The sequence below is a fragment of the Nostoc sp. PA-18-2419 genome, assembly GCF_005869855.1.
Taxonomy (GTDB): domain Bacteria; phylum Cyanobacteriota; class Cyanobacteriia; order Cyanobacteriales; family Nostocaceae; genus Nostoc.
The window spans coordinates 1-42,147 of sequence record NZ_SZNH01000045.1; the positions used below are offsets into that span (position 1 = coordinate 1).

Sequence of the window (42,147 nt, forward strand, 5' to 3'; positions counted from 1 at the left end):
CTCAGCAGCCCCAGCAGGCAGATCCACCAGAGATACTTTAGGAGAAAGACGCTTCAAATCATCCTGCAAAGCATCAGCACCACCGCGCTGATTAAGTTTTAACGCTGACACCCCGGGCTGTACCTTATTGTAGTGACGATAAAGCTGAGGATTCGACTGGTCACATTCGTAAGCAATACAGTTGATATTTCTGTGGCGATAAATATCAAGCAGAATTCGAGCGACTACACTTTTACCAGTCCCGCCCTTATCACCAGTCACCAACACCAAGCGCCCTACAGTTTTTGGTAGAGTAGAAGGCTTTTTTTCCTGAGCTTGGTCAGCTGATTGTTTTGCTCTAACTGCCATTTACAAATCCTCATCAGAAATTATTTGAGGTACAAAAGCAGGACGAGAGGTATTTTGATACTCACTGTCCTTACTCTCATCCGACTTCTTAGCCGTTTTAGTAGTTTTAGGAGTTGTTGATTTTGATGAAGCGGATTTTGATTGTGGTTGTGATTTAGAATTAGCTTTTTTGGCAGACTGAGTATTGTTTTGTGTAGTCGCCGAATTCTCAGCATTAGTCGGCTCATCAATAACTGATGTATTGGTATTCTCCTCACTAGGAGTATCAGAAGACTTTTTGCGCGTAGACCTTTTGATATCGCTAAGTAAATAACGGATACGTTCTGCACTAATATTGATATCCAGACCAGCTAAAGTTTCAGACACTTCCTCGTAGCTATAGCCAAGACGTAGCACCCGTTCAATTTGACGGCGCATCTTTCTAATAGCCTCTCGTGCTGGGATGTCATCTAATTCCTTAGCACCCAAAGCGCGGAGAGCATCAAGAGCTTCTGGAATTTTCGACTTAGGAATACTATCTTTAGTCACAGAAGTAAAAATCAAGCTAATGTTTATGTTTAAAACTTTACTTTTACACTAAGCATCTATCTAAAGACAGGTTATTATCAATGCAACAATTAATTAATAATCAGCAATAGATATTAACGTGATTAACTGAACGGTAATCACTGAGAACGTGTAAGATAACTCACGAAGAGTTTATCAAAAAAAATTACACATTTATTAGTAAGAATTGTCCATGCCACCTCAGAGCGTAATCCTTAGCTCGTTTTCGTGGCGGTTGTCGCTCTCTACGCGCTGTATCCCCACGCGGGTGGTTGCCCCTATTCTCTCCTTCCTCCCCCACACCCCTGGTAAGGAGCAAGCCATGCCTAGCCCTCCGGGCTACCAACGCTGCGCTCGGCTCGGCAGGCTTGCCAAAGGGGGAAGTATCCCCGCTTTGGAAACCCCCTCAAGAAGTTGTACTAAGTCCTGTATAACGTTATGCCTAAGCGTTCTTCTCCATCACTCGTCCGCACCAAAAAGCTGCAAGCACTATTCAGTCCGATTGAATATGAAATGATTCGCTCAAAGGCAGAAGACGCGAGTATGAGTTTGGCAGAATTGACAAGGCGCTGTTTATTGCTGCAACCAATCCCACCACCACCGCCGCGACTGGGCAGAGTTACCGTTGCCACTTACCTAGAACTTTCTCGCATCGGCAACAACATCAACCAACTGGCCAAAGCTGCCAACACCGCTATCAAAATGCAACTGCCACCGCCAGCAGATCCAGAACTATTAAACGAACTACTAGAACTGCTGCAACATTGCCAACGGGAAATAGCTAAAACCTTTATTGAGGAAGAGGACGAGTCAACAGATGATTGGCAACCAGACTAAGGGGCGAGGATTTCGCGGACTGCTCAATTATCTCCAATCCCAACAGGGGGCTAAACTCATTGGTGGCAACATGGGCGGTCAGAATGCCCGCGCACTGGCTCTTGAATTTAAAATCTCCCGGCAGTTAAACCTTGAAGCTGACCGAGTAGTGTACCACGCATCATTGTCACTACCACACAACGAGCGACTAGATGACGCAACCTGGAACGAAATCGCTAACCGCTATCTTGAAGAGATGGGCTTTGATAGCAACCAGTACGTAGTATACAGACACAGCAACACGGAACACAACCACATACATATCTGCGCCAGCCGCATCCGTTTGGACAACGGGAAGATTGTACATGATAGCTGGGATTACAAACGCAGCGAGAATATTATTCGGCGGTTTGAACTTGATTATGGATTACAACAAACCCAAAGCAGCCATGAGAAATTATCCCGCAACCCAAGTATTGGGCAACAAAGACGATTAGAAAGAGAGCAGCTTGAATATATTAATGGCGATCGCTCCTCACCACAAAAACGCCCCATCAAACAACAGCTTCAAGAGTTAATCGACCGCGCCACGGTAGACCAACCGACTATGCCCCAACTAATTGAGCGACTGCAAATAGAAGGTGTGAAAGTTCGCCACGGTCTTACACGCAACGGTAAGAGTAAGGGTATCAGCTATGCAATGAAGGGCCAGCAATTTAGCGGCACAAATTTAGGAGCAGCTTACACATTCCCAGGATTGCAAAAACATAAAGGAGTTAATTATCAACCAAAACGCGACGACCAAAGCATTATTGCACTGTTATTAAATCCTGCCAAACCTATACAACAGTCAAAACTAGTTGAATCAGTTCAACTCAAGCAACAAGAGAACCCCTCAGTAGAACCTCAAAATCAAACCGACCTTAACCAGTGGCAACAGAGATATCAACAGCTATCACTTGCTCTGAAGCTAACAGCACTGTCACCTAACGACCGGGACAGAAAAATTATTCGCCATTTAATCAACCAAGAACAACCAGCTTCAGATATCAAAGACATTATCAAAAAAGGTTCAATACAGCGCACAATAGCAGAATTTAAACAGTTAGTGGAACTGGCAATAGATGACTCAAAGAAACAAGAACAAAAAACCATTCGGCGCGGACTGAGCAGATAAATCAACTACCAAAAGAAACTGAGAGGCATTCCTATGAGCGATCGCCCTGATTATCCTCAACCAAAACGCACCTCTGCCCAAAAACAAGAGCAAGAACCAGATTTAACAATTGAGCAGTTGAGACTCATTCAACAGCAGTCAACGGTTAACCAACAGAACAACCAGCTTAATGAACAGCAACCCGACCGAGAAAACAACAAACAAGCTGACCCTCCAGAACTCAACAAACACGTTAACTCTCCCAAGCTGGGCAAAGAATTTGGCTACCTGCCAGCTTCTTACTATTTAGAAGCTGCATCAGAGCAGATTCCCGGTTTAGGTGAAAAGGGAAAGAACATCACCCCAGCAGGTTTAGCAGCATTCGGACGACTAGGGCTTGACTTCACAAAATCAGACCCAGCCCCACAACGCCCCACATTAGATTCGAGACTTGCAGCAATTCGCGCTCAACGCGACTCCTTGAGTAAATTCCCAACACCAGAACCAGAACAAATCAAGCAGGGGAGTAAACAACCAGAGAATCAAGAGAACAACTTGCATGAAAATCTCCCCGATGACTCAACACCCAAACCCAGCAGCCCAGACACAGAATCTCACCACGAGCGCGTTGACCCAGAGAAGATGACTTTAGACGAGCGCATCGCACACAACAGGGTGAAAACTGCAACACCAGAACAATCCAAACAAATTAATCAAGATTTAAATCGGTAATAGCAAATGTTTGGTCAAAATCAACAGCAGCCTGACCCATCAGCTTTAATAGGACTAGGCATAGCATTTTTCTTTGGTGCTTTAGCTTACGGCATAGCTAAAATCAGCGGGCCTATTTTCCCTATAATGCTCTGTGGGATCTATGTATCGTCCATTGCTACTAGTAAAGAACTGCCACTGAAAATTGGTTTAGGAATCTCCGCAATTGAACTGCTACTCACACCCTTTGTAGGCTGGCAGAATTTTTGGAGCTACAACTTAATTTTGGGCTTAGTGCTTGCCGTGATTCCAGAAAGATTGGTGTCGGGAGTTGTGCGCGGTTCTCAGCTGCAAACACCTATTCAACTACAGAAACAACTGCGTCACAAAGAACAACTGATGCAGAGAAAGCAGCAAACGCCACCGCCGATACTTCCCAAACTCGAAATTGCAGATATTCAACTACCAGACGACCTAGCACCATTATCATTTATGTTTTTGGGTTCCCCCGGTTCCGGCAAGACTCAAGCCATTTTAAAAATGCTCTCTATCATGCGCGAGCGGCCTGACTACCGTGTTATCTGCTTAGATAGATCAGGCGAAATCCTTGAAAAATTCGCTGATCACAACACCCTAATCTACAACCCCAGAGACAAGAGAACAGTTCACTGGAGCCACCGCAGCGAAGGCATTGATTTTGAGACTATTGCAGCTGGTTTAATTCCTCCCAACCCAGATGCCAAAGACCCGTTTTGGAATGAGGCAGCCAAAGGGCTGTTGTCTGATTTGTACGCCCAGACCTATGACAACGCCGAAGTCTGGGAGATGATAGCCAAAAGACCCTTGCAAGATTTAAAAGACTTACTCACCGGGACATTAAGCGCCACTTACTTAGAAGCAGAAAACACCGCAGCAGGTATCAAAAGTTCCGCCATTAACTACCTGCGATTCTACAAAGTATTAGCTGACAATCAAGCGAAAGCTGACTTTTCTTGGAGCCGATGGGGGAGAGAAGACGACAAGAGGTGGATATTCCTACCGATATTTGAAAACGAAGCTGAACTGTTTAAACCCCTGTACACAATGGCATTTTCATTAATGCTCAGGGGACTGTTAAGCAATGAGAATCACCACATTAAAACCGTGATTTGCATTGACGAACTCTCAGCRCTGGGTAAGCTTGTCGGTTTAGAGCGCTTGCTAGCAGAAGGGCGGAAATTCTCAGGTATTGGAATGCTAGGTACTCAACTTACAGGACAGATAGCCAACATTTACGGAGAGTACGGAATGCAAACCATTCTCCAAGGTTGTTGCACCAAACTCATCCTCAATTGCCGGGACTATAGCACGGCTGAATTATGCTCCAAATTGATTGGTGGACAGGAACGCTTAGAAACTACTCAGGGCAAGAGTAGTAACGGCTGGTTCAGTGAAACACGTTCTGTTAATCAGCAAATACGAGAAACTTTTGCTGTACTACCTAGTGAACTGCAAGCATTACCACCACTAGAAGGATATCTATTAATTGCTGACGGTACAAAACCTGCCAAAGTCAGAGTAACCCCAACAGACTATCCTTTGAAAGCTTCGAGATTTATAGATGCTGCAATTTGACAATTGAGAGGGTGCAAATGATGTTTATTTCTCGTGGTCTTTTATTCAAAGTTTGTATTTTAGGTTTATTTGTTGGGTGGTTGACTGAACTGCCCAAAAATTCTGCAAATGCCCGTCAATCCAAAATCCAAAATTTATTGTCACAGACTGACAGCAAACACCAATCTTCACCAGCAGTTCGAGCGTCGGCAGAAATTGAACTGCTAGGAGAGGCTAATGTCAGTGAAAATAATGAAGCGATCGCCATTTATCACCAGATACTGAAAGTTAATCCCAATTCTGCCAAAGCGCATTTTCTATTGGCTAAACTTCAACTATTTAATTGGTTCTATCATGCCCGCAATCAGCCAGTAGGAGCTAAACTCAAGCAGACAGGATTGAACCATTTAAAAACAGCCAAACAATTGTACCAAAAGCAGGGCGATACTGTAGCGGCGGCAAAGTTGGAGAAAGTATACAGTCAGGTCGAAAAGGAGACGAACCCAATTGGTTGGGAATTTCCAGAATGGCGCTACCTTGATGTGAAGCTTTCAACCCAGTAAGGCTATAAATAGCCACATACATTTAACTCAGAAGAGCAAGCGATGAGTTTTAAATTCAATCTTTTCTAAAGGTTGCGTTGATTGGCAAAGTTTATTCGGCTGTTGCAGCTACCTTTTTTTAGTACACCACGATGTACCCAACCCGATCACACAACAGTAGTAGCGAGTAAATCACTATTTATTGCAGCATATTGTTTTAAAAACCTGGAAAACTGCATACTGGAGATGTACTAAAGTATAAATCCAAGCATTTTTCCAGCTATGCTATGTCCCTAGACTTCTCTAGTCAGAATCTCCGAGGGCGCTCTTTTAGAGGTCAAAACCTTGCTAGTGCTAACTTTAGTTATGCAGATATTAGAGGTACTGATTTTACTAACGCTAACTTGAGAGGCGCGAACTTCAGATATGCTCAAGCTGGACTGCAAAAGCGTTGGGTTACTCTCCTAGTCATTATTTCCTGGTTCCTTTCGGTATTCTCAGGTTTTCTCTCCGCTTTTGTTAGCTCTTTTATCACTGCACTAGTACTTGATAAGACATCGAGTTTAATGAGTCTAATACTAGGCTTGAATAGTATTGTCTTAATAATTACTTTCTTTTTCATAACAATTCGCCAAGGAATACAAAAGGCTTTAGAAAGCATAATTTTCGTCGGAGCCATAGCCATAGTTGAAGTCTTCGTCGGAGCTATAATCGGAACCGGAGTTTTTAGCGAAGCCTTCACCTTCGCCGGAGCGTACGCTGGGGCCTTTGCTGGAGTCGGAGTCATAGCTGTAGTTTTATCCATAACCTTCGCCTTCGCTGGAGCGTACGCTAAAGTCTTTGCTGGAGTCGGAACAATAGCTGTAGTTTTATATGTAGTTTTGTCTGTAGTTTTATCCAAAAATTTTGTCGAAGGTTTAGCTATAGTCATAGCGCTATTGAGTATCTATATAAGTTGGCGATCACTAGAAGGAGATGAAAAGTATGCAATTATTCGCAGCATCGCTATCGCTTTTGCAGCTTTTGGCGGTACAAGCTTTCGTGGTGCTGATTTGACTGACGCAGATTTAACTCAAGCCACGCTCAAAAATACAGATTTCCGAAATGCTATCCTCATACGTACCCGTTTCTACCAAACTAAAATGCTTGACCGTGTTCGCCCTGGTTTAAGTTACCTTCAAAAGGCACAAGTGCGAGAAGTACTGGTTACAGGGCACGGAGAGGATAGAATTTTTGATCACCAAGATCTGCGAGGTATTAATTTACAAGAAACTAGATTGGTAGATACTAGCTTTCTTGGCGCAAATTTAAATGAAGCTAACTTACAAAATACTGACTTGTCTAGAGCAAAGTTAGTGCAGACACAGTTAGACGGAACTGATTTTACAGGTGCTAATCTCACTGGAGCTTGCATTGAGAATTGGGTTATTACCAGCAACACCAGGTTTGATGATGTAAAGTGTCAATATGTTTATATGCGACTGCCTACTAAAGAAAACCTTGACCCCTTACGTAAACCAGACAACAGGCAGGAAGTTTTCGCAGATGGAGAGTTCGGTAATTTTATAAAACCAATTTTTAACACGCTTGACCTATACCATAGTCAAGGTGTAGATCCTCGTGCTATCGCCATTTCATTCAAACAACTTGCTGAAGACAATCCTGATGCCGAGCTTGAAATTGTAGCATTAGAGAAACGTGGTAGAGATAATTTCTTACTACGTGCTAAAACCGTACCAAATGCTAACAAGTCTGTACTCAGTGCAGAATATTTTGAAATATATAATCAACTCAAAGCTTTAGCAGAACAAGAACTAGAAACATTGATAGTAGAAAAAGATAGCAGAACTCGTAGTTTAGAAACTATGGTAGTAACGGTGCTTCAACGCCATAAATTTTATACAGAAACTCATAACTATCAACAAAATACTGTTTCACAAAGTCCCAAACAAGTCTCTCACAATTACTTGCAAAATTCTCAATTTGGAGGTGGCATAGTAAATACTGATACATTAGGGTTTCCACTATCTGAAGTTAGAGTTAATACAAATGATATACTCCTTCAAAATGCTTTAGATATTTATAATAATTTGAGTGAAATTAGAAAAGAAAAATTTATTCCACTTGATGAGTATTTAGAAGTTTCTATTAAAAAAGGATTAGTAACTAGCAGTAATCAGATGCATACACTATTTAACAGGATAGCCACAGATTATCCTGGTGCAATTAGGATTGAATCCATTCGAGGAAAAACAGGACAGTATATAGCTTTTTTTGAAGAATATCTTCAAAATACTTTAGATAGCTAAATAAATTAATATAAATATAGGTCATAATGGTAAATATATTAACTAAGAACCGCACAGAAATCAAAAGAATTTTGAAGCTATTAGAAGCTACATTAGTTCCAGAATCAGGTTTAGAATTGTTCACTGTAGGAGATGGCTTTCGACGCATTGTAAGTCAAATATCAAATGAACTAAGTGAATTAAGTAAAGAACCCCAATTTCGTGAATACATAATTGAGGGTTCTTTTGGGGGTGGAAAAACTCATTTTCTAAAATACATATCTTGGTTAATTAGCGAGAATGAGTCTGGTAATCGTGTTGTATCGTCACTAGATATGAGCAACTTATCTTTACCTGGAGATTTTGAACATAGAGTAGTGCGTGGAATGTACTCAGGAGATGAAAAAAATTATGGGGAAGTATTACGGAATTTATATAAACGCATTGTTGCTCATCTTCACCAGGAATATGTAAAGCAAAATATTAATATTTACCCTGATGAATTAGAGAAAATATTTGAAACATTATTATATTTTATTATAGGCACAGTTTCGGCTGGTACTCTTGATCGTTCAATTATTGAACTTCTTGGTAATGCTAATCCAGTAAGTAGTATAGTCCGTATATTGTCAAGAAAAACTATAAGTTCATTAGCATTGAAGGCTCGTCATAACTCAAGTGCAAACAGCATAAAATTTGTAGAAACATATATATCAATAATTAAAAATGAAAATGCTCCCCTCTCTAGATTTGATGAAGCGTGTATATCACTAGGAAAGGAGAAAGAATTATGCAATGTAATATTTAGAATGCTAAAACTAGCTGGATATAACTCAGTAATAATTCTGGTTGATGAGTTAGAAACAATAAAACGATTTCGAGAAGATAGACAGCGACAAATACTTACAGAAATTAGAGAGTTTCGCGATAGATTCAGTCTTGTTGGTGAAGATCAAGGCTTTCCTTCAACAGCTTTGCTAGTAGCATCTACTTCACAGTTTTCATCTGGCGGTGCATTAGAGCAACTAGAACCTGCATTACAAGATCGCTGGAAACGTAAAAAACTTCCTTTGATACCTCTAAGTGAATCTGATATTGATCACCTCTTGTTCAGATTAAGAGATCTTTTTTACTTTGCTGGATATAAATTAAAGCCACTTGATGAGGGTGATATTCATGAAATAATAACAATGCGGAGAAAACTCTTTAATAACATGACTCTTGTTGATAGAAATCCCCGCAACATAATTGCTGAATTAATCAAGATGATCAGGGAAGAGTGGATTGTTGATTAACCCCAGTTTACAACGTGGGTAATTTTACACGTATTTCGTCATATCCCCAATACTTTTCCACGCTGCCAGCCCCGACCTCGCAAGAACAGTAAGTAGCATTGGCTATCTCAAACCTTTATATCTCAAGCTTTTGAGCGAGTCATAAAATCTCATTGCTTAAATACTTCTTACTGATGCTAATTTCCATAAATAAAGCCCTCAGAAATTATTTGAGGGCATTGATTAATATCTATGTCATTCTTCAAGTGCGGAAACGTCTTTTACGCTGCTTTTGCAAGGCAAGTTTTTTGCGCTTGGATTTTTCAATAGGGGTTTCAAAGTGACGATGCTTCCTCATATCTTGAAAAATCCCTGCCTTAGACACTTCTCGCTTAAATCGGCGTAAGGCTGACTCAAGATGTTCATTTTCACCCACTACTATCTGGGTCATTATTTCTCCTACCAAATCGACTTCATCAATGACCTAAAAATTCGCTCTCTCTTTCAATACGGTTTCAAATCTTAGTAGCGTCCGCGTCCACCACCGCCACTATATCCACCCCGATTGCCACCAGACGAACCTCTGTCTTCTCTGGGCTTGGCTTTGTTAACTTTCAGGTCACGACCCATCCATTCAGCACCATCTAGAGCTTCAATGGCAGCAGTTTCTTCTGCATCTGTTCCCATTTCTACGAAAGCGAAGCCGCGCAGACGACCTGTTTCCCGGTCTGTAGGTAATTGAACCCGCTTTACCGTACCATATTCAGCAAAAACACCCTTAATATCATCTTCCGTAACTTGGTAAGAGAGGTTGCCTACATAAATTGACATTGATTATCTCCAAAATCATAAATGTGTAGAGATTTAAATTTCGGAGAAAAGTCTGTAAATACTAAAAGGGTAAAGCCTGTCAATACTAAAAACAAAAATACTCACCAAATTAATTCTCTTTTTCTAGGATGACATAAAAGCTAATTAGGCGCATCCAGTAAAAGGTTAATAGATGGTTAACCCTTATGTAATGTTTACTAGCACTAATTATTATCAATAAATTCTTTACAAATTTAGAGAATTACTGATTTGAGTCTATGATATCTACTCACAACAGAAACCTTATTTTGTAAGTATGTAAGTATTGTGACATTCCAGACAGTTATCAGTAGCAATAGCTTAAGCTAAACTAACTCTAATTGCTTCATCAGTGAACCCTGTGTCCCTTAAGATTATTTCTTTTTTTAATCAAGCTGGTGGAACTGGTAAAACCACCCTGACGCAGAATTTGGGTTATCAGCTGGCTCAACGGAGACAGAGAGTTTTGCTAGTGGATATTGATCCTCAAGCATCACTTACTGCCTTCATGGGTTTAGAACCGTTCGAGTTGAAGCAAACCATAGCTGATTCGTTGTTAAAAGATGCTCCATTACCGCTCCACCAGAATGTACACGATGTAGACTTGGTTCCCAGCAACATTCTGTTGAGTGCCATTGAGGTACAACTTCATTCTGTAATAGCTCGTGAATGGAGGCTCAAGCAAACATTATTAACTGTGCAAGACAATTATGACTTTGTACTGATTGACTGCCCTCCCACATTGGGAATTTTTAGTATTCTGAGCTTAGTAGCTTCCACTCATGTACTTGTACCAATTCAAACCCACTTTAAAGCTTTTCTAGGTGTAGAACTGCTGCTAGATTCTATTCGCCAAGTAAGAGAACGTATTAATCCTGGACTGGCGATTGCTGGTGTAGTGCCTATGATGCACGAAAGCCGTACTAGCCAAGGTAAAGTTATTCTTGATGGCATCAATGAACAATTGAGTGCTATAGCTCCAATTTTTCCGGCTATTCCTAGAACAATTAGCTTTGCTGATGCTTCGATGGCAAGACAGCCTTTGGCGGTTTATGATTCTAAACACCCATCTGTGCAAATACTTGAAGCCATTGCTCAGAAACTGGAGGAAGTTTAATGCCACCAAGAAAATCTAATCGCGTAGCACCAAAGCTAAATACGGTTGATGCCTATCTTAGTAGCTCTTCTAACTCATCTTCTACTACAGTTTCAATTGGAAAGATTCGATTACCGCTCAAACAACCACGTCGCTACTTCGACCCGGAGAAATTAGCCCAATTAGTGCAGTCAATTAGAGAACATGGCATTTTGGAACCAGTGCTGGTTCGTCCACTGCATGATGGTGAGTACGAGTTGATAGCTGGTGAACGACGGCTACGGGCTGCGCGGGAGGTGGGATTAGGTGAGATCCCTATTGTTTCTCATGAATTAGATGATAAACAAGCTCTCCAGGTAGCTTTGATGGAGAACTTACAACGGGAAGACCTTAATCCGCTGGAAGAAACTGAGGCAGTGCTAGAGATTCTGTCGCTTTCCTTAGAAATAGAACCAAGTGAAGTTGCGTCCATCTTGCACCAGTCTTTCAACGCTAAACAAAGAGGTGTTGAATTGAATCAGAACGTTCTGATTCAACTTGAGCAGATTGAAACAGTATTGTCTCAAATAGGACGTTTCAATTCTGGAACATTCCGCTCTAGCCGACTTCCTTTGCTAAATCTTCCTGAAGATATCCTTGATGTGCTGAGGCGGGGAGAGATTGAGTATACTAAAGCTCAAGCAATTGCACGAGTCAAATCAGAACAGCAACGTTCTGAATTACTCAAGATAGCTATTGCTGAAAATTTATCTTTGAGCGAAATCAAGACGAAAATAAAAGAACTGACACCTGAAACAGAAATAACACCAGATAGAGTTTTAGCTGAACGATTAGCTGAGATTAGCAAGCGACTACAAAAAAATAAAGGAGTGAGTGTTCAGAAGAATAGAACACGAATATTGAAGCTTCTGGATGAGTTAGAAAAACTCACATCAGAAAATTAGGCTGATTTGGCGTTATCACCTATATGTCACTATGCGCTTTGTTCATGTTCCAATGGAGTCAAATAAATCACTACTCGCTGATTAAGAGCCTAAGCGATTTTCTCTGGATGTAGCTAGCTGTGCCTATACTGTTAACCACAGAACAGCAATCCGAGAAAATTAATGAAAACGTATCAGATCATACTAGATACCAATGTCCTACTCGCTGGTCTACGCTCCCAACGTGGTGCATCCTATAAACTATTAACAATACTCAACGATAACCGTTGGCAATTAAATATTTCTACTACTCTAGTATTTGAGTATGAGGAAATTCTTAAACGAGAACAAATGCAGTTAGGTTTAAGTTTAGAAGATATTGACAATGTTATTGATGCTCTTTGTGCTATCGCTAACAAACGCAATATTTTCTACCTCTGGCGACCATTATTAAACGACCCAGATGATGATTTCTTGGTTGATTTAGCAGTAGAAGCCCAGGCTGATTATATTATCACCTACAATCAAAAGGACTTACAACCAGCCGAAATTTTCGGCATGAAAGTAGTAACACCATTACAGTTTCTACAGGCAATGGGAGAAATTACATGACTGACTTCAACGTAAAAATTCCTGAGTCTTTATACAAACAAATAGAAGCCTTAGCAACAAAAGAAAATATGTCAATTGAACAACTTGTAGCAGTTGCTTTATCTGCACAAGTGTCCGCATGGATGACCAAAGATTATTTAGAAGAAAAAGCTCAACGCGGGAGTTGGGATAAATTTCAACAAGTTTTAAATAAAGTTCCTGATGTAGAACCAGACGATTATGACAAGCTTGATTAATTAGAATTACGGAAAGATTATGATGACAGCAGAATATCTGAGGACAAAGGCAAAGGTGAGACAGCTTGCTCGTCAATCTGGCATAACAGCAATTGATAGCTGCTATATTAGTCTAAAGTTAGAAGCAGAGCGTCCAGATTGGGGATTAATTGGCGGGATATTTTACCCAAACCACCTGGAAGAAGAGATGAAATCTCACGAAGAAACTCTAACAGAAATTGGAGACAGTCTAGATATTTGGCTGTCGTTGGTTAGAGCTAATAGTGTTGTTGCATCTTTGAGAAAGAAAGCACTCTCAACTAAAAATATAGAAGATATCAGACACTACCTCGATGTTCAGTTCGTTTCATCTGTGGCGACGGTCAATCATTAGTAATCTGGCACTTTGAGAATGGGTGGTGCTGGCAGCGATCGCCCAGGAGAGTGAATGCTGTTTTACTGGGGTGATGGAGTTCTACAGTATTAAGAAACTTAGTAATTAATTTCTTACCAAGGGTTGTCACAGCCTTTGATACAGCAAGGTGATTGAGAGCCAATGCTGCTCAGGCGTATTGCCCAGTCGTGGCTATTGAGGATTGAATATTTTTTTAATCAAGAAAAGATATAAAAAAAATAGCAGTATATATCTTGATTTTTTTATCGATTAATGGTATTTTATTTAGCTGTATTAATAGTAAACTTGTACTAAAACAATGAATAGTCAAAACATTGTTGAATATGAAGAGTATTCTATACAAATCGGACGAACACTAGTAGATAAAATGACTGGTGAGCAATATTGGACTGTCAGTATAGGGCAACCCGGACAACCTCAATTACCTGTGCAAAAACAGTATGGCGGATATGAAGTAGCCTTAGCTGAGGCAAGGTCATTGCATTAACGCAGGAATATTATAAGTCCCCCCAATCAAAATTCAAAAAACGTCGAGCATTCAGCTTGGTATATTTTTCAGTGTGTTTGATATCGCGGTGTCCCAAAAAGTCTTGAATCTCTCTAGTGCTATACCCCTGATTCACCAGATAATAGCCGCAAGCATGGCGCATCATGTGACAGTGAACTTTGATATCAAGCCCTGCCTGCACTGCCAGCCGCCCCATCAACTTCCGCACTGCATCAGTGGACATCACAAGACCACGCTCTGACACAAAAATATATTTGCTATCAGGGAATTGTTCTCTCAGTTCCTTAAGCAAGGTGATTTCGTCGTCTCTCAAGGGATGCACCCCAGAATCACTACCTTTCTCCCTGGTGATGAAAATCTGACGCTCTCCCCACATCACTGCATCCCAGCGCAAACCGCATTTCTCGCCTACAGCTTCACCAACCCTCAGCCCGTGCCGAAACAACATCAACATCAGCGTATAATCCCGGTGGCCATAACGAGCTTTACGATTAAGTGCCGCATCCAGTAAAGATCGCACCTCGCTTGGTGTAAGGTATTCTCTAGACCTGTAATGCTTGTTAGGTTTACGTCCTGGGGGCTTGGTCGTCATTTATTCGGGAGCTACTGTCTTCTTTACACGGTTAATTCTGGACACTACACATTCTCCCAAACCCTGATACTTTCGTGAAGAACTACCCCAAAAATGACCTCAGTTAAGTTAAACTTATCTTTCAGCTACCGAAAAATTTTCTACACAGTGCGATCAATAACTCTGGCTTATATAAGATGGTAAAGAGCTAGCCCAACTGTCTATACTTGCTTCTATATCCCCGGTTGATAATACGCTTTTGTAAAACAAAACCTCTTCTGGTTAGAGCTGGGTTCGTTCCCAATGAGGCTATTTTGAATGTGTAATTTTTACAACCGAGTCCTTTTTAATGCAATGGATAACTGCCGTAATCGTTCACTAACTTCTAAGTTTGACTCTTGTGACTTCAAGTTATAAGGAATTTCAGCTAAGATAAGCGGATTTCCTTGCAACCACTCATTCAGAGCAACTCCTGTCCAAGTACCTTCTTTATCTCTAAAACTATCAACTAAACCCTTGAGTTCTTGAATACAGTATGACTCAAAACCAGCAGCATCAAAAATTGCAAACCGCAAATATTCTTCAAAAGCATTAATATCATTTTTAACCTCGAAAATTACAGCTTCTTTAGGAGGTTTTAACTCATGACATACATCTGTTTCAACTTCTATCGCTACTTCTGTTATTCCTAATACCTGTTGCCGAGTTTTAGAGTTAAAAAGTAAATCAGAACCATATTTTACGTATCTTTTTAGAACTTTAAAGGCTGGTTCTTCACCACTATAGTAGTTATCAAGAATTTCAATATCTACCCCAAGGCTTTTGATAATTTTATTACGGGTATCACTGTTAACTGGCCCACGAATCAGGACTTCAGCTACTGGACGTGCAAAGCGTAAAAATAAAACGCTTAAGCTATTTTCTAGTTTAGATAAAAAGTAATCATCAGAATTTTCAATCAATCTTTCTTTTACTTGATTGCTGCCCCATAATAAACTTGTCATGTGTTCGACTAAGTTTAATGCTTCATCTTTCAATTCTATAGCTAGTTGTCGGGCTACAGAAGATAAAAGCTTGCTAATATCACCGTATAAGTCTTCACGCCAAGCATAATTCACTTTCATACGGTCAAACTCCGGATATGAGTTGGCCTCAAAAATGATATCTTTTTTTCTAAATGTTTCCTCTTTAAGTATTTGCATCTCACTGGCAACGATTTGAAGATACCGTTTCCGAAATTTTTCTATGCTACTTGAAGAGTTGACATCTAAATTATCTAGAGTATTGTTGACAACAGAGTAATCATAAAATTTTTGTAACTTAGCTTTACTCTCTTCCCATTTTTGATTCCACCATTCTGTAAATAGTATACGTCGATTGTTTTCTTCAAATCGCTTTGCCTCTTCAGGATTATCTGGATAATTTTTACTGCAATGAGTATAAATCTCTTCAGAACTGCTGAGAATTTTATTGAGAGAAATTTCGCACCTTTTCTTTAAAATAGAGACACGTTCAGTATTGATATAGTTAAATATTTTCTCTTTTATTTCTGGAATGCCAGTACTATTTTTATTTAAAGTTGCTTCATCGGTAATTCTAGTTAATTTTTTCAACTGAGCTTGGATGTTACTTGCGTCCCCAATCTCTAACTTAGTTTGTTCTCCAGCTAAACCATTCAAAATTAAATATGCTCCCGCTGAACCATATACAATGCGCTCGTGTGGAAGGTTTGCACGCCTTAGCCAGTCTTGAGACGCTTCTTCAATATGTGTTGTCAACGCCTCTGGACTGCCTATGGAATCAATACGGCTTAAAAAAACAAAAAGCTTGTCAGCAACAGTGACATTTTTATCGCCAAGTTCTGTGAATTTTATTATTTCCAGTTCCTTTTCTCTTAGGCTAGTAAAACGTTGTACCAATATTACTGCATCACAGTCTGACAGCATTTCTTGTGCTTCGTCAACGTGCTTCGCTAAACCTGAATCTAAACCTGGAACATCATAAAAAACAATACCTTCAGCCTGAGCAAGTTTGTTAGTATACAATCTTGCTTCTAAAACAGCATGAGCATACTTTTCATCTGCTACATATTGTTTTAGTGGTTCTCTAATGTCTTCTAGTCTAGTAAATGGAAAAGTAAGATTACCTTCTCTTCTAACCTGTTGTAAAGTTATTTCGTTTGCTCGTATAGTTTTAAGGTCTTCTTGCGCTCCTACTTTGTCAAGTTCCTTTAGTAAGCTGATAAACTCATCTTCGGTTCTCGCTTGTACTTCAAGTCTTTGTTCAGACTCGTTTTCAACTGAATATATTTGTGTTGTTGTAAATGTACATCTTCCCCCCTTTGCCGGAAGTAAATCACATTCTAACCAAGCATTAATAAAAGTACTCTTTCCTGCTTTCTCTAACCCTACAACAGCAATACGAAACTCGCGCTTTTTGAGCCTTTCGAGTTGACGACGAGTTGGTTCTGCTTCTTGTAAAAGAATCTCTTTTAATTGGGGAGGAACTTCAGCTTGAGGTAACATAGCCAAATTAACTGCGTGTCGCTGCACATTTAGTGCATCGCTAAGACGAGTCTCATAATAAGAAGAAGCTGTTTGCCAATCCATTTGCAGACTCCTTAAACACGGTTAAATTTTTCCAAGCCAGATACAGATAAATATCTGAGACAAGCTAATTGTTTGACAACACATAGCCCATTATGAGGAAGATTTCTCTTTAAAATATATGGCACTTTCTTGCCAATCATTTCTTCTCCATCGGTAATATTAATTCTAATGTAAACTTCTCTCTGTTCACTAACAGTTGTAATATTTTCATTAGTTAGTTCTAGATGCTGCTGACTAGCATCAGCATCTTCAAGATTTGTACATAGAAAATATAAAGATTTATCTATAAGTTTTTCTATATCAGAGACATTAATTTGATTATTTTCTATTACATTTTCTACTTCTGATGCTGGTACAATAAGACATAAAGCTACAGGTTTAATAACTTTTTGTTGTGGTAGGGAGGTATCTGATGGCTGAATTTTCTGACTTTCTCCTACTCTTTGTCTTTTTTTTGTTTTTTGAAGATATTTTATACAAGAAACAGTTCCTACAATTAAACATCCTATTACAACAATTTGAAATAATTTCATATCATGATCTTCAAAATTACTACCAATAGACTTACGTACATTTTTAACACTTTCTTTTAAAGGCTCAATTAACCATTGTTTTTGGTCTTTTGGGTTACTTATAAAAAGCCCAATGATATCCGCTGATATAGATAAATCATCATTTAATACCGCTTGACTTCCAATTTGAAGAACATTACAAATTTCTTGAGCTTGTAATTCTTCTGGAGCTAATATTGTATATATTACTGTAGATAAAACTCCTCTTTTTTGATTTTTAATTTGGGGATGAATCTCATCAAAAACCTGTTCATACAGCTTTTCTAAGCTTTGACCTACTAAATATTCTATTTTTTGCGAAATCATGTCATTGTATTTTATGATTTGATTAAACTATTAACTTAAAAAACTAAGTTTTAAATTTCCAAGTTTTTTCTAATTGATAAAATTCTTCTGCTAAATCTTGAGCTTTTTGTTTCATAGGCTGCCAGACGTGTCTTTGTTTTTCATAATCAAGAGTAATTTCCTGGTTTGCTTTATTGAGCCTTTCCTGATAACGGTCAATAATATCATTCTGAATTTGATCTACATTTTTTTTTAGACAATCAATTTGTTCTAGTAACCAGAGTGCAATTTGATTTACTCTTTCAGATTCTTCTTCTTTCGCCTGTATTATCCAACCTGTAAGTAAATCTTCTACACTAGGGAGTTTAGCATTATCACTAGAACGTGTTTTATATTCAGTTTCATAAACGGTTTTTGTTCCTAACCACAATGTATACCAAGTTCTTTTTTCCTTTGCAACCTGTATTGCTTCCTGCCAAGTTCCTTTTGTAATAGCAAATCCTGCACGGAAACGAAAGCTAAAAGTAAGTTTATTATTGACTTGATTAAGTTGCGATTCAGGAAATCTAATCGCTATGCTCGGTGCAATATTGTTTGCTTTCTTTTCCAAATATGACAAATGGCAACGGAACAGTTCAGATACAGCTTGATAGATTCTATTTAATTCTTGCGTAGAAATTTGTTTTAATACATCTTGTATAACAATATTGAGATGGATAGATAGTTCATTTAATTCTTCATTAAGTTGTTTGAGTTTATTTTTATCTTGCTCGTTTTTTGCCTCTATTAATTGACCTTTTTGAGCAACGTCAGCTGTATAACCTAAGTTAACTAAACGGTTCAAGTTCCTTGACAGTAAATTTACATTTAAAAGATTAGCTCTTTTCAGATTTGGACTATCTAATTCTACTCTTCCAGTTTCTAAAGACTTTGCAACTGCTTCCAATACTTGATTAATTCCTCTTTGAAATTCACTTTCCCATGAATAAACGGGATATAATTTCTCTCCTAAATCCTGATAAGGTTCAACATTCTGGAGTTCTGAAATTATGATTCTAATATATTTTACAACGTCATCTTCTGACTGTTTTGCTATAACCTGTTTTACTTTTGTATCTAGTTTTTCAAAAGGCTCTTTTAAGTTGGTATCGCTAATTCTAAGAAAATGCTCCAATGCTAACCTAATCTGTGATATATTTTGGCATTCTTGTTCATATCGCTCTTGCGAACTATTAAGAATAGCTTTTGTTGTTTGTGTAGCCCATTCAGTTATGGCATTTCCTGCTGTTAGATTAAAACGTTCTATAATTTGTGGGATTACTAACTGTGGAAAGTGTTGAGTGATATGCTCCTTCAAATTGTGCTGAAATTCCTCTGCGTAAGATTTTCGCCATAATGCTTCAGCTACTCTGTTTCGATCATGTCTAGACCAATTTTGTGTTTTACGTGGCAGGTCTTCTAATATATCTTCAATTAACCCATTAAAATTGTTATCTGCTTTTTTACATGCTTCAGTACTGTAAATCTCATCATAATTTTGTATTTGTAGAGATAACAGAGCCGGCCATGTACTAAGTTTTACTACTTGTAGATTCTCAATTTCTTCTGTGTATTCTTTAAGCTGTTCGTTTAATTCATTTTTAATACTACGTATAGCATTTTCAACAAAACGATTCTCTGTTTCTGGCCAGTTTCTATCTGCTCGAAAAACGTCTATACGATTAAGAGCAAAAAGCATACGTGCAGGGGAACCACCTAAATCTTTTACCTGCTGTACAACTTCTTGTAACAAGCTCTTTACTTTCTGTGAATCCGTTTCTGCACTATTGTATGTTACTATACACAAAGCTTCACGGCACTGTTTTATAACATTAGCGTTACCTTCATCACCTACATACGCTAAACCGGGTAAATCCAGAATTCTTACCCTTGTGCCTTGTGGTAGATCCAGCTTAGATTCTTTTAACAATCTAAAAGGGTAAAAGATTGTAGATTGTGGACAGGCTAAATTCGGTTGCTTTGCTCTGTTATCGATATAACTTATCATCGCTTCGTACAGACGCTGATATATTTGTTCTTCAGTAATACCTCTCCATTCCCCACACTCCCACAATGCTCCTGGTGTTTCATGGATAATTAAAGACTTCTGCTTACTGTACTCAATCGTGACTGCTCCAGCACTCATTTCACTCACTGCTACGGGAACAATTTCCGCTCCGCATAGTAAATTCACAAGAGTGCTTTTGCCACTACTAGTAGTCCCTGTAGTAGCAAGGGTGAGAGTGGGATTGCGAAGCTCATCAACCAGCTTGCTTAGAGCTTCCTCTAATTTACTGGAGAGTTCTTGCATCTCAGGCTGATAAGTATCTGGTAAATGCTCAGAAATTTCTGTGTAAAAGTTATTCCAGTATTTAGTAAGGAGCTTTACTTTAAATTCTACTTCTTCAAATATTTTGTATATTTTAATACTCATCAGTCTGTATTTCTGCTATAACCGTTCCATTATAAGCAAGCAAAAGAATTAGTGTGTTTTTTCATACATTAAGTTTTGATAAATCATTGCATAGCTACAAGATTAGCCAATGCTTAGCAACAGGAGTATCCAGCATTGGCATTCAAAATGCTTGTAGTAAAGCAATTTGAAGTTTAGCAGCATAAGCATTGCTTACTTTTTATCTAATGACTATTTTTGATACCAATTGTGATATCAAAATTACTTCAAGCCATCATTTCGTGAGGCCCCGGCGAACTGGGGACGCTGCGCTTAGAGCGGGTGGTGTGGGGGACGGGCAGGAAGTTTATCGTGAAGTGGCCAAAACTCAGCAGCCCGCCCCCCACACTCCGCTGCGCCACCCGCTCTACCCCAGTTCAATAACAGTGGTGAAGGAATATTTGTTAGGATTCAGGTCGTTGCCTATCGAAGACAGCAGTGATTGGGCAAACGGTGTTAGAGATGATGTAGGACTAGAGTCAGTCTCTTTCTTATCTAAATTAAATTTTCAATCAAGAAAAAAGCTTTTCAATACTCTTTAATAAGAACTTACTTATATGAGCCAGTCTCCAAAATGTACCTCTACCATTACTAGCATTTAAATAAAATACATAAGGAGAATCATCACCAGGCTCCTCCACAGCAAATTCTTTCAAATGTTTTATATACTCCGATTTGCAATACTTTAAATTCAAGGGGTGAATATATTTTGATTGTTTATTTGACCACATCTCATAATTTTCTGATTCATCTAGCCAAATCTGACCAGACTGTAAAATAAACCTTCCCGCCGCTTCTAATGTTGACTCAATCCATTCGTTGGTAAATTTTAAATCGGGAAATTGTTCAGAGGCAGCCAAGAGAACAGGTAAAGGAACACTCCATACGGTTCTCAACTGCACAAATGGAGGTTTATGTACTACTGTGTATCCCCTACTGCTTGTACCCCAGTTTGAAATTGACCATCCATACCAATTTTGTTCACCAGGATACATCTGTTCTTCTTCTGCTCCTAAATCACCCTGAAAAATATTTGGCGGCATTGGTACAAAAGCATTGAAATCAAATAAGCTTTGATTAGTATTTGCTCGCTCAAAAAACGCCTTCACGGATTGATTACTTCCCTCAACAGTTAAATAATTCTCAACATAGTTGGCCACGTTATTCTCTCCCGAATCAATTCCGAAAAGCGCTGATTAAACAGTTTCTTCTAATTGTCCTGGCTCACACAAGCGTCAAAGGTAAGAATTCACATGTTTACCGTGAGTTGACCATTTTTCATCTAGAAGGCGACAAGCGACGTAGACAACAAACATTTTGAGGATTCCGCTTATGTCCGCCATTCATACCCCAGCAGCGGACGGTATAATCACTTTCATAACCTAGAACAAGTGCTAACTCACTATAAGTTAACTGCCACTTTTTCTTAAATTCTATTGGGTGCAGAATCTTGGAATTTTATCTTAATAGTTTGGTCTATTTTTTGGGGGAGTCGAGCCAAAAATATTTCTCTAACGATTAATCATCAAAATCAATTGGCTGCCCGTTAAAATGCTTATGAATACTTTCGGGAGTAAACCAAAGGGGAATTGTCACCTTTTTATCTAATTCTGCATCCCCATCGGAATTATTTAAACCGTTAATTACTGCAACTTTTAAAGGTATCTTACCATCAGCAGTTTTGCGGTCAATTTGAATAGTGCCTCTAGCTCTACCTTTAGCTGTTCCATCACTACCACCAACAGCAGTATTAGTGAAGAAATGGGCAATACAAACTAACCTTTCTTCAGCTTTTCTAGGGTCACTAAGAGATGCTTTAACAAACTTTTTGGCAGGCTCCTTGGTGATGTCAAACTCAGAATAGTTAGTGAATTCATCAACTAGTAACTGTTGCGGTTGCTTATCAGGTTGATTATTAATTCTGTCTAACCAACGCTCGCGGGCATCATCAAAAGCCTGTCCTATCTGTTCTTCTGTTTGCGCTATCAACTGAGGGCTTAGATATCTCCATGCGTTTCTAAGATTTTCACCCGCGTGTGCGTCTATCAGCTGATACAAGGGCATATCAAATAAATATTCTCTCAGCATGACAATCGACGCTGCTAGGGTTGATTTACCGCTTCCAGCTTCCCCTAGTACCCAAACGGGTTTTTGATTGTCGATGACCTTCCACAGCCAGCCATCCTCATAATTCTTGAGCGCTTCGATTAAGTCACTGATGAGGCGCTGGTCAGTCAAAGGATGATTGTCATTTGCGATCGCGCCCTTGGTTTTGCCCTCAATCTTGCCGCGTTCAATATCCGCTTTCGCCTTGTCTCGAAGGTTCTCAGCAATGGTCTTATCCATCACAGAATGATTCACAGCACGGGCTTTCATAAAGTCCTCTAGCTGAATACGTGCCTTAGCGCGTTCGTTCTCCTCATCTGTTAATCCCAGTGCTTTGCGTTCTTCTGTGTCCAGTCCTGACAGCCCATCTTTCAAGCGCTCAGTGTAAAGCTGGGTCGAATGCTGCTTAACTTCTCGTTTGTGCTTATTGTGCTGCCAAGTTGCATAGTCGCCAGTCTTTTCAAGTTCCCCTAATTCATAATCCGTGCGCTTGAGCCGTTGCGAGCGCACAAGCAAGCAACCTACAATACCCCATAGCCCAGTAACTGCAATCCCATATCCGAGCAACTGATTAGGGTTATCTGTGGGCAAATCACGCACCCATTGAATTGCATCACCCTTATAAGGAATAATACTGCCATACAGCCCGTAGCGAAGCCATTCTTCAGTGAGGACATAACGCGGCTTGTGGCAAAAACGCTTATCCAGTGTTATTTGACTTTGTACACCATTTATTGACTTTGGGCAGAACTGAATCTGTGTCAAATCGTAAGGCTGGCGTGTTTGCGAAGTTGTCAGCCCGATGATTGCGGCTACACCACACACACCCGCCAGCGCTAACTCGACAACACCCTGTTTCATTCCCGTCCCTTAAAAATAATTGCTACAGAACCAATGAATAAAGCCAACGCGACTGCAATACTTAACCAAGGGTCTGACTGTGGATTCTGTTTTTCAATGGTTTGGATGTCTTGGTTAATTTGGGTGACTGTTTCTTTAGTCAAATTCTCAAAATATTGATAGTCTTTGACTGCTAACCAAGTTGTGATACCTGCAAACACTAAGCCACCAGCAGTTTTAAACAGATTTTGCATATTATCAACCTCTAGTCCGTCACTGTTGTAATTAACTCTCAAGCCCGTCAGCCCAGCCAGAGAGCCAACACTGCATATAGAAAAGGAGAGCGTAATTGCCAGCCACAAGTTAACGCCACCACCAGTTATTAATAGATATTTAGCTATCAAGAATCCTGTAGAATTTAGCGACCAGCCAACAAAGAAACGAGTCAATTTTTCAGTTGTATTGATAACATCTTTACGGTGTTGTTTGCGCGATTCCAGATGTGATACTAAGTCTTTTGGTAAGGGCGTATCTGGGGCGATTTCGCTTACTACTTCTTCTTGCTCATCTTCAATGTCGTATGTCATATTACTGTCTGGATATGTACTTGCCCGACAGTCACTTGTTTACAGTGAATATCGGGCTGAAACTATCAAAAAGCTAGCAAGGCATCCTTGATTTTTTGTACAATCGAACGAAGAGCATATTGCTTTTTCGGCTTGAAATCATCACGAGCGTTATCACCCATTTCTAAGTAATACTTACCCAGTTCTTTATCATGTTGCAGGTCAATTGTTTGTTGTCTAATGTCTGTCTGCAATTCTGTCTGCAACATCTTATATTCACCATCAACTTGCATCATGTGCTTATCCACCCATGATTTGAGCTTGATGTGTTCTGTTGCTTGTTGATGGCGTAGCGCTTCTTTCTCCTGAGATGAAGCGAAATCCAGCTGAATTTCTTCTAGGATATTCGCTAGATGAGTGTCAGCTAAAATTGCTGACTGCACTGCTCTTTCAATATGCTCGCCGCTTACACCAGCTTGTTTGTAGATGTCGCCCAGGACTACATTTAAGTCCTCAGTCCCCTTAATTGCAGCTAACATTTGTTCTCTTACTTGTGGGGCGAATTCACTAATCTTTGCCCCGTCATTACCCATTTGTCCTATTAGCTTCAGTGCTGACTTATCACCTGTGAGCGCTCTAACTACTAAGTTAGTAGATGCATTGAATTTAGTTTTTAGTTGGCGTTCCAGGTTGCGTGATTTGGAAGTTACCTGATTTTTGAGCTTGATTGAATTTTTCACAGCGATACTCTTTTGATGGGGTAAATATTTGAGTGCAGTGATACTCCATTCGCTTTACATATTGCTCAATAGCTGACTTTCGTTTGAGATATTGCTGATAGCTTAAATGCTCTGTTATTGGCAGATACACCCAGTAATGTAAGGGCAAAATTACAGCAGCCAGCGCACCTAAACTAACAGCAATTCTTGAGAAGTAACTCATTCTTCCCCAACGAATTACCAAGCACTCAAGCAGTGTCAAGTCATCACTATTGAGCCGCGTTAAGCCTTGCGAGGATGCCTGAGAGTTGGCTTTTAGTTTGACTACGGCTAGCCTCCAGAGCCGCACTGATGCCCGTTAACCCAAGGGATAGCTTATCTCTGCTTTGTTCGTGACGATTAACTACTCGTTCTTGTACCCTGGTTAACGTCTGGTCAATCTTTGCGTCAACCTGATTTGCTGAGAAGTCAGCATAAGCCAGTAATGCTGTTTCTACCTGTTCTAGAATTTCGTCAAAGGTGTTTGCTGAGGTGTCAACGCTATCGGCTATGTCATTAATTTGTTGCTCTGAGAGGATTACGCCCATTTGTGAAGCTTTAGAATTTATCATCTCTCCTACATCTTGAGGGGCCACCGCGAGCGTCCCTGTTTCAAGTTCAGTCTCGGCCTGTACTTTCTCTACTTGGGTTAGAAATTTTTGTTCAACGGATTCATCAGCTAAAGATAACTGGCTTGTCGCTTTGGCTTTGAGATAGTCAACGGCTTGGCTCAGTTGCTCTTTGGTGGGATTATCAAGGTCATCGCACTCTACAGCAAGCGCTGCTGTTGTGTAATCATCTTTAGTAAATCCTTGATAACCCTGTTTGTACAAACGAGCGCGGACGTTATTAGTAAACTTGTCAGACATGGTGATTGCTCCTATTTGGCTAGTGCTAAAACTTCTATGGTTGCGGATTTCCGAGGTTGCGATCGCTTGTTGATTGCCCATTTGGCAGCGACGAACGCGACAAGGGCTAAATCTTTGCAGTGGTAAATATCTAGGGCGCTGAAAGATAGTTCAGCACGTTCAAACCAGTAGTAAGGAGTGCTACGCGGTACATCGTCAAGATTAATTTTTAAATAGTCTGCAAGAAGATTCATAAACTCTTCTCCGTGGTAAAGCTTATCCATGTAATAGAAGTGCTTGAATGCCTCCCAGCGCTCGCTAAACCCCTCACCCCGACCTGTAAAACTGCCGTAGCACCGTTTAAATCCAGCGAATGTCTCAACTATCTTGCTCGCGTCGCTACTTAGCACGTTGAAATTAAAATGCTGTTTTAAAGTAGCTACCACTCGATACCAAGTGACATCAGCGATCTCTTTTCCTAACTCGCGCTCGTAGACTTGTTTTAGCTGATGATACTTAGCAATATACTGTTTTGTTGCCACATTATCCCCTAACTATTACTTAGGTGTGTATAAAATCGATGCGTATTCCGGATGAATCCAAAGAACTTGATATAGGTAATTAGCTAAAAAAGGGTATTTGGTACGACCCGTTAGCTGAAACCTATCAATAACTCTGAAAAATAACTCTCGGACATTTCAAAGTATGTTTTTTCGTCGGCTATAATCACGCAATAACAGGGCTTACCAGAGTTTTTGATATATTGACAAAATTCCTTTTACCCCCGCTAATGCGCCCCTTTTGGACTAGTTGATGCGCTTGTGCCTTTGGCTGATGATGCTTTGCGCGGTAGTAGATGTTACCAAAGGTTAGAACAAACTCAACTGCACACTCGTGTTTGTGATCTCTGCTGTGTGCTGTTTATATAAGCTTGGAATTTCGTAGCAGCGCCTCAGCACTTTGTCACGATTGAGCTTTAAGTCAGCAGTCTTAGACTGACGCGGTAAAGGACGGAAATAATACTGTGTGTGTTTGATACTGTCACTACTGGTTAAATATCTGTACAGTGTTCCATCAATCCAGTAAGTCTTGCTCTGGGTCAACAGCGTGACGCAGACTACAAGCTGTTTATCAATCATCATTCTTGTCTCCAGTTGCACACGCACCAGTCAAACTTGCACCCAGGAAGACGGCGATAGACGCGATGGCGCTACCTTCAAAAATCTTCGCGTTGTAAATCCATGTGGGTTGATATTGCTCGCCTCTGCCTTGCTCAATGCGGTCAACGCCGTGACAAAAGATAGCACCAACAACCATAAAACTAGTAGTTACCAAGCTCAAAAGTGCTACTTCTGACGCTGCATCTAAGATGAATGAGTTTATCTTTTCACGCCAAGTTTTGACGCGGCGAATATGCATTACTGGCTTTTGTTCTAGATACTCTTGCCACTGGTCATCAGTAAGATTCGCTCTGTTGTAATCACAATCATCGTGTGACTGTAGTAGTTCGCCCACTGCTTGTATGGCATCTCCGAGGGTTACGTCTGGATAGTATTCCAATTGCCTGAATTGCTCTGAATCTCGTATTTCTCTGAGCCAGCGATCTATTGCTTGTAAACGCCTAAGATGATTAGATGTCAGCATTGTTTCTCCTTTGTTTGGTAGTTCGTTGATTGCTTCTAAACTGCGTAAATTGATATGCATGAATCCTCTGTCCTGATACTCCCACGCACAATTACCGCGACCGCAGATATAGAGCGGACGCAATGCAGATATTGCTGTGAATAGTTGAATCCTGTCAGAACAGCGCTCGCAAGTGGGAGCAACCCTCGAAAGGAAATCGCCAAGTGCGTTTTACGCTTAGGTCTTACTTGCGTCTGTCCTGAGTTATTTGACGTATTGATAACTTTGACACTAATATACTAATATCAATCGATTGATAATGTCAAGCAAAACTAGCTATCAACCGAATGGTACTTTTAAATGCTGATAAACTGCAACAGAATTAGCTGTTAATATCAGTTACTTGTTATTGATGCCAGTTAGGAATAAGATCAAACAGTTTATTGATGATAGGGGTATTACCCGTTATCAGTTCAGAAAAGATACAGGGCTATCTGCAACCACAGTTTACGCTTTGTATGACAATCCCTGGCAAGTACCACACGTAACCGCGATGAACAAAATTTGTGACAGTTATCGCGTTCAGCCTAGCGAGTTAATCGAGTGGGTTCCACCAGAAGAAGTCAGCGATCACGTACAACAAACAAAATAAGGAGGTAATTTTACCGAAGGAAATCAGCCAAACGACCGTAGAGAGCGTGTTGAGGGAAAATTTTACCCACTAGTCAAGACTAGATATTGGCTGCGAGCCGCGTCAAAGCAACACTGCAAATGCTACGAAGTCAAATCCAAATTTTAGCCATGATGCGAGCGCTGGAGGGCGTAAACGTCTTAGGCACGGTAGCCCAGAGGGGCAAAATCGAGAAGCCGCCCAAAGTGTGGAGGCACTAAGAACGGCTTCAAGATTATTCGATTTGTCATATTGCGGTAGCTCCTAGAGCATAGAGAGGCTAGAACCTTTTTCTATGGAGATAGACCGCGCTTGCCATAACTATAATAACTAGTTGGTGGCGCGGATGCAATTGAGGAGTTACCCGAATCTTGAAAAATTCGAGGTAATACAAGTGCATACTACACAAATCCAGACAACAACTGCATCTCGTCTAATTTCCGGCTTACAGCAAATTCCTGGTAACTGGGCCTTGACCCCTGTTACAGACAATAAGCGCCCTTATCGTGAGGACTGGCAACGAGAAACAGCGCTAAATAGGCAGGCGCTGATTAAAGAACTGCAATCAGGCAAAGCTTTGGGCTACGGCATCCGCACAGGTGAAGTATCAGGGGGAATTTTAGCCATTGATGCGGACGGTCATGCAGCAGAAGCACTACTGCAAAAGCTTGCTGATGGCGACTTACCCGATACAGTAATTTTTAGTTCTGGCAAAGCTGGGCGCAGACAGTTACTTTACTTTGTCACAGAGGAATACTGGCAAGTAGTTAAAACTGTTAAGCTCAAAACTGGGGTCAAGGGCGATGACGGTAAAGAACAGTTACTAGAATTTCGCTGGAATGGGCTACAAAGCGTACTACCCCCATCTGTACACCCACAAACTGGTAGTTATCATTGGGTGCGATCGCCTATTGATATTGAGGTTGCTAATTGTCCAAACTGGGTGATTGAGTTGATGCTGAATCAGCCTGTGGCAGTTCCAAAGCCCCAATTTAAAAGTGTGCAAACTACAGTCAGCGATCGCCCAAACTTGTCTATTTTTCTCGGACGGGATGACAGAGATTTAGTAGAGCATGGCACAGGCGACGGTGGACGGAACGACGCAGCGAAAAAACTCAGCCTTAATTTAATCGCTACTGCCCGTCGTCTCAACGAATTGGGCATTGACTACGATTGCGACCCACGCACCATTTATGACCAGTTCTGCGCTAACTGCACCCCACCGCTTGGTTCGGATGTTCGTAGTGAAGCTGATGGCTGGTGGAAAAACGCCGAGGCACACGCCAAACACCCATCATTGGATGACGACAAGTTACAAGGATGCTACATCGCTTGGTTAAACAAGCAAAAAGGGATACATAGCCAAAAACGGTTAACCGTACAAAATTCGATTGTCAGTACTGACAATAGCTTATTGTCAGTGCCACCACTGACAATGAAAATGATTGAAAAGCAAACATCTGAGTCTATTGTCAGTGTTGTCAGTGGCATCTTAGCCCAGAATTCGGATGACGTAGAAGAGAGCTTTAAATTAGACTTACTGCGTACTGAATTAGTCATTAGCCAAAGGGTTTTTGACCGCATTGTTGCTAGAGAGCGTGTCAAGCTCTATGAGGTTTTACCCGAAGATGAAATGCGGCTCAAGTCGCTCATCGAGTGGCGAAATACAAAAATCGACTGGGGCGCTATCTTACCCGCGCCTCTAGCCCGTGATTTAATCCATGATGCGGATGTTTTGAATGTTGACCCTGTTGTTATATGGCAGCCGTTATTAAGCGCTGTAGCCTCGCTTGCAGGCACAACAATCAATCTAGATATGCAATCTCATAAAATCCCCTCAGTACTTTGGACTGTTACAGTCTTAGAGTCCGGTGGCGGAAAAACCCGCGCTGACAGCTTGGTTGTAGCCCCATTGCGAAAAATGCAAGCCGACGCAGTGCAGCGCTACAAGGATGCGGATTCTGAATACAAACGGGCGCTCAAAGAGTGGGAGAGAAGCGGCTGTGAAGGCTTGGAGCCAGAACCACCCGCTTTAAGGAAGTATCTGTTTGAAGTCGCAACCATTCAAGCCGTGTTAAAGCGCTCTGCTGAAAATGCTGGCTATGGGTCGTTGTGGGCCAGAGATGAAATTGCGGGGCTGTTTAATTCCTTGGGGCAATTCTCCAGGGGTGAGGATGAAAGCTTGCAGATTTTATTAAAACTTTGGGATGCAGCCGCCCTTTGTGTTGACCGTACATCTATAACTGACAGTTATTTCGCCGAACGTACAGCCGTTTCTTTGACGGGTGGCATTCAACCAGCTGTGTTTCGCAAAACCTTTAAGGATGCTGACGACAGTAACGGGCTGCAAGCGAGAATGTTGTTTGCAGTTCCCCAACGAAGGAAACAGCGCTATGTAGAAGGCTTTTGTCAACTTAGCGAGCGCTTGCCCTTACTTTACAAGTGGATGGAGGAATTACCAGAACTCAACATCAAAATTAGCCCCCAGGCGAAAGCATATTACAAAAAGCTAGTCGAGATAATTGGCGACCAAATAGAACAAACGACACACGCAGCTATCCGTAATTGGATGTCCAAGCTACCAACCCAGGTTTTGAGAATTGCGCTGATTATACATTTGCTTGAGTGTTTTTACTCACCCAATAGCCGGGATATTACAACACTGCAAAAAGATACCCTTGAACGCGCTGTCAAGCTTGCTCAATACTACAGGAGTGCTTTTCATGTTTTGCAAGAGAAAGTGAGCAATAGTGATGAGATTAGCTCAATTCTGTTGCAAATTTACGATCGCGCCTCCCAAACATCAGACGGCGTTTCTGTGCGTGACATCTATCGACCACTAGATAGTATCAAGTCACGGGCCAAGGCAGCAGGCAGAGAAGCCAGTGCCTACACTCATGATTTATTTCTCAAAATGCAACAAATGGGTTATGGGGAAATTGTACGTAAAGGGCGCTCTGTGCGATTTGTTGCTAGAAAACTTGAAGACTTGGAAAAACCCTTGACAACCACTGACAACACTGACAATGAAGAAAAATACATCTCTAATGCACTTGAAAGCGATGAAATTCATGTCAGTGATAGCCACTGCCAATTACTGACTGTCAGTACTGACAATAGCGTGATGCACGTAGACTACGGAGAAAATAATGTAATTGATCAAACTGAAATTCCGCCACTGGATGATTCTATTGACCTGCCACAAGTTGAAGCTGTTGACACAGTATTAACCAAGCCTCAACAGGTCGAAGAGAATGCAGCTACACCAGAAATTACGAAAGGTGCAAGGGTGCGGGTTTATTGTCCTGGCAGCAAGCGGCATGGTTTAGAGGGGATTGTAACTAGGTTTATTTATGAACAGGGCTTGCTTAAGGCGATCGTCTTACTAGAAAATGTTTCAGCCAGCTTAAGAATCTGGGAATGCTTTGTGCCAGGGAATGAGGGGATGAGACTAGAGTTAGTTTCTTGATGAAGTGAGGATTAGGGTTTGTCTAATATATACGGCTTAACTTAAACTATGCCAATTAAGCAATACTCGTAAAGCCATTTCTTACTTTGGCCATGAAAGCCAGACTCTTAAAACCTTTTGAGAGCCAATGCTGCGTATCGCTGTTGCGCGGTATTAGCTGGGGGCTATACAGATGCAAAACGCTATAATTTAATACTTATTACTACCGCATAGTATTTCAATCAATAAGTTATATCATGTCCGGTTAATCAGTTATGATTCCACAAATCTGTGCAGAAAGACAAAACTCTTTCTCCCCTGCACCCTGCGGTCTTTATGATAAGTTGTTTACCGGACACGATATTACATGGCTAGACAATTTTCTATCCTCAAGTACTTACTTGTATATTCTGCTTCTCACCGTATAGTACTTTTTAGCATTGCCTTATGCTTATCTAGCAAAGTTGCACTCGCCCAACAGCAAGATAGTAGTTTATCAACTTGGTCAGCAAATTTAGTATTGACGCAAGCTAATCTAAAAAACTTAAACTTTCCAGTACAGCAAAATAGCATTAAATCTCTTAAACAACCACCTATCTCTTCACAGGACGTTGAATCAAAGAATAAACCAGAACCAAAAGTGTTAATCGCTGAAGTTCTAGTTACTGGGGTAGAGGGCGAATTACAGCATAAAATTTATGAAACTATTCAGACTAAACCCGGCAAAATAAGCACACACTCTTTACTTCAACAGGATATTAATGCTATTTTCGCAATCGGTTATTTCTCCAATGTCAAAGCATTACCAGAAGACACAGCACGAGGAGTTAGGGTAACATTTGAGGTTAAGCTAAATCCAATTCTTAGAGAAGTTAAAATCAATAGCCAAATCATACCTCAAAAAATTATCAAGGAAGCCTTTCAAAACCAATATGGTAGCATTTTAAACTTAATAAGTTTAAAAGAAGGCATAAAAAAAATTGAAAAGTGGTATTTGGATAACGGTTATGTCTTAGCTGATTTTGTAGGTACACCAAAAGTTACTGATGATGGAACAGTTACTCTAGAAGTAGCTGAAGGAGTTATTGAAGATATTCAAGCTCAATTCGTAAAAATAATTAATGGTAAAAGTTTTAATATTCAAAATGGTAAACCAATTAGTGGTAAGACTCCTAAACTTTTGATTATTCACGATTTTAGATTTAAGCCTGGAGATGTATTTAACATAAATAGTGTTAGAAAAGAATTGGCAAGAATAAGAAGAGCCAGAGATTTTAATGAAATTACAGTTTCTATAGTTTCCGGTAAAAAACCTGAAGAAGTAGTTATTAAACTTAATATTGAAGAAAAAAATATTTTCGTGAAAACGGATGAGTCTCTACAGGGATTATCGCAGCAAGMACAACCACAGGCTGGTTTAGATCCAGAGCAAACAATAGCAACAAATCAAGAAATAATTAAAATTTCCAGATTCAAAAATGATAAAAAGCTGGAGATAAATGCGCTTTATAATATCGGTAATACATATAATAAATTAGGTGAATACTCAAAATCCATAGTTTTTTATAATCAAGCACTAGAATTAGTTCGTCATGATGGAATAAGCTCTGAAAGACTAAATAATATCAATCAAAATTCTAAAAATTGTAATACTTTCACCCAAAGTAGAGAAAGTATCAATTATTGTGAGCAACCAATACAAACACCAAAAATAACCCCAATAGAAAAAACATTACTTGAAAGTAATATACTTCTAAGCCTAAGTAATACGTATCGCATAATTGGAGAGTATCAACAAGCATTAAGTTTAAACAATCAAGGATTATCCTTAATAGAAAATAATAATATTAAAATTAAAGATGATATAAATTTAATTATTTTAAAAGCCCTTACATTTTTTTTACATAGTTATATATACATAGATTTAGGAGAAGATGAGATAGGGAATAATTATGTTAATAAAGGACAAGAATATACTCGTCAAATACAAACATTTTTAATTAATTCTCAAGAATTTTCTGATTCAGAAGAGGGTGACTCTTATTTAGAAAATAGTAATGCTCTACACAAAGATTTCATCATTTTATTTAGCAATATGATTCCATTTATTTTAAATCAAGATGAAAAACAATTATTAGTTGCTCAACAAGAAATCTGGTCTCAATTTTTAAAAATTACTGAACAAGTTGATTTAGAAAAATTAGCCGTAACAGAAGTAATAAACTTTAATCAAATATTAAATATTTTCTCCAAAGAATTACTAAGCCTAATTTCACTACAAATAGGCAAAAATTACAATTTGGTTGGCAATAAACAAAAAGCATTAGAAATTTATAATAAAGCATTACAAAACTTGCAGTATCTCAAAATATCTGAAATTGAACCAGAGTCGAAGGAACAAATTGATGATATTAATCAAGTAAAAGATTTCTTAACTTTTTTTGGTGACCATATAAAATCCATGCTTCTAAATGAAACTGGTAATATATTTGCTGATTTAGATAAAAAACAAGAAGCATTAAGCATTTACCAACAAGCTTTAAAACTGTCTAAATTAACAGGTGAAAAAGAAGTTCAAGCTTCTATCTTGGATGGTACTGGTAGCATTTATTACAATTTTAATCAATACAAAAAAGCAATAGATAGTTACAATCAAGCATTGAAAATCTGGCACGAACTAGGTGATAGTTTAGCAGAAGCTAATAGTCAATTAGGTATTGCAAGAGTTGAACGCGATCGCAACCATCTTTATGCAGCAAAAGCTCAAATTGAAAGCGCAATCCAGCTGATCGAGAGTCAACCTCGTCCTAGTGAAATTGACTACTCTCCAAACGCTAGGACTGAACAGCACACATTCAAACACTATATTAACCTTGCTTCTTACTTTTCTGCTAAACAGAATTACTACAGTTTTTATATCGATTTACTCATGCGCTTAGATAAAAAATTTCCTCCATATGGATACGTAGTACAAGCATTTCAAGCTAATGAGCAATCTAAAAATCGAAGCTTGTTAGCAATTTTCAATCGGCGCGATCGCTATGTTTCTAACCCGAAAAATTCTAATTCCTCTAAAACCCAATACATAAACTTAGCGACTGTGCCTCTTTTGTCCACCATCCAACAACAAGTGCTGGATGATGACAGCATTCTACTGGAGTATGCACTTGGTGAAGAACGTAGCTACTTGTGGGTAATAAGCAAAACTGGATTTTCTAGTTATGAACTTCCTAAACGTGCAGAAATTGAAGCAGCGGCTCGGAAGTTTTATGACTTCATGACTATACCCAGCTTGAGGATTAGAACTAATAAAGCGGCAAAAGCGGGTAACGAGCTAAGTCAAATGCTTTTGGGACAGGTTGCTAGTCAGTTGGGTAACAAACGGTTGCTGATTGTGGCAGATGGAGTCCTGCAATATATACCTTTTGGCGCTCTCCCAGATTTCAACTCAGGCTTTTCTCAACCACTATTAGTCAATCATGAAATAGTAACGCTTCCCTCAGCCTCAACTTTTGCTGTACTCAGAAACAACAAAAATATTCCATCACCCACCAAAACACTTGCTGTTTTGGCAGATCCAGTTTTTGGTCAAGAAGATGAGCGATTCCGAGGTAAGTCAACTAAAGTTAGTTTGCAAACCAAACAACGTTCAGTGGTTGGAGATAATCAACCTTCAAGTTCTTTTGTTACAGAACAACTTTTCCCCAGGTTGCCTAGCACCCGAAACGAAGCTGACCAGATAGCGTCTCTTGTAAACCCGGTCAACCAAATTCAAAAATTTGGTTTTTCAGCTAGTCGGCAAGCCGTACTTGAGCCAGAGATGAGCCAGTACCGCATCATTCACTTTGCAACTCATGGTATTTTAGATGCTGAGAAACCAGAGCGATCTGGTATGCTTCTCTCAGTCATCAATGAGCAGGGTGAGCTTCAGAGAAGTTTGCTATCTACACCTGATGTTTTTAACCTACAGTTATCAGCTGAATTAGYAGTGTTGAGTGGCTGTCGTACTGGCTTAGGTAAGCAGATTAAGGGAGAGGGATTAATTGGTTTAACTGGTGGTTTGATGTATGCGGGAGCAAAACGAGTAGTCGTCAGTTTATGGAGTGTAGATGATCAGGCAACAGCAGCTTTAATGAGTCGATTTTATCAAGGAATTCTCAAAGAAGGGCTTTCACCAGCCAAAGCATTACGTGAAGCTCAACTGGCTATCTTAAAACAACCGCGTTGGCAAAATCCTTACTATTGGGCAGCTTTCACACTTCAAGGCGAGTGGAAATAAAATTCTTAAAAGATTTAGGTTTTTGCGTTGCTTTCATAGCATGGCATTAAAATAGAAGGTTTATAGGAAATCTTAAAACCTTAAAACCCATTTATGACAAGATTTACAAAAATAGAAGAGAGTTTTATTTATTATTGGATTCCATTACAGGATAGATAAAACCAAGATTTTGAATGTTTAATAGTATATAAAGATAAAACATCTATTATGTGTAAATTTGCAATAAAAATAATTCCTTTTATAGTAGATGTTACAATAATAATCTCTGCCTTTTTTACAAGTAATAATTCAGCTTTTGCTAATGATTATTATGGTCAAGTTGTGGATAAAAAATATAATTATAAAACAACTAATAAAGAAGTATCTACTGAGCCATTCAGTACTAAATCTGAAGATTTACTTATATCTCCAGATGATGAATTATCAATGAAAGATAAATTAGAATTGTTCAAGAGTAATTTGGATAATAGTAATCGTAATATTGAAATTGGTGAATCTAGTTGTTATGTAGAATTGTCATTCCTATCAAATTCCATAATGATTTACGATAACTATCCACAAATTGTTAATAAATTGACATTTTCTATATACAGTCCGACGCATGGAACGAGAACTGTAAATTTGGAAAGCAGCAAAAACAGCGAAACTATATCTTTAAAATCTATATGCAGCAATAAAATTATTAATATTGTATATAAAACAATCTCTCTAGAGAGAAGAGTAGATAACAAAATTAGAGAACTGAAAGTAAATTTGGATATGCAGAAGCCTATACAAAATCCTTTGCTTGAATTAAATATCCAAAATGATTGGAATCCTCTCATAAAAAATGACTAAATTAAAATAATTTTTTCTTCATAAATAAACATTTCAAACACTCAGAATATCTATCAATGGTATACAAAAATAAATTTATGTATGAATATATAACCAAAAAAATTGTTTACACTGTAGACATTGCCATAATAATTACCGTTTTTTTTGCGAGTAGTAATTCAGCTTTTGCTAATGATTATTTTGGTCAAGTTTTAGCTAACGAATATAATTACAAAACAACTAATAAAGAACTATCTAATGAGCAATTCAGCACCAAAGCAGGAGATTTACTTATATTTACAGATAATAAATTCTTAATTCAAGATAGATTAGAATTACTCAAAAGGATTTCGGATAATACTAATCATCATATTGAAATTGGTGAGTATAGTTGTTATGTAGAATTGTCATTAGGATTACTTTCTACAACGATTTACTATAACTATCCACCTCCACCAGTTAATAAATTGACATTTTCTATATATACCCCGAAGCATGGTATGAGAACTTTAAACTTGGAAAGTAACAAAAGCAGTGAAACTATGGTTTCTTTAAACTTCATATGTAATAAATCTAGTAATAGTGTATATAAAATAATGTCTTTAGACAGAAGAATAGATAACCAAATTGGAGAGCTGAGAGTAAATTTAGATATGCAGAAGCCAGTGCAAACTCCTTTGCTTGAATTAAATGTCCAAAACAATTGGAATTCTCTCATAAAAAATGACTAAAAATAATTTAAATATGAAATATATATTTAACATTCAGGTATTAATAAATTGCTGCTGAATCATTATAGAATCTAATATTTTTTACCAATTAATGTTTGATAGTTTTAGCTTATATATATCTAACAATCCTAAAACAAAGACAATAAATTTTGAAGCTATATGACATACAACAATAAATTTATGTGCATTTTAAAAAATAAAATAATTTGTATTACTGTAAATAGTATTGCAACACTTACTGCTTTTTTTATAAACAGTAAAGCGGTTTTAGGCAATGTTTATTTTGACAAATTGGTTACAAAAGAGCTTAATTACACGACAACTAATAAAAAAATATTTGTTGAAAAATTCAGTACTAAAGCTAGTGATTTACTGACATCTCCAGAAAGTGATATGTCGCATATCGAGCTTCTAAAAAATTTGTTATCTGTTTTTGGTAATACTAATATTGAAATTGGGGAATATAGTTGTTATTCGGGAAATTTAGTCACATATGAATACTTAAATAATAAGCCAATAGGAGCATTTATGCTTTCCATATATACACCTACACAGGGAAGACGTACTGTAAATCTGGACAGCAGCGAAACTATATTGCCAAAATACTTTTGTGATGAAATTATCAACGGAGGTTATAAGTTAATATACAAAGAGAGACAACTAGATATTAAAATTAGAGAACTAAAAGTTAATTTGTATATGCATAAGCCAGTTTATAACTTCGATCTGGAAAGAAATATTCAAAATACCTGGAATGTACTGATAGAAAATAATTAAATAAAAATAATTATATTCTCATAAAAACTACAGATATATCGATATTTTTAATGATTTTGTTGAACGTTTTTAGCAGACTCTGGAAGAAAGTATAATGTCCATTCTTTTGAATAAAGCCTGGTTATTCCAAGAGTTTGTTGTAAGCTTACCCAGTCTTTTGTTAAATATTTATCTTGTGGATTGTTTTTCCATAAAGTAGCAAATGTTGCTAAAGTTTCGTACCATAACCCCGCTTCTGCATAGATTGAAACCTGCTCTCTAGTAGTTGCTACCTTTAACCGAGAATTCAAATTTGAACTTTCAGGGACTCTCTCAACCCAACCATTGACGGTTGCATCACCTGACCGATTTAGGGGATTACAGATTACGGAAAATACCCATTGATATTTTTTACCTTGTTTGAGGGGAGGGACTGTTAATGGAAGTTGCAAACTTGCAATACCTTCTTTTTGTGACAGAGAAAATGTTGCTGAATATACATCATCTTCATTTTCATCAATGAGAACAAACTCTGCATTTCGACGAGAGACAGGCAGGTATGGGATATAAAACCAAAACGTCGGTCTGTCAGAGATTGTCTGTTCAACAAATGGAACTCCGTCTACATCGAAGGGAACCAGGGCAGTCAGTGAGTCAGGCACATTAGGACAGCGATCGCGCCGCGCTCCTCCTCTTTGACGACCAGTGGCAACTTTGCTAGGACGCTTTCCTAAAAAAAAGTATTTTACTTTTTCAATCAGGCTTAATTCCTCTGCTCCTATAACATTGTGAGTAACAAATAATGGTAATGAAATAGACATTGTTACTGCAACCAAACAAAGGATAGCAACTCGAGGAATAAACTTTATCTGACGCATGAGTTGAACATTAAGATTTTTTGCTTGGACGGTATACGATAAAAAGAATACTTCCTTGCATTAAGAACAAAGCGATCGCTGACGGAATGAAAGGCACCCAAAGATTACCCCAAGTCAGAAGGCTCAAGCAAATTACATATAAAACAAGAAATGTAGTTCCTCCAGCAAGACCTACCATAAGCCAGTAGGCGCGGAGATAGTAAGCAAGTCCTGCGCCAACTAAAGACCAGCAAGCAATCCACAAAAATTCAATTCCTGGCAACCATACTTTTAATAAACCTCGCTCCCCCTTTACAAAACTCAAAATTTGGCTCACCATATGAGCTTGGACAAACACACCTGACATCGTGCCGTAAGGGGTAGACCAATCATCACTAATGGCTACTTTAGCTGTGATTCCAATTAGAACAATTTTGTCCCGAACATCCTGCTCAGAAAGACGATCATTGAAAACGTCTTCTAGTGATACGTGTTTTGCGATCACTTCAGGTTCAGCACCCGTGGCACGATAGTTTAACAATACTTGATAACCACCAGAATCAACACCTTGATAACCACCTGTAAATGGTTGAAGGTATTCAAAAACAGCATTACCAATTTGTAGTTGACCTTGAGTTTCAAAAGGGTCTTTGTACTTATACTGGTTATTCTGGGTAGCTTCTAACTCTAAATAGCGCCGTGCAAGAGCAAGGCTAAATGACTGTTTTGTAGCACAGTCAGCACCGGACAATTTCTCTTGAGCCATAAGAAATCGGCGGACAACCTGATCCTTATCTGGGATAAAGTCAACAAAACCAAAACGTTCTCCTTTTACTACCTGTTTTGGTGGGGCAATCCCCGATGCAACAATTCGCTCTTTTTCATCAGTTTCAGGCACTTTACAGACAGAAAAGAAGCGTTCATTGTTCAAACGAGCCACCAAATCCGGTTCGTTGGCAGAAGTTTCAAAGTCACGGTATAAATCTAACCCAATCAAACGAGGCTGATATTTCTCTAATTTCATCAAAAGGCGATTGAGAGAAGTATCTTTTAAAGTGCCTTGCCCATGCTCGTTCCGTTTGATTTGGGTACGAAGGTCATTATCTGTAATTTCAATAACTAATAGCCGCGGGTCAGCACCTTCATCCAGGAGCCGAAGTTGCATTAGATGGTCAAATGCTTTCAATTCCATTGCTTGTAGCAGTCCAAAAAAGCGTAGACCAAATAAAACGCAAGTGACAGTAAAACTAAGTGCTAACAAACGTTTCCAAGAAAGATGCCGAACTTTAGCAAGGGAATTTGAATTTACCCGTTCCCGTTTGGGCGTAGCTAGTCAAATATTGAAAGTACTGCCTCTTTGGTCAATGTTTTGGGTTTGAGCCACATTAATAGCTTTTTCAATGTTTTGGATAAAACTTGGAGGGTATGATTGTTGTGATTTTTCTATAGATGCTTTTATCTCACTCAGAATTTCAGCCAAGTTTGCTGGTGGATTAGTTTCTGCTGCTGTTGCCAATTCCTGTGCAGCTTGAGCCACTTCAGGATTAGCCTTAGCCACAGATTCTACTTCCAGTACAGCTTTGCCGTAATCGAGTGGTTGAGATGGTGCTTTCTCAATCGCAGCTACAGTATTGGGAGAGTGTTTTTTCAGGGTAACTAAGAACTTACCAGCTTTATCTAATAAAACTTCTGTTCCCTTTTCGGTTGTTTTTTCTAAAACTTTAGTGGCAACTATAGTACCAATAGCGATCGCACCAGCAGTTAATGGCTCCATCTACTACCTCTTAAGCGCGGTATCATATTTTATTATTACCACATGGTTTTTGTTCTAAATTACACAATTGATGAAGAAAATATTTAGTTAGCTTATTGTTAAGGTTCATAATTCATCCAGAATTACACCTTTGGGCTAATACGTGGAATGCAGACACAGTTGTTTTCAAATTAGCTTTGAACACCAATTTTTTACCGCCGTCTAGAGTTAGGATCTGTCCCCAAATTTTTTTCAACCCGCTGAAGCTTGGTATTAGTCCAACCAGTCTGCTCCAAAATCTTCTGTAGAGACTCGGTAGTTTCAACAGGAGTAGGGATTGGGGCCAAATGTGAATAAACCCAAAACAGAATAAAAAATGTGACCGGAGACAAAAGCCAGATGATAATAGCTCTACCCCAACCTCTAGCGACTGATTCCACGTCTTTTTGGTTCAATAGAGAAATCTTCGCCTGAATCTCGTTCAATTGTTCTTGCAAAGGTTGGCTCAATGTCTCTGGTTGCCTTGGGGATATATTGCTCAAATTCTCGGAGAATTTGGTTAAGCTCGTCAATTGCTTGAGTTGTTGCTGCGACGTTAGATTTAATGCGCTCAAGGCTGTCCCTAGCTGATTGCAGCTGGTCGCTAGATTTTTGATATTCTCTGTGTGGTCGGCTTGAGTCTTCAATTGCTCCGCTGTCAGTTGACTCCATTGGTTTAGCTCATCTTGTAAATTTTCAAATAACAATTTCCAATCATTTGGTGCAGTTTCTGTCAGCTGTGCCAAATACCCAATGTACTGCACCAACCTAAATGCTGGGTCATCTTGCTTCATCCCAGAATCAAGCGCAAACCGCAGCACTTTCGCTTGAAATTCTGGCGGCTTTTCTGACAGCAACCTATCTAAATGTGATACTCCACCATTCCCCTTACCATTACTCACAGCCATTACTCTAACCCCAATTGCACCGCTGCACGATTAAACTCTGTTTCAACCGCATCAATCCAGCCAAAAACTCTCGATTGATTACTCAAACTGAAATCCTCATGTTCTAGGGCTTCCCTGAACGTCAGATCCTTTGAGTCGATGAGGTCAAAAATATCGTCATATAACTCAGGCAATAACAGTTCAATCGCCCCCAATGCCTCTACAGATTGCTTGACTTTAGAATTGTTGTAGCGAGTAAACTTGTGTTCATCACCCCAGTAAAGATTTTTTACCAACACATAATCTACCTTGTCGCCACAAAAATCTACCAGCCGTTTTAACTGCAACACACTATCTTTAACCCGTCCCAAAACCGACACCATAGTGATGCGATAACCCAAACGTTGGGCATTCTGAAACAGAAAAATATCCTTCGCCACCGACTCAAAATACTCAGCAGCCCCAGCAGGCAGATCCACCAGAGATACTTTAGGAGAAAGACGCTTCAAATCATCCTGCAAAGCATCAGCACCACCGCGCTGATTAAGTTTTAACGCTGACACCCCGGGCTGTACCTTATTGTAGTGACGATAAAGCTGAGGATTCGACTGGTCACATTCGTAAGCAATACAGTTGATATTTCTGTGGCGATAAATATCAAGCAGAATTCGAGCGACTACACTTTTACCAGTCCCGCCCTTATCACCAGTCACCAACACCAAGCGCCCTACAGTTTTTGGTAGAGTAGAA

39 protein-coding genes and 1 pseudogene are annotated in these 42,147 nt (G+C 39.3%); 19 read left to right on the top strand and 21 right to left on the bottom strand.

The window, feature by feature from the left end:
* Positions 1-348 (bottom strand): annotated as a pseudogene (locus tag FCR06_RS28185) (hypothetical protein); the annotation flags it as partial.
* Positions 349-876: a hypothetical protein gene (locus FCR06_RS33120; RefSeq protein WP_189523610.1), complete on the bottom strand. Its 528-nt coding sequence runs from the start codon at positions 874-876 to the stop codon at positions 349-351.
* 456 nt (positions 877-1,332) lie between these two features.
* On the opposite strand from FCR06_RS33120, the gene FCR06_RS28195 reads away from it, so the two are divergent.
* From FCR06_RS28195 to FCR06_RS28225, 7 genes are all read left to right on the top strand, one after another.
* Entirely contained in the window at positions 1,333-1,731 is a 399-nt protein-coding gene (locus FCR06_RS28195; protein ID WP_138505685.1) for a MobC family plasmid mobilization relaxosome protein, read from the top strand.
* Entirely contained in the window at positions 1,712-2,887 is a 1,176-nt protein-coding gene (locus tag FCR06_RS28200) for a relaxase/mobilization nuclease domain-containing protein (RefSeq protein WP_138505687.1), read from the top strand. The genes FCR06_RS28195 and FCR06_RS28200 overlap by 20 nt, the downstream gene beginning before the upstream one ends.
* Positions 2,888-2,920: 33 nt before the next feature.
* Positions 2,921-3,598, top strand: coding sequence for a hypothetical protein (locus FCR06_RS28205; RefSeq protein WP_138505688.1), 678 nt, complete (start codon positions 2,921-2,923; stop codon positions 3,596-3,598).
* Positions 3,599-3,604: 6 nt separating this feature from the next.
* On the top strand, positions 3,605-5,191 hold the full coding sequence (locus FCR06_RS28210) for a type IV secretion system DNA-binding domain-containing protein (RefSeq protein ID WP_223280335.1): 1,587 nt from the start codon (positions 3,605-3,607) through the stop codon (positions 5,189-5,191).
* 17 nt (positions 5,192-5,208) lie between these two features.
* Positions 5,209-5,733 (top strand): hypothetical protein, encoded by a 525-nt coding sequence (locus FCR06_RS28215; protein ID WP_138505690.1) that lies wholly within the window; start codon positions 5,209-5,211, stop codon positions 5,731-5,733.
* 266 nt (positions 5,734-5,999) lie between these two features.
* On the top strand, positions 6,000-8,021 hold the full coding sequence (locus tag FCR06_RS28220) for a pentapeptide repeat-containing protein (RefSeq protein WP_138505692.1): 2,022 nt from the start codon (positions 6,000-6,002) through the stop codon (positions 8,019-8,021).
* Between the two features lie 26 nt (positions 8,022-8,047).
* Positions 8,048-9,295, top strand: a complete 1,248-nt coding sequence (locus FCR06_RS28225; protein ID WP_138505694.1) for a BREX system ATP-binding domain-containing protein — start codon at positions 8,048-8,050, stop codon at positions 9,293-9,295.
* A gap of 241 nt (positions 9,296-9,536) precedes the next feature.
* Here FCR06_RS28225 and rpsU read toward each other — a convergent pair whose 3' ends face one another.
* Positions 9,537-9,725: a 30S ribosomal protein S21 gene (rpsU, locus tag FCR06_RS28230; protein WP_138505696.1), complete on the bottom strand. Its 189-nt coding sequence runs from the start codon at positions 9,723-9,725 to the stop codon at positions 9,537-9,539.
* Between the two features lie 71 nt (positions 9,726-9,796).
* Positions 9,797-10,105 (bottom strand): RNA recognition motif domain-containing protein, encoded by a 309-nt coding sequence (locus FCR06_RS28235; protein ID WP_138505698.1) that lies wholly within the window; start codon positions 10,103-10,105, stop codon positions 9,797-9,799.
* 379 nt (positions 10,106-10,484) lie between these two features.
* On the opposite strand from FCR06_RS28235, the gene FCR06_RS28240 reads away from it, so the two are divergent.
* The 6 genes from FCR06_RS28240 (at position 10,485) to FCR06_RS28265 (ending at position 13,871) form a co-directional block, all read left to right on the top strand.
* Positions 10,485-11,240: a ParA family protein gene (locus tag FCR06_RS28240; protein WP_223280336.1), complete on the top strand. Its 756-nt coding sequence runs from the start codon at positions 10,485-10,487 to the stop codon at positions 11,238-11,240.
* Positions 11,240-12,163 (top strand): ParB/RepB/Spo0J family partition protein, encoded by a 924-nt coding sequence (locus FCR06_RS28245; protein ID WP_138505702.1) that lies wholly within the window; start codon positions 11,240-11,242, stop codon positions 12,161-12,163. Before FCR06_RS28240 ends, FCR06_RS28245 begins: the two co-directional genes overlap by 1 nt.
* Before the next feature lie 162 nt (positions 12,164-12,325).
* The gene (locus FCR06_RS28250) at positions 12,326-12,754 is read left to right on the top strand and encodes a putative toxin-antitoxin system toxin component, PIN family (protein WP_138505704.1); all 429 of its coding nucleotides are present in this window, start codon (positions 12,326-12,328) and stop codon (positions 12,752-12,754) included.
* Complete coding sequence (locus tag FCR06_RS28255; protein ID WP_138505706.1) at positions 12,751-12,990, top strand: ribbon-helix-helix protein, CopG family; 240 nt, start codon at positions 12,751-12,753, stop codon at positions 12,988-12,990. The genes FCR06_RS28250 and FCR06_RS28255 overlap by 4 nt, the downstream gene beginning before the upstream one ends.
* Positions 12,991-13,009: 19 nt before the next feature.
* Complete coding sequence (locus FCR06_RS28260; RefSeq protein ID WP_138505708.1) at positions 13,010-13,363, top strand: hypothetical protein; 354 nt, start codon at positions 13,010-13,012, stop codon at positions 13,361-13,363.
* 319 nt (positions 13,364-13,682) lie between these two features.
* Positions 13,683-13,871, top strand: a complete 189-nt coding sequence (locus FCR06_RS28265; protein ID WP_138505710.1) for a hypothetical protein — start codon at positions 13,683-13,685, stop codon at positions 13,869-13,871.
* A gap of 10 nt (positions 13,872-13,881) precedes the next feature.
* On the opposite strand, the gene FCR06_RS28270 is transcribed toward FCR06_RS28265, so the two are convergent.
* From FCR06_RS28270 to FCR06_RS28330, 12 genes are all read right to left on the bottom strand, one after another.
* On the bottom strand, positions 13,882-14,484 hold the full coding sequence (locus FCR06_RS28270; protein WP_138505712.1) for a tyrosine-type recombinase/integrase: 603 nt from the start codon (positions 14,482-14,484) through the stop codon (positions 13,882-13,884).
* A 308-nt stretch (positions 14,485-14,792) separates the two neighbouring features.
* Positions 14,793-17,072, bottom strand: a complete 2,280-nt coding sequence (locus FCR06_RS28275; RefSeq protein ID WP_138505714.1) for a dynamin family protein — start codon at positions 17,070-17,072, stop codon at positions 14,793-14,795.
* Positions 17,073-17,083: 11 nt separating this feature from the next.
* Positions 17,084-17,950, bottom strand: a complete 867-nt coding sequence (locus FCR06_RS28280) for a hypothetical protein (RefSeq protein WP_138505717.1) — start codon at positions 17,948-17,950, stop codon at positions 17,084-17,086.
* A gap of 43 nt (positions 17,951-17,993) precedes the next feature.
* Positions 17,994-20,402 (bottom strand): dynamin family protein, encoded by a 2,409-nt coding sequence (locus FCR06_RS28285; RefSeq protein WP_138505719.1) that lies wholly within the window; start codon positions 20,400-20,402, stop codon positions 17,994-17,996.
* A 530-nt stretch (positions 20,403-20,932) separates the two neighbouring features.
* Positions 20,933-21,580 carry a hypothetical protein gene (locus FCR06_RS28290; protein ID WP_138505720.1) on the bottom strand — a complete coding sequence of 216 codons (648 nt, stop codon included), beginning with the start codon at positions 21,578-21,580 and terminating at the stop codon, positions 20,933-20,935.
* Positions 21,581-21,938: 358 nt separating this feature from the next.
* A complete protein-coding gene (locus FCR06_RS28300) occupies positions 21,939-23,387 on the bottom strand; it encodes a hypothetical protein (protein WP_138505722.1) in 1,449 nt (482 codons plus the stop codon).
* Complete coding sequence (locus tag FCR06_RS28305; RefSeq protein ID WP_138505724.1) at positions 23,384-23,953, bottom strand: hypothetical protein; 570 nt, start codon at positions 23,951-23,953, stop codon at positions 23,384-23,386. The genes FCR06_RS28300 and FCR06_RS28305 overlap by 4 nt, the downstream gene beginning before the upstream one ends.
* A gap of 65 nt (positions 23,954-24,018) precedes the next feature.
* Complete coding sequence (locus FCR06_RS28310; protein WP_138505726.1) at positions 24,019-24,672, bottom strand: hypothetical protein; 654 nt, start codon at positions 24,670-24,672, stop codon at positions 24,019-24,021.
* Complete coding sequence (locus FCR06_RS33125) at positions 24,599-24,874, bottom strand: hypothetical protein (RefSeq protein ID WP_189523611.1); 276 nt, start codon at positions 24,872-24,874, stop codon at positions 24,599-24,601. The genes FCR06_RS28310 and FCR06_RS33125 overlap by 74 nt, the downstream gene beginning before the upstream one ends.
* 46 nt (positions 24,875-24,920) lie before the next feature.
* Entirely contained in the window at positions 24,921-25,640 is a 720-nt protein-coding gene (locus FCR06_RS28315) for a hypothetical protein (RefSeq protein ID WP_189523612.1), read from the bottom strand.
* The gene (locus FCR06_RS28320; protein ID WP_138505730.1) at positions 25,571-26,080 is read right to left on the bottom strand and encodes a hypothetical protein; all 510 of its coding nucleotides are present in this window, start codon (positions 26,078-26,080) and stop codon (positions 25,571-25,573) included. The genes FCR06_RS28315 and FCR06_RS28320 overlap by 70 nt, the downstream gene beginning before the upstream one ends.
* A 589-nt stretch (positions 26,081-26,669) precedes the next feature.
* Positions 26,670-27,242 (bottom strand): hypothetical protein, encoded by a 573-nt coding sequence (locus FCR06_RS28330; RefSeq protein WP_138505732.1) that lies wholly within the window; start codon positions 27,240-27,242, stop codon positions 26,670-26,672.
* Positions 27,243-27,573: 331 nt separating this feature from the next.
* On the opposite strand from FCR06_RS28330, the gene FCR06_RS28335 reads away from it, so the two are divergent.
* The 6 genes from FCR06_RS28335 to FCR06_RS28360 all read left to right on the top strand — a co-directional run bounded on the left by FCR06_RS28335 (position 27,574) and on the right by FCR06_RS28360 (position 37,882).
* Positions 27,574-27,813 carry a helix-turn-helix domain-containing protein gene (locus tag FCR06_RS28335; protein ID WP_138505734.1) on the top strand — a complete coding sequence of 80 codons (240 nt, stop codon included), beginning with the start codon at positions 27,574-27,576 and terminating at the stop codon, positions 27,811-27,813.
* Positions 27,814-28,225: 412 nt separating this feature from the next.
* The gene (locus FCR06_RS28340; protein ID WP_189523613.1) at positions 28,226-31,300 is read left to right on the top strand and encodes a DUF3987 domain-containing protein; all 3,075 of its coding nucleotides are present in this window, start codon (positions 28,226-28,228) and stop codon (positions 31,298-31,300) included.
* Positions 31,301-31,646: 346 nt separating this feature from the next.
* The gene (locus tag FCR06_RS28345) at positions 31,647-35,558 is read left to right on the top strand and encodes a CHAT domain-containing protein (protein ID WP_138505738.1); all 3,912 of its coding nucleotides are present in this window, start codon (positions 31,647-31,649) and stop codon (positions 35,556-35,558) included.
* Positions 35,559-35,765: 207 nt separating this feature from the next.
* On the top strand, positions 35,766-36,395 hold the full coding sequence (locus tag FCR06_RS28350) for a hypothetical protein (protein ID WP_138505740.1): 630 nt from the start codon (positions 35,766-35,768) through the stop codon (positions 36,393-36,395).
* Positions 36,396-36,451: 56 nt separating this feature from the next.
* Positions 36,452-37,105 (top strand): hypothetical protein, encoded by a 654-nt coding sequence (locus FCR06_RS28355; protein ID WP_138505742.1) that lies wholly within the window; start codon positions 36,452-36,454, stop codon positions 37,103-37,105.
* Between the two features lie 180 nt (positions 37,106-37,285).
* Complete coding sequence (locus FCR06_RS28360; RefSeq protein ID WP_223280337.1) at positions 37,286-37,882, top strand: hypothetical protein; 597 nt, start codon at positions 37,286-37,288, stop codon at positions 37,880-37,882.
* Between the two features lie 47 nt (positions 37,883-37,929).
* Here the strand turns inward: FCR06_RS28360 and FCR06_RS28365 are convergent, their stop codons facing one another.
* The 5 genes from FCR06_RS28365 to FCR06_RS28385 form a co-directional block, all read right to left on the bottom strand.
* Positions 37,930-38,682 carry a DUF928 domain-containing protein gene (locus FCR06_RS28365; RefSeq protein ID WP_223280338.1) on the bottom strand — a complete coding sequence of 251 codons (753 nt, stop codon included), beginning with the start codon at positions 38,680-38,682 and terminating at the stop codon, positions 37,930-37,932.
* A gap of 67 nt (positions 38,683-38,749) precedes the next feature.
* Positions 38,750-39,979 carry a CHASE2 domain-containing protein gene (locus FCR06_RS28370; protein WP_189523614.1) on the bottom strand — a complete coding sequence of 410 codons (1,230 nt, stop codon included), beginning with the start codon at positions 39,977-39,979 and terminating at the stop codon, positions 38,750-38,752.
* 72 nt (positions 39,980-40,051) lie between these two features.
* The gene (locus FCR06_RS28375; protein ID WP_138505750.1) at positions 40,052-40,492 is read right to left on the bottom strand and encodes a hypothetical protein; all 441 of its coding nucleotides are present in this window, start codon (positions 40,490-40,492) and stop codon (positions 40,052-40,054) included.
* 191 nt (positions 40,493-40,683) lie between these two features.
* Positions 40,684-41,412: a DUF6753 family protein gene (locus FCR06_RS28380; RefSeq protein ID WP_223280339.1), complete on the bottom strand. Its 729-nt coding sequence runs from the start codon at positions 41,410-41,412 to the stop codon at positions 40,684-40,686.
* A 5-nt stretch (positions 41,413-41,417) separates the two neighbouring features.
* Positions 41,418-42,147 (bottom strand): hypothetical protein (locus FCR06_RS28385; RefSeq protein WP_138505754.1); only part of this gene is annotated, 730 nt, incomplete at its 5' end.

Bases quoted from the DNA above. Each gene is read 5' to 3' on its own strand.
- FCR06_RS28195 (WP_138505685.1), top strand. From the start codon at position 1,333: ATGCCTAAGCGTTCTTCTCCATCACTCGTCCGCACCAAAAAGCTGCAA.
- FCR06_RS28200 (WP_138505687.1), top strand. From the start codon at position 1,712: ATGATTGGCAACCAGACTAAGGGGCGAGGATTTCGCGGACTGCTCAAT.
- FCR06_RS28205 (WP_138505688.1), top strand. From the start codon at position 2,921: ATGAGCGATCGCCCTGATTATCCTCAACCAAAACGCACCTCTGCCCAA.
- FCR06_RS28215 (WP_138505690.1), top strand. From the start codon at position 5,209: ATGATGTTTATTTCTCGTGGTCTTTTATTCAAAGTTTGTATTTTAGGT.
- FCR06_RS28220 (WP_138505692.1), top strand. From the start codon at position 6,000: ATGTCCCTAGACTTCTCTAGTCAGAATCTCCGAGGGCGCTCTTTTAGA.
- FCR06_RS28225 (WP_138505694.1), top strand. From the start codon at position 8,048: ATGGTAAATATATTAACTAAGAACCGCACAGAAATCAAAAGAATTTTG.
- rpsU (WP_138505696.1), bottom strand. From the start codon at position 9,725: ATGACCCAGATAGTAGTGGGTGAAAATGAACATCTTGAGTCAGCCTTA.
- FCR06_RS28235 (WP_138505698.1), bottom strand. From the start codon at position 10,105: ATGTCAATTTATGTAGGCAACCTCTCTTACCAAGTTACGGAAGATGAT.
- FCR06_RS28245 (WP_138505702.1), top strand. From the start codon at position 11,240: ATGCCACCAAGAAAATCTAATCGCGTAGCACCAAAGCTAAATACGGTT.
- FCR06_RS28250 (WP_138505704.1), top strand. From the start codon at position 12,326: ATGAAAACGTATCAGATCATACTAGATACCAATGTCCTACTCGCTGGT.
- FCR06_RS28255 (WP_138505706.1), top strand. From the start codon at position 12,751: ATGACTGACTTCAACGTAAAAATTCCTGAGTCTTTATACAAACAAATA.
- FCR06_RS28260 (WP_138505708.1), top strand. From the start codon at position 13,010: ATGATGACAGCAGAATATCTGAGGACAAAGGCAAAGGTGAGACAGCTT.
- FCR06_RS28265 (WP_138505710.1), top strand. From the start codon at position 13,683: ATGAATAGTCAAAACATTGTTGAATATGAAGAGTATTCTATACAAATC.
- FCR06_RS28270 (WP_138505712.1), bottom strand. From the start codon at position 14,484: ATGACGACCAAGCCCCCAGGACGTAAACCTAACAAGCATTACAGGTCT.
- FCR06_RS28275 (WP_138505714.1), bottom strand. From the start codon at position 17,072: ATGGATTGGCAAACAGCTTCTTCTTATTATGAGACTCGTCTTAGCGAT.
- FCR06_RS28280 (WP_138505717.1), bottom strand. From the start codon at position 17,950: ATGATTTCGCAAAAAATAGAATATTTAGTAGGTCAAAGCTTAGAAAAG.
- FCR06_RS28285 (WP_138505719.1), bottom strand. From the start codon at position 20,402: ATGAGTATTAAAATATACAAAATATTTGAAGAAGTAGAATTTAAAGTA.
- FCR06_RS28300 (WP_138505722.1), bottom strand. From the start codon at position 23,387: ATGAAACAGGGTGTTGTCGAGTTAGCGCTGGCGGGTGTGTGTGGTGTA.
- FCR06_RS28305 (WP_138505724.1), bottom strand. From the start codon at position 23,953: ATGACATACGACATTGAAGATGAGCAAGAAGAAGTAGTAAGCGAAATC.
- FCR06_RS33125 (WP_189523611.1), bottom strand. From the start codon at position 24,874: ATGAGTTACTTCTCAAGAATTGCTGTTAGTTTAGGTGCGCTGGCTGCT.
- FCR06_RS28315 (WP_189523612.1), bottom strand. From the start codon at position 25,640: ATGGGCAATCAACAAGCGATCGCAACCTCGGAAATCCGCAACCATAGA.
- FCR06_RS28330 (WP_138505732.1), bottom strand. From the start codon at position 27,242: ATGCATATCAATTTACGCAGTTTAGAAGCAATCAACGAACTACCAAAC.
- FCR06_RS28335 (WP_138505734.1), top strand. From the start codon at position 27,574: ATGCCAGTTAGGAATAAGATCAAACAGTTTATTGATGATAGGGGTATT.
- FCR06_RS28350 (WP_138505740.1), top strand. From the start codon at position 35,766: ATGTGTAAATTTGCAATAAAAATAATTCCTTTTATAGTAGATGTTACA.
- FCR06_RS28355 (WP_138505742.1), top strand. From the start codon at position 36,452: ATGGTATACAAAAATAAATTTATGTATGAATATATAACCAAAAAAATT.
- FCR06_RS28360 (WP_223280337.1), top strand. From the start codon at position 37,286: ATGTGCATTTTAAAAAATAAAATAATTTGTATTACTGTAAATAGTATT.
- FCR06_RS28365 (WP_223280338.1), bottom strand. From the start codon at position 38,682: ATGTCTATTTCATTACCATTATTTGTTACTCACAATGTTATAGGAGCA.
- FCR06_RS28375 (WP_138505750.1), bottom strand. From the start codon at position 40,492: ATGGAGCCATTAACTGCTGGTGCGATCGCTATTGGTACTATAGTTGCC.